This window comes from Microbacterium gallinarum (genome assembly GCF_014837165.1).
GTDB lineage: Bacteria > Actinomycetota > Actinomycetes > Actinomycetales > Microbacteriaceae > Microbacterium > Microbacterium gallinarum.
In genome coordinates this window covers 114,632-170,403 of sequence record NZ_JACSPM010000004.1, presented here as the reverse complement: position 1 = coordinate 170,403, position 55,772 = coordinate 114,632, and the positions used below count along the sequence as shown (strand labels likewise).

Here is a 55,772-nt window from a genome sequence, read left to right as displayed (position 1 = left end):
AGTGTCACGACGGTACCATGCGACGCGCCGAGCCCCATGAGGGAGAGGATGCTGCCCGCGTTGAGATCGGGGCCGCCCTCCACCGCGATCGTCACGGGGACGCCCTTCTCCTGTACGGCCTGCACGAAGAGCTTCGCGGGGCGGGCGTGCAGTCCTGAGCTGCTCGCGATGGTGGCCTGGCGTTCTGCCATTTCCTGTCTCCTTCGGTGGATGGTCGTTCGGTCGGTCACGCGGGCACGGCCTCGAATGGAGCCTCTGCCTGCTCGAGCTCCTTGCGGCCGACCCACTTCTTGAGGGCGATCACGACGAGCGCGGTCACGACCGTACCTGCCGCGATGGCGACCAGGAAGCCCCAGAACGGGCTGATCGCGAAGAACACGAACGCTCCGCCGTGCGGCGCCAGCGACTGGACGGCCAAGGCCATGCTGAGCCCACCCGTCACCGCACCGCCCACGAGCGAGGCCGGAATGACGCGCAGCGGGTCGGCGGCCGCGAAGGGGATGGCCCCTTCGCTGATGAAGGCGGCGCCGAGGAGCCAGGCGGCCTTGCCGTTCTCGCGTTCCACCGGCGGGAACAGGTCGCGTGCCAGCACCGTGGACGCGAGCGCCATGGCCAGCGGCGGCACCATGCCCGCGGCCATGACCGCGGCCATGATCAGGTAGGGCGTGGGGTTGTCGGGCGACCCTGCGGCGAGACCGGCGACAGCGAACGCGTAGGCCACCTTGTTGACGGGTCCGCCGAGGTCGAAGCACATCATCAGCCCGAGGATCACGCCGACGACGACGATTCCTGCTGTTCCCGCGAGCTCGTTGAGCCAGACCGTCAGCCACTCCATGAGCGTCGCGATCGGCCGCCCGAGGAAGAGCACCATCAGTCCCGAGGCCACGATCGAGGCCAGCAGGGGGATGATCGCCACGGGCATGAGACCGCGCAGCCAGCGGGGCACCCGCCACGTGCCGATCCACCAGGCCGTCACGCCGGCGAGGAGGCCGCCGACGATGCCGCCGATGAAGCCGGCGTTCATGAGGACCGCGACGGCGCCCGCGACGAACCCGGGCGCGATGCCCGGCCGATCGGCGATCGCGAACGCGATGTATCCGGCGAGGGCCGAGACCAGGAAGCCCATCGATGCCGCGCCGATGGCGAAGGCCACGGAGCCCAGGTAGATGCCCAGTCCGCCCTCCGGCAGGTCCCACAGCGAGTTCTCGACGACCACGGTGTTGGCGTTGCCCGGAGCGCTGTAGTCGCTGCCGAAGAACAGGAACCCGAGTGCGATGAGCAGGCCGCCACCGGCGACGAACGGGATCATGTAGCTCACACCGGTGAGGAGGATCCGCTGGATGCGCGCTCCCCACGACACCGATTCCGTCGACGCGGCCGCGTTCGCCGCGCTCGCGGTGCCGGACACCCGCGTCGCGCTCGGATCCTTCGCGGCGGCGACCGCCTCCGCGATCAATTCGCGCGGCTGCTCGATGCCGCGCTTCACGCCGGAACGCACGACGGGCTTGCCCGCGAAGCGCTGGAGCTCGCGCACATCGACGTCGGTCGCGAAGATCACGGCGTCGGCGCCGTCGATCACCTCGCGGGGCAGCGCCTGATAGCCGCTCGAGCCCTGCGGCTCGACGGCGAGGTCGATGCCCGCCGCGCTCCCCGCCGCCGTCAGCGCATCGGCCGCCATGAAGGTGTGGGCGATGCCTGTCGCGCACGAGGTCACCGCGACGATGCGCGCGGGGCGCCCGTCGACGGTCAGGTCGTCCGGTGCTGCCGCCGCGGGTGCGACGGCGGCCGGCGCGGCCGTTCGGGCGGCGGGTGCAGCCGAGGCATCTCCCTCTCCGATCGCGGCGCGCACGATGGCGACGACCTCGTCGTCGCTGGCGGCCGCGCGCAGGCCCGCGGTGAAGTCCTCCTGCATGAGGCTGCGCGCGAGCTTCGACAGCACGGCGAGATGCGCCTCGGCCGCCCCTTCCGGCGCGGCGATCAGGAAGACGAGGTCGGCCGGGCCGTCGGGTGCGCCGAAGTCGACTCCCGGCGTGAGTCGCGCGAAGGCCAGCGACGGCTCTGTGACCGCGGCGCTCTTCGCGTGAGGGATCGCGATGCCGCCGGGCAGGCCGGTCTCATCCTTCTGCTCGCGCGCCCACGCATCGGCGAAGAGCGCCTCGGCGTCGGTGGCGCGACCCTGCGCGACGACGCGGGCGGCGAGCGAGCGGATGACAGCCTCCTTGTCGGCGCCGAGGCCGACGTCGAGACTGACGAGGTCCGGAGTGATGGTGTCTGACACGATGACCTCCAACGGTCGGTGAGGACGGGGATTCAGGCAGGCGAGAGGTGGGTGACGATGACGTCGCCGACGGGCAGATCGGCGGGCGTCGGGGCTTGGGTGCCGGGGAGGGATGCCGCGGCCGCCCCGTAGCGCACGGCGTGGCGCAGTCGCTCCTCCGGCGCGGCACCGGCGAAGTCCGCGAGCACGTAGCCGGCGAGCGAGCTGTCGCCCGCACCGACGGTGCTGGCCACGCGGATGGCGGGCGGAGCGGCTGACCATGCGCCCTCGGCGGTGACGAGCACGGCCCCGGCGGAGCCCAGTGTGACGAGCGCAGCGGCGACGCGCGACGGAACGAGCGCGCGGGCGAGTTCGCTCGCGGTGCGCGCGAGGTCGCCCTGGGGCAGGGCCGGCCGGCCGACGAGCTCGGCGAGCTCGTCGTCGTTGGGCTTGATGAGGTCGGGGCGCCCCCGCGCGACGACTGACGCCAGCGCCGGCCCCGAGGTGTCGACCGCGATCTGCGGGGCGCTCGCGCCGTATGCGTGGCGCACCGCCTCGATGACGTCGACGTAGAAGTCGTCGCGGACGCCCGGCGGAAGAGAGCCGGCCAGCACGAGCCAGCGGGCGCCCTCCGAGGCCTGCACGACCGCCGCGACGACGGCCGCGGCATCCGCTTCACTCAATGCGACGCCCGGGAGGTTGAGCTTCGTCGTCTCGCCGGAGGGGTCGGTGATGGTGACGTTCGCGCGGACGTGGCCGTCGACGGCAACGGTGTGCGCGACGATCGATGATCTGCGCAGCACCGCGTCGAACGGGTCGTCCGCGGCGAGCGGCAGGACGGCGACGACGTCGACCCCGGCTGAGGAAACGGCTCGGGCGACGTTGATGCCCTTTCCGCCGGCGTCCTCCCGAGCGGAGACCGCCCCCTGGACTCCCCCAGGCCGGAGCGGCTGGTCGAGCGCGATCGTGCGGTCGAGCGACGGGTTCACCGTGAGAGTGACGATCATGCGTGCCACACCTCCACGTCGGCGTCGGCGAGGGCTGCGGCCAGCTCGGCGTCGGGCTGGGCGTCGGTCACGAGCACGTCGATGTCGGACAGTGACGCGAAGCCGACGAGCAGCTCGGGGCCGAGCTTCTCGGCATCGGCGACCACGATCACACGACGGGCGGAGCGGACGATCGCTCGCTTCACCGCGGCTTCCTCGGGATCGGGCGTGCTGAGCCCGAAGCCCGCCGACACTCCGTTGACTCCGACGAAGGCGACGTCGGGACGCATGCCCTCGATCGCGCGGACGGTGTCGGCACCGACGGCTGCGCCCGTCACACCGCGGACGCGCCCGCCGACGAGGGTCAATCCCGCGCCGGGCGCCGCGCTCAGGATGTCGGCGAGGCTGATGGCGTGGGTGACGACCTCGATCTGGTCGGAGGAGAGGCGGGGGGCGAGCTGGGCCGCCACCGCGGCCGTGGTCGTGCCGGCATCGAAGAACACAGAGCCGCGGAACCGCTCGCCCAGCGCTGCGGCCGCCCGCCGGCCGATCGCGGCCTTGGCGACACCGTGACGCTGCTGGCGCTCCGCGAGGGGCGACTCGGCAGTGCTGCCGCGATCGCTGCTGACGGCGCCGCCGTGCACCCGGCGCAGGGCACCGGCGGCCTCGAGCTGGTCGAGATCGCGGCGCACCGTCTCGGTCGTGACGTCGAAGAGGCGGGCCAGCTCGACGACGCTGACCCGACCATCGGTCTGCAGCTGTCGTTCGATCTGCTCCTGACGCTCCGTTGCGTACATCTGCGACCCTTCCTCGGAATTCCCACACAGTACAACACATACCAACACAAAACAAGACCTATGTGTCCCGGTATCGTCGAACCGTGGCCGACACACCCCGCGCAGAAGTGGCGATCGACGAGCCACAGCTGCGCCGCCTTCTGGTCGGGCAGGTGCCACCCGAGATGGCCGCGCTCCCCCTGCGCCGGGTCGCCGGCGGGTGGGACAGCGAGATCTGGCGCCTGGGCGACGAGCTCGCCGTGCGCCTCCCTCGCCGCGCCGCCGCCGCCCCGCTGATCGTGCACGAGCAGCACAGCCTTCCTCTCCTGGCGCCCGCCGTCGAGGCCACCGGTGTGCGTGTGCCGACTCCTGTCGTGCACGGCGTTCCCGGGGACGGGTTCCCCTGGAGCTGGTCGGTCACGCCGTGGTTCGAAGGCTCACGCGGAATCGATGTGCCGCGCCGTGAGCGCATCCGGTGGGCCGCCCCGCTCGCCCATGCCCTTGCCGCTCTGCATGCGGCCGCACCCGCAGACCACCCGATCAACCCCGTGCGCGGCAGACCTCTCGCGACCCGTGCCGCCGCATTCGAGGAGCGGGCGCGCGGGCTGACCGCGTCAGGACGGCTCGACGCCGCCGCGGCGTCCGCGCTGACGGACGTCTGGCTGCGGGGCGTTGCGGAGCGACCGTGGGATGGTCCACCCGTCTGGATGCACGGTGACCTGCACCCGGGCAACCTGGTGGCCGATGGCGCGCGTCTCGTGGCGATCATCGACTTCGGCGACGTGACCGCCGGCGATCCGGCCTACGACCTGGCCGTCGGCTGGCTCGCGTTCGACGCGGCGGGGCGATCCGCGTTCATCGAGGCGACCGGCGATCGGCACGACCGCGCCACGTGGATCCGCGCGCACGCATGGGCGGCGTCGATCGCCGTGGTGCTGCTCGCCCACAGCGACGACAACCCGGACTACGCCCGGCTGGGGGCCGACGCGGCCGAGGAGGTGCTGGCCGAGGCATCCCCCGCCTGACGCCCTCCCGGCGCGCTCACCCACACGTCCACGTGGCCGTTCCGCCCGACGAAACGGATCACCGTGCCGATCGGGAGCGGTTCGTCGAACTCGAGCGACATGCCGTCGTACACCGTGAAGTCGAGCACGGGATCGAGACCGCCACCGCTGCAGGTCGCGCTGAGGAACCCGCCGTCGTGCGACAGCAGCACGCAGCGCGACTCGTCGACAGCGCGGGCGGTCCACACCTGGATCACGTCGAACGGCTCATGAGGCACGACGCTGCCGGGATCGACGCCCCAGTAGTCGAGGTTCTCGGTGAATCCCGCGCCCCGCTCGCCGCCGCCCGGCTCGACGTCCAGCGTCACGTCCGGTGGCGGCTCCGAGTCGGTGGGCCAGGCCAGCCCCGCGGCAAGCCCGACGGCGATTCCCACGGCGGCCGCCACCGCCCACAGCGGGACGCGCTGCCACCATCGCCGTGCGGGCGCCGGCGCCGCCGGGTCCGGCACTTCGGATGCTTCCTCGTCGGGTGCCTCCGGGGCCGATTCGACGGCGACGGATGACAGAGCCTCGCTGCGATCGCCGGCGGGAGCGCCGTCGGGGCTCGAGCTCCGCCGATGGCCGTCACGGTGAGGATCGAGGCGTGGCGGCGCCTCGGATGCCGAGGGCCGGGCCAGCTCCTCGAGCTCGTGGAGCCGGCGTTGCGCGGCCGGGTCCGAGTCGATGTCGGCGTTCGGGCCGTACGCGCGGCGGCGCAGGTCGGCGAGCTCCTTCGATCGGGCCGCGGTCAGCGATGGCGCGTCCATGGGGCCATTATCCGCCCGGCCGCGGCTGTCGTCTCGGGAACCCCTTTGTCGATCCTCTACAAGAAATCCAGTCTCAGCCATCGTGACACTTGGTTCCAGCCGGAATGCTGTCCTGAAACCGCTCTCCCGGCTGTTACGTTCACTCCGCTTCACGACGGTGAGCGCCCCGACGAAACCAAAGACGGTGCGGCGGGCGATCGACCTTGCGGAGATCCACCATCGGCCGGTGACAGCATGCCGGCCGTCCTTCACACGCCTGCCCACAGGCGCCACCACCAGGAGTCCCTCAGTGACGAGAACGACAGTCCACGCGCATGGCCTCGGCATGCGCATCGCCGTCATCGTGCTCAGCGTGCTGCTTGCCGCGATGATCTTCCTCTACTTCGCAACGACCTCGAAGATCGCCGCCGGTGCACAGCAGCTCGCCGATGGCACGTCGCAGGCCGATGCCGGATCGACGGAGCTCGCAGCGGGCGCGGTGACGCTGTCCGACGGCGCGACCGAGCTGAACGCCGGCGCGGCGAAGGTCGACGACGGCGCCGCGACGGCGGCGGCAGGTGCAGAGAAGCTGGCGGCCGGTGCGACCTCGGCGGACGCGGGCGCGGCACAGCTCTCGAACGGCGCGCTGGAGCTCTCCTCGGGTGCGATCACCCTCGTGGAGGGAACGGTGAAGAACCGCAACGGCGTCGCCCGCCTCGACGCCGGCGCGTCGGAGGCCGCCGCCGGGGCGAGGGATCTCGCCGCAGGCAACGCCGAGCTCTCCGAGGGCATCGATCTCGCTGCGGCAGGCATCAGCAAGCTCGAGAGCGGCGCCGGCGAGGTGTCGCACGGCCTCGGCTCGGCGTCGTCCGGCGGTGCTCAGCTCAGCGCCGCCCTCGCACAGGTCGACCAGGGCACCGCATCGCTCGCGGCCGCGCTCACCGCCGCCGAGAACGGCTCCGCGCAGGTCGCGGGCGGCGCGAAGCAGGTCGAGGCCGCTGCCGCCACGCTGGCCGGAGGCGCGGCGCAGATCGCCGGCGGGACCGGTCAGGCGCACGACGGCTCGACGTCGCTCGCCGAGGGCGCTGCGAGCCTCGCCGCCGGGGCCACGCAGACCGCCGCAGGCGCGGGTCAGGTGCGCGACGGACTGACCGCCCTGGTGGCTCAGCTGAAGGCCGCCGGTGCAGACACGACGCTGATCGCACAGCTCGAGCAGCTCGCGGGCGCCGCGGCGGCTGTTGCGGGCGGGGCGGACGACGTGAAGGCGGGAGCCGGCACGGTCAGCGCGGGTGCGACCTCGCTGCAGGGCAGCCTCGGCCAGCTGTCCGCCGGTGCCACAGGACTGTCGACCGGCGCGAGCCAGCTGGCGGCAGCCACCACGCAGGTGGCGGGCGGCACCGCCACCGTCGCCGCGGGCACGGCGCAGATCTCCGCTGCAACCGACACCCTCGCGGGCGGTGTCACCGTCCTCTCCGGCAAGTCCGCCGAGCTCGCCGCAGGACTGGGCCGGCTGAACGCGGGCGCGTCCGAGCTCTCCGGTGGACTCGCGACGCTCGAGACGAAGTCCGCCGAACTGGTCAGCGGGGGTGAGCGTGCCGCCGCCGGCGCCGCACGGCTGTCCGCCGGCAACACGCGCATCGCGTCGGGTACCCAGGAGCTCGCCGACGGCTCGATCCGCCTCGAAGCGGGCGCGCAGAGGCTCGCGTCGGGCGCCGGCACACTCTCCGCAGGTGCCGCGACGCTGGCGGACGGCACGTCGGACCTCTCCGACGGCGCAGCGGACCTGTCCAGCGGTCTGGGCGAGCTCTCCGCGGGAACGTCGACGCTGGCCGACGGCAGCGGCACGCTCGCCGACGGGACCGTGGAACTCGCCGCCGGCGCGGCGACGCTGAGCGACGGCAGCACGAAGATCGCGGGCGGCTCCGACGAGCTGGCGGCCGGAGCCGCCGGCGCCACGCCGATGGTGCTGCCCTGGCTGCTGCTCGCGGCGCTCGCGGGCATCGTGGCCATCGGATTCTGGGTCGGCCACCGTGTGAACCATCGCAGCCGCGTGGTGCCGGCGCCCGCCACCGCGTGATCGCGAGAAGGCGCGGGCGAGGCATCCCCTCGCCCGCGCCTTCTTCGCGCCCGCTGCGCGAGCGGATGACGTGCCGGGGAAACGTAGAACCCCCGCTCAGCGGGGGGTCTCTTGTTTGGCTGGGTGCCGGGACTCGAACCACGTTTCTGTGCGTTCCCCGCACACCGGTGCGGGCGCAGAGTTGCGGGCGTACTCTGAGAGGAGATGACCTGGACCCCGTCATTGGCGCGACGCGCTTCGGCGCGCTGGACATGACAGGGGCACGATATGGCCGTCATCCCTTCCGGATCGATCACATCGTCGGTGCGATCCACGACGCCGAAGGCGCCGAATCACTACACAGAGCTGTCGCAACTGGTGACCGGGAGCGGGCTCATGCGTCGCCGCTATGGCTATTACTGGACGAAGCTCATACTGGCCCCCATCGTCCTGGCGGGCGCCCTGACAGCCTTCGTTCTCATCGGCGACACCTGGTGGCAGCTCATGACGGCGGCCGTCCTGGCGGTGCTGCTCACGCAGATCGCCATGCTCGGCCACGACGCTGCCCATAGACAAATCTTCCGCTCTGGCCGCTGGAACGACTGGACCACCCTCGTGATCGGGAACCTCCTCGTGGGGATGAGCTACGGCTGGTGGCAGCACAAGCACACCCGGCATCACGCCAACCCCAACAAGATCGGCAGCGACCCCGACATCGAACTCCCCGTCATCGCGTTCACGCCGGAGCAGGCGGACCGTCGGCGCGCCAGCCGCAGCGGACCGCTGCGCTGGCTCATCGCACACCAGGGGGTGCTGTTCTTCCCCATCCTGCTGCTCGAAGGACTCTCACTGCACGCATCGAGCGTGCGCCGGGTGTTCTCCCGGGAGCCGTTGCATCGCCGCCCGATCGAGATCGTGTTCCTCTCGGTGCGGATCATCGGCTTCGTAGCGCTCGTGTTCCTCGTGCTCTCGCCGGGGCTCGCGTTCGCGTTCCTCGGGGTCCAGCTCGGCCTGTTCGGCGTCTACATGGGCATGGCCTTCGCTCCGAACCACAAGGGGATGCCACTCGTCCCGGCCGACGTGAAGGTGGACTTCCTCCGGCGCCAGGTGCTGATGAGCCGGAACATCCGGGGTAGCCGGATGCTGGATACGGCAATGGGTGGGCTCAACTACCAGATCGAGCATCACCTGTTCCCGTCGATGCCCCGACCGCACCTCCGCCAGGCATCGGCGATGATCCGCAGGTACTGCCGGGAGCACGACGTGGCCTACACCGAGTCGGGTCTCTGGCAGTCGTACGGGATCGTCGTCCGCTATATCAACAGGGTCGGGCTCGGGCAGCGGGATCCCTTCGAGTGCCCGTTGCTCCAGCAGCGGCAGACCGTCTAGCCCGACGCCGCGACGACGGCGCACACTCGCCCGTCAGAGAACCAGTCGACCGGCGACGATGTCGGCTGCGACCACGCTGATGCGGGACTGTGTGGACCGGGCGTGGCTGCGGATCCGCGCGAACGCCTCATCCATGTCGATGTTCTGTCGCTGAGCGAGATATCCCTTGGCCTGCTCTATCACCACCCGGCTGTACAGCGCGCGTTGAAGCTGCGCCTGTGCAATGGCGGACTCCTCGACCAGCCGCTGCTGCAGGATAGTGATGGTGGCGATGTCTGCGAGCGCCTGGGCCGCGGCAGCGTCGGCTGCGTCGAGCGCTCCGGGTTCATCCCGCAAGAGGTTCAGCGATCCGAGCGTCGAGTTCCGCAGCCGCAACGGAATCGCGTGAATCGATGAGAACCCGGAAGCGCGGGCATCGGCCGCGAAAGCCGGCCAACGGTCGGAGATCTGGTCGATGTCGTCCACAGACACTACCTCGCCGGTCGTGGCCGCCTCGACGCAGGGGCCTGCACCGGCTCTGAGCTGCATCAGCTCCACGAGCTCACTCCGCTCGCTCGTGGAGGCGATCACCTCCAGCTCACCTGACGGGCTCAGGAGAAGGATGCCGGCCGCAGACGCGTCGAAGAGCGAGATGCATTCGTCAACGAGTCGCTGGAGAAGGTCGACGACGTCGAAGTCGTCGACGAGGGAGTCTGCCAGGGCGACGAAGGTTCCCAGCAACTGAAGCTCGCGGGTGGGCTCCGTCATGCCGTCATCCTAAGCCGTGCCCTGTCACAGGCCGAGGTCGATAACGCGGGCGATCACGTCCGCCGCGACGTCGCGGACGGGGCGACCCGTCGCGTAAGCGTGGCCCCGGAGGAGCATGAGGGCGTCGTCCACGTCGATACCATTACTGGCCGCGACCATGCCCGTCGCCTGGTGCACTTCCCGGCGCGAGTACCGCTCGTCTGGCGCCTCAGTGCCCACGACCTCGAGACGATCCAACGCGCGACGCAGAAGAGTGCCCGCGACGATCGCGGCGAGCCGGCTCATACCTGCAACGTCGGCGCCGGACAGCTCGCACGGGGCCCCCGAGTAGAGCGCGATCGAACCGATGCTCAGTTGCCCGACGAAGAGCGGGAACGCGTATAGCGACGACACCTCCAGTTCTCGGAAAGACGCCAATGCTCCGGGCCAGCGCGATCCACCATTCGCTCGTAGATCGGCCGCCGCGACCGGACGCCGGGTACGAAGCGCCTCCCACGAGGGACCCTCGCCGAGGTCGATCTGGATTTCGTCGATCCGCGCGCCGAGTCTGGAGCTGGCGCACACCGTCTGCGAACCCATCGGCGAGCCCAGGGTGGAGACCACGGCGCCAGGCATCGCGACGGCCGCTCTCAGTGGCGAGCACAGATCGTCGCTTCGTCGGGCCGCGAGTGCGGCAGCTGCCAGGGAGAAGGCATCACGCGATCGGTCGTAGCCGGCTGCCATGGACATCGGTTCCCGCCGTTCGCCTCGGATTGAGCGGGCGCTGGGTCCGGGTGCCCTGCCGTGATCGTACTCGTCTTGCTCGCCCGTGGGCAGGAATTTGCGTGGTTCGCTGAGTGCGGCGTCAGACCGCGAACACGATCGCCCCGTGCGGGAGCCCCAGCGCTTGCCGGAGTACACCTGGCATCGAGCGCGGACAGGCCCCCGAGAGCCATTGCGGCGAGAGAGCCTATTTGCGCGGAGAGCTCCGCGACTGGGCGATGCAATCCTCTAAAGGCGTCTCACATATATTGCGACGCCCTCGTCATCCTCGATGTCGAGGCGATATTCCTCGCCGCGAAACCACGCGGCGGTGGGGATCGATCCGTCGGATTCCCGGTCGAGGATTTCGATGCCGACAGTGATGCGGCGGCGGCCGCCGGTAGCCACCTCGTCGAATCTGGCCCTGTACACGTTCGGCGGTTCCATCCACCGATCGTACGCGCCCGACTTCATTCTCGGAGGGGACCTCCGGAAGCCTGCTGCAGCCGCGCTTCAGGCCATTGGTCTGTGACCATTCTGACGCGTGTGGCGTGTCGAAGCGTGCTTCGAACCGCCGGTCTTGGACATAGACGAGGGAGAGAAGGTCTGGGGTCCGCCGCATCATGCTTCAGTGTTCCGCAGTTTCCGACGATAGCGGTGTGGGCGCGGGTGGAGCTGACGCGCTCGTCGTCGATCCGGTAATTGAGATGGAAGGGGCGGTTCCTGATAATGGATCGGGCGATGGGGGTGACGTAGGCGAACCATCCGAGGTGCTTCTTCGCGATCGCGCTGGTGTGTTGTGCCACATCCGCATCGAGGCCGATGCCCGCCATGACCCCGAACGCGTGCGTGCTGCGTGTTCCGGTCTCGAGCGGGGCCGACTGGCGGAACTTTGCGATCGCTTGCGGTCTGGACCACTCACGCCATGGTGGTTGTTCCGTCACGGTCGTGCGTAACGCCCGTGCCCACCCTCGCTGCTCCAGCCCGCGATCTGCTCGTCCTCGTTGCTGGCGGCGGCAGCCGTCGCGTCTGGGCGAGCCCTCGCTGCACTCCCTGCCCTTTGGAATGTGATCGATTCTGCGAGGGCGGTGACCGCTGCGGTTCGTGTATGTTCCCGCATTGCTGCTTCTTCGAACCGGATCGCGGCGGCATCCTGCTTCTCGTGGATCTTCGTGCTGATCGCGGCGAGTCGGTCGGCGATGACAGCCGCGAGTCCGTCGCGCAACTCCTCCAGGTTCGTGTTGGCGATCACGAGGCGTCGGTCGGCGACCGCCAGCTCCACCGTCGGAAACCCGGCACTGCCGAGATCGTCACGTGTGCGGGTCCCCAGAATCTCCGCCACTTCGTCCTTCTCAGGGCGGCGGGTGAACACGGCTTCCACCGTGTATCGGTCAGGGGCGGCCTCGGTCATGAGCGCAGCCGGAAGCGAAGCCAACAGCACCGATCCGAGGCCAAGCGTCGCGGAATGTGCGTCGCTCGTGCGTGTGTGCGTGTCCATACCCCGAACGGTACGCCTCCCACATGTGCGACTCACAGGTTCGGTGCAAGTGCGCAGGGGGGAGGGTGTCACCAGGTTGGTCGTGCCCTACCCATGCGGCATCCGCGCGGGTAGCGTGGGGAGATGACAACGGTGATCGTGATCCTTCTGGTGGTGTGGGCGATCCTTGCAGTGGTGGGATTCGCGCTCGAGGGCCTGCTCTGGCTGGGAATCATCGGCGTGATCCTCTTCGTAGGGACGCTGATCTTCTTCTTCGTTCGGCGCGCGGCCAGCCGCAGCAAGGGCGTCTGAAGAGCGGCCGCGTTCACGCTGCTGGAGCAGTGGGGATTTCAACGGATCCCGTTCGAGTGCCCAACTGGCTGCTCGCTGCCGGGATGCGTTCTGCCGAGGGTGGTGGATTCTGCTGCGGAATCCTGTGAAAATCTACTGCTGGGGTACCTGGACTCGAACCAAGAACAACTGAACCAGAATCAGCCGTGTTGCCAATTACACCATACCCCAAGGCTTTTCGACCGAAGTCGTGCCGAGGATCAAGTCTAGACGACCGCGGCACGTGAGCCAAACCGAGCGGTGCGTGTCAGCCCTGGTGCTCGACCAGCGCCGCCAACCGGCGGATCGCCTCGTCCTTGCCGAGCAGCTCCATCGACTCGAACAGCGGCGGCGACACACGGCGCCCGCTGAGCGCGACGCGCAGCGGTCCGTAGGCGACGCGGGGCTTGAGCCCGAGCCCATCGATGAGCGCGGCCGACAGCGCCTCCTGGATCGCGGCGGCCGTGAACTCGCCCTCGGGGACGACCTCCAGCGCGCCGACCGATGCGACGAGCACCTCGCCCGCGTTCGGCGGCAGGCTCGACAGAGCGTCCTCGTCGTACGCGACCTGGTCACGCAGCAGGAACCCGAGCAGGCCCGGCGCCTCCCCCAGGAGCTGCATACGCTCCTGCACGAGCGGTGCCGCCGCCTCGATGACGGACTGCTGCTGAGCCGACGGCGGTTCGCCCACCAGCCCCGCGGCCGCGAGGTACGGGACCAGCCGACCGGCGAAGTCCGCGGGCTCCAGCATCCGGATGTGATCTCCGTTGATGGACTCCGCCTTCTTCTGGTCGAAGCGGGCGGGGTTGGGGTTCACGTCGACGATGTCGAACACCTCGACGAGCTCGCCGAGCGAGAACACGTCGCGGTCCGGCGCGATCGACCAGCCGAGGAGCGAGAGATAGTTGAGCAGGCCCTCGTGGATGAAGCCCTTCTCACGCTGGAGGAAGAGATCCGCCTTCGGGTCGCGCTTGGAGAGCTTCTTGTTGCCGACCTCGCCGAGCACGAGCGGCATGTGCGCGAAGCGCGGGATGAACGTGGTCACGCCCGCGTCGACGAGCGCACGGTACAGCGCGAGCTGACGCGCGGTCGACGGCATGAGGTCTTCGCCTCGGATGACGTGCGTGATGCCCATGAGCGCGTCGTCGACCGGGTTCACGAAGGGGTAGAGCGGCACGCCGCCCGCGCGCACGAGCACGAAATCGGGGAAGGACCCCGCCGGGAAGGTGACCTCGCCGCGGATGAGGTCCACATAGGTGAGGTCTTCGTCGGGCACGCGCAGGCGCCAGGCCGGCTCGCGACCCTCGGCACGGAAGGCGGCCTTCTGCTCATCGGTCAGGTCGCGGTCGTGGTTGTCGTACCCGAGCTGCTTCGCGCGGCCGTTGGCCTCGTTGCGGGCATCGATCTCCTCCGCGGTGGAGTAGCTCTCGTACACGGCTCCGGCGTCGACGAGCTTGTCGAGCACCTCGCGGTAGATGTCGTGGCGCTGCGACTGGCGGTACGGCGCATGGGGTCCCCCCACTTCGACGCCCTCGTCCCAATCGATCTCGAGCCAACGCAGCGCGTCCAGGAGCTGCTGGTAGCTCTCCTCGCTGTCGCGCGCGGCGTCGGTGTCTTCGATGCGGAAGACCAGCTTGCCGCCGTTGTGCCGCGCGTACGCCCAGTTGAACAGGACGGTGCGGATGAGACCGACGTGCGGAAGGCCGGTCGGCGACGGGCAGAAGCGCACGCGCACGTCCGCCCCGGTCGCGGTGGTGGTGCGGGGATCGGGTGAAGAAGACATCGCCGACCAGTCTAGTTGCGGGATGCCGCGGCGCCCGGTTGGGGGGACGACGAGGCAGCTGTCCACCGAATGGGTGACATCCGACGCCCGTCGGGCTAACCTCGCCAGCAACCGGCTGTGTCACCCGGCGCGGCCGACGGCCCATCGACGAAGGAGTCGAATCCGTGACCCCAGTTCTCGCGCGCCTGCGCCGCGGCACCATCGGTGCCACCGCAGCAGTGGCGCTCATCGTCCCGCTCGGACTCGTCGTCGCTCAACCGGCGATGGCGGCACCCGAGCCTCCACCGCCCGTTCAGAAGCTCATCGCCGACGGAGAGTCGGCGGTCAGGATCTCCGGTCCTGATCGCTACGAGACCGCGGCGCGCATGTCACTCGAGTTCGGCGAAACCGATGTCGTGCATGTCGCGTCGGGCGCCGCGTTCCCGGACGCGCTCAGCGCGCAGCTCCCGCCCTCGTCTGCCCCGACCGAAGACGTGCTGCCGGGCGGGCTCTGGCCGGCATCCCACGTCGGCGGTGGCGGAGCGCCGACGCTCCTCACGCGGAGAGACTCGCTGCCGCCCGCAACGGCGGCGGCGCTGTGGACCCTCGCGCCCACGACGATCCGCATCATCGGCGGCGAGGCCGCAGTCTCGGCGAGCGTCGCCCGCCAGCTCTCGGGCTACGGCACGGTCGAGCGGATCGGCGGTGCGGATCGCTACGAGACCTCGGCACTGGTCGCCGCGGAGTTCCCGACGAATCTTCCGATCGTCTTCGTCGCGACGGGCGAGGCGTTCCCCGACGCCCTCGCCGGCAGCGCTGCGGCCGCGCGGGCACAGGCGCCGATTCTGCTCACCCGCAGCACAACGCTTCCGGCTGTCACCGCTGCCGCGTTGGAGTCGCTCGCACCCCGTTCGGTGGTGGTCCTCGGAGGCACCGGTGCGGTCAGCGACGCCGTCCTCGCCGCGATCGCAGCGATCGTGCCCCACACGACACGCATCGGGGGCGCGGACCGTTATGAGACGGCCGCCGCCATCGCGCGGGCGTACGAACGCGACACCTCCCCGCTGCTCGCGACCGGACAAACCTTTCCCGATGCTCTGGCCGGCGGCGCCTTGGCCGGACACCTGGGTGCACCGCTCCTGCTGACCCAGACCGGATCCCTCCCTGCGGCGACCACCGCCACGCTGGAAAGGCTGTCGCCGCAGGGCATCAGCATCCTCGGTGGCACCGGCGCGGTCAGCCAGGCTGTGCAGAACGCCGTGAACGCGCAGCAGCCCCGTTGGTTCGACGAGACGGTCGCCCAGATCCTGTCGTTCAACGACTACCACGGCCATCTCGAGGCCGTGGACGGCGCTGTGCTCACCCCGGCCCAGGATCCCGACCAGAACCTCGTCGGCGGCGTGGAGTACCTCTCGACGACCCTCGCGGGACTGCGGACCACTTCGTACGCCGACCGCACGATCACCGTCGCGGCGGGCGATCTCATCGGCGGCTCTCCGTTCCTGTCGGGGCTGTTCCAGGACGAACCCTCGGTCGAGAGCCTCAATCACATCGGACTCGATGTGTCGAGCGTGGGCAACCACGAGTTCGACGAGGGGACCGAAGAACTCCTCCGCATGCAGAACGGCGGGTGCCACCCCGAGAAGGGATGCTTCTTCCCCGACGAGCCGTATGCGGGCGCGGACTTCTCGTGGCTGGCGGCGAACGTGGTCAACCGCGCCGGCGGCGGCACCCTTCTGCCCGGCACCTCGGTGCGTGACCTCGGCGGGATCCAGGTCGGATTCATCGGGATGACCCTGGAAGCGACTCCGACACTCGTCGCCCCCGGTGGCGTCACTTCGGTGGAATTCCTGGATGAGATCGATACGGCGAACGCCGCCGCGGTCGAGCTGCAGGCGGCGGGGGTCGAGGCGATCGTGGTCCTGCTGCACGAGGGCGGCTCTCAGCCGGGTTCGTACAACGGGTGCGACGGCATCTCCGGTCCGATCGTCGCGATCGCCGAGGGGCTCGATCCGGCCATCGACATGATGGTCACCGGTCACACCCACATGCCGTACATCTGCAACGTCCCGGACCCGGACGGCAACAGCCGCTACGTCACGAGCGCGAACCAGTACGGGCGGGTCGTGACCGACACCAGCCTGGTGCTGAGCCAGTCCACGGGGGATGTCGTCCGAGACCGCGTGACGTCCGAGAACAACCTCGTTCTTCGCGCGGCCGCCGACCCTGGAGCGACGGCGATCATCGACAAGTGGTCCGCTCTCAGCGACGTCGTCGGCGGTGAGGTCGTCGGCACCATCGCGGAGGACATCACGGGCGACTCGAGCGGTGACCGCGGAATCGAGACGCCACTGGGCAACCTCGTCGCCGACGCGCTGCTGGCCGGCACGTCGGCTCCCGAGGACGGCGGAGCACAGATCTCGTTCATGAACATCGGCGGCATTCGTGCCAATCTCCAGTTCGGCGCCCAGTCGCACAGCGAGCAGCCGGGCGAGATCACCTATGCCGAGGCGTTCGCCGTGGCTCCGTTCGGGAGCATCCTGGTGACGCTCGACCTCACGGGACAGCAGATCAAGGACGTGCTGGAGCAGCAGTACATCCCGACCCGTGGCCGGCAGTTCCTGCACCTGGCGACCTCGGGGGGCCTGACCTACTCGTGGGATAAGTCAGCCCCGCAGGGACAGCAGATCAGCGATCTCGTGTTCAACGGCGCACCGCTCGACCTGGCCGCGACCTACCGCGTGTCCACGCTGAACTTCCTCGCGGAAGGCGGTGACAGCTTCACGGCCTTCACCGATGGCACGAACCTGGTCGGCGGTCCGGAGGATCTCGCCAACCTCGTGGCGTTCTTCGCGGCGAACCCGGGATTGGCGGCTCCGGCAACGGACCGCGTGAACGAGGTCGCCCCGGCACCCGTGCCCTAGCGGCGGGTCATCCGTCACGGCGGCCGGACCCCGCGCGGGGTCCGGCCGCTGGTCGGCCGTCCGAGACGCCCTGCAGGACATGTTCGATGCCGGCCAGCACGGCGCGGACCGCGGGCACGCGCTCGGCACCGTGCGCCGTGACGACGTGGATCGTGCGGGACTCCGTCGGCGGAAGCGCCAGCGTCACCACTCCCGGCAGTTGGGGAAAGGATGCCACGGCCATGCGCGGCAGGGTCGCGACGCCGATCCCCTGCGCCACGAGACCCTCGACCGCGACGAAGTTGTCGGTCTCGAACGCGATGTGCGGCTCGAACCCGGCCCGGGCGCAGAGCTCGAGGAGGTGTCCACGGCACCGAGGGCACCCGGCGATCCACTTCTCCTCCGCGAGGCCGGCGACGTCGACCACCGCGCTCGCGGCCGCGCGGTGGCCGACCGGCAGCACCGCGAGGAGGTCGTCGGTGCCGACGGTGCGGACCGAGAGCCCGCGGGCGCTCGGCCCGTGCGGATCGTCGCGATCGCCCGGGTAGCTGAACGTCAGCGCGATGTCGGCGCGGTCCTCACGGACGGCCTCGACCGCCTCCGGCGGCTCGGCCTCGAGGTACGTGACGGTCACGCCGGTGTGGCGCGCCTCCAGCTCGGCGAGCAGGCGCGGCACGACGGTGGGCGACGCGGACGGGAAGCCCACCAGCCGCACCCGCCCCGCGCGCAGGCCCCGCAGTTCGGCGAGCTCGCCTGCCGCGGCATCCAGCGCCGTCGTCACCGCCGGGGCGTGACGCGCAAGGATGCGGCCGGCCTCGGTGAGGCGCACGCTGCGGCCGACGCGCTCGACGAGGGGGACCCCGAGCCTCAGTTCGAGGCGCTTGAGCTGTTGACTGATGGCGGGCTGGCTGTATCCGAGAGCAGCCGCCGCACCGGTGATCGAGCCCTCGTCGGCGATCGCCTTCACGACGCGCAGAGCGTGGGGATCGATGTCGGGGTCGTCGAACACGGTCATGCGCGAAGCATAACCTCACATCATGATTCGCATCCATCACCTCCCGTAGACGAATACGTCGCGGAGGATCACCCTGGAGTCATGTCCACTCTCGCCGCATCCTCGCATCCGACGCTCGCCGCCGCCCGGTCGCAGTTCACCGGGGGCCGCGGGTATCTCGCCGCGTGCACCGTCGGGCTTCCGACTCGCGCCAGTCGCGCGGCGATCATTGCGGACCTGGATGCCGCGGCCGCCGGGCGTCCGGACCCGATGGCGTACTCCGCAGCCGTGGAGCGCAGCCGCGCGCATTTCGCGACCCTCGTCGGGATCGGGGTCGAACGCGTGGCGATCGGCTCGCAGGCCTCCGTCGCGGCAGCGCTCGTGGCCGCATCGCTCCCCCCTGGCGCCGAGGTGCTGATCGCCGACGGGGACTTCTCGTCCATCGTCCTCCCGTTCGTCCACTCCGGCCGCGGCCTGCGCGTGCGGACCGCATCGCTCGACGATCTCGCCGAGGCGGTCAGCCCGGACACCTCGCTCGTGGTCTTCTCACTCGTCCAATCCGCGACGGGCGAGGTCGCCGACGCCGACGCGATCCTCGCCGCAGCCGCCGCACACGGCGCGCGGACGCTGTGCGACGCCACCCAGGCCGTGGGGTGGCTGCCGGTCGAGGCATCGCGGTTCGACGCCCTGATCTGCCACGCGTACAAGTGGCTGTGCGCGCCCCGAGGCGTCTCGTTCCTCACCGTGTCGCCGGAGCTGCAGGGCGACATGCCGGCGCTCTTCGCCGGCTGGTATGCCGGACCCGACCCGTGGACCTCGTGCTACGGCGCCGTTGAGCTCGCAGCCGATGCGACGCGCTACGACACGTCTCCGGCATGGCAGGCATTCGTCGGAGCGGAGCACGCGCTCGCGCTGTTCGCCTCCCTCGACGCGCGCGCGGTGCACGACCACACAACGGGCCTGGCGCGGCGCTTCCGTCGAGGAATGGGCCTCGATGTCCCGGCGCGCGAGAGTGCGATCGTGACGTGGGCGGATGCCGACGGCACCGACCTCGCGGCGCTGACTGCGGCGGGCGTTGTCGCGTCCGGTCGCGCCGGACGCGCCCGCGTCGCCTTCCACGTCTTCAACGACGAGGACGACGTCGACCACGCACTGCGTGCGCTCGGTCGCTGAGCCCGCCCCTGCTCCTCCTCCGCGTCAGTCGAAGTCGGTCGGGGTCTGTCGCGGGTACGCGCCGCCGGCGAGCTTCACCAGGCGGGCGTGCGCGTACTCGCACACCAGCGCGTGCCGGTAGACCATCTGCGGCACATCGACGTTCGAGTCCATCCAGAGGCTGAGTCCGCCGACCTTCCAGTGCCGGAAGGTGTCGTCGTCGCACACGAGCGCGAGGATCTCGAGGAACGAGTCGTCGAAGCGGATCGAGTGCACTGCCCGGCGGTACTCCTCGACGGTGAGTGCCATCGAGAACGGGATGTTCATGAAGCACAGCGCCGTCTGGATGTCGAGGCGCAGCACGCGCCGGCGATACCGCTCGGCGTCGAGGGGCGGGATGTCGAGCTGCGTGAAGTCGAGGCTCTCGGGACGCGTCAGCGGCACGGGATCGAGCGCGATCAGCAGGTCGTAGACGTTGACGTCGTGCTCGACGACCGCGTTGTCGCCGAGGCCCGCGAGCGTCTCGGGACGGAGCGTCACCGGCTCCAAGTCGATCGGCGTGTTGCGGATGATGAAGTTCACCAGGTTCGTCTCGACCACGAAGTGGCGGATGAGCAGGTCGACCGCGTCGGGCGAGACGAAGTGCCGCAGGAACCACACGCAGAGGAAGTCCATCGTCGCGAGCGGCATCCACCGGAATGGCAGCACACGCTTGACGATCGAGATCAGCGCGACGACGAGGCGCGAGAAGAGGCGCGCCACCGGGTAGAGCCATCGCCGCGACGGCCGCCGCTGGTCGTCGATGATCTGCCGGACGAGCGCGCGGTCGAGCGGGATCGACGGGTCGGCGTACACCGCCTCCCACATGCTCGGATCGGACCGCACGAACTCGGGCACGTCAGCGGTCCAGTTCTTCGAGCTGGAGGGCGTAGAGCCGAGCCACCACCTCGGCGCAGCGGACGATCTCATCGGCCGCCGCGTTGTCGATGGCCCCCGAGTTGATGATCGCCTCGAGGTTGCCGGTGTGCTCGGCGTCGGCATCCTGGTGGTACTTCATGAAGTGCACCTGGTTGTCGGCCAGCCCGAGGACCTCCTGGAACCGCGTGGCCCAGCCGGCGGCTCGCCGCGCGCCCAGCCCCTCGATGATGAACATCGCGCCGAGCAGCCCGACCGGATTCGGCCGGTCCGCGTAGTGGAACATGTATCCCGACAGCGCCTCCGAGCCCAGGTTCTTCCGCCCCGCGCGCAGCTCGGCCAGCGAGCCTCCGACGGCGACGTAGTCGCGCTCGATCATGAGGTAGTCGCGGTGCTCCTCCTCCGCATGGCGGATCGCCGCCGAGCGCAGATCGAAGTGCGCGATGTCGAAGGAGGCGGCGGCGCGCGAGATCCACGGTGAGCCGTCCACGACCTGCTGGCGCAGGTTGAAGAGCAGCCGGCGGTAGTCGTCGATGGTGACGGCGCCGTCGGCGAGACGCCGCAGGATCGGCACCTCGGCGAGGCGCGTCTCGAACTCGTCCCACACCGCGGCGAGCCGGTCGACGAGCGTCGCGGAAGCGGTGATCGTGTCGGTCGTCATGTCGAGGCTCCTTGCTGTTCGGTCGGGGCGACCACGGTCAGATGGGCGAAGGCGAACGCGAACCGGCCCGACTCGGGGACGGCCAGCAGGATGGTCTCGCCGGGTGAGAAGCGTCGGGTGCGCCACGCCTCCTCGAGCGCGATGAAGATGCTCGCTGCGCCGGTGTTGCCGCACGTCTCGAGGTTCGAGAACCATCGCGAGGTGTCGAGCGTCGGGATCCGGCGGCGCAGGCCGTCGAAGGCCAGGTCGCGGAACATGTTGGTGCTGTAGTGGCACAGGACGTGATCGAGGTGGTGCACGTCGACGAGTCCGATGTCGACGAGCTCCTCGAACTGGGCCAGCCCGGCTCCTGCGAGGCCGTCGAGCACACCGACGTCCTGGCGCAGCACGAACATGCCGGCTGCCTCGGCCTCGTCGATCGGGACGTCCTGCCAGGTCTGCCCCACGACCGGGTCGATGCCGTCCATGCCCGCGCGCATGCAGACGTCGTGCTCGTGCGCGAGCGAGACATGACGCACCCAGTCCACGCGCAGCGACGGACGACTCGGGTGGGGCTGGAACTCGACCACGACGGCGCCCGCACCGTCGGAGAGCATCCAGCGCAGGAAGTGCGAATCCATGCCGGCACGGATGCCGTCGAACCGCGTCTGCCGCAGGCTCCGGCTCGCGAGCTCCGAGCCCACGACGGCGACCCGCGGGTGGTCCCCGAGACGCACCTTGCTGACTGCGGCGTCGAGCGCGGCGAGGCTCGACGCGCATACGCCCGACGCGGACAGCAACTGCATCGGTCCGCCGCCCAGCCGCCCGTGCACCATCGACGCGAACCCGGGGACGAGCACGTCCCCCATCGTCGTGGCGGTCGCGAGCATGCGCAGGTCCGCAGCATCCATCCCCCGGTCATCGAGGGCGGCGCGCAGCGCCTTGACGGCCAGCTCTTCGTTCAGCTCGGTCGGCTCGCCGTCGTCATCGAGCGCATAGTGGCGCGTGCGGATGCCGTTCGCGTCGAGCACGCGGCGACGGATGCGCTCGGTGACCGCGTCGTCGCCGCCGAGTCGCGACACGATCCCCGCGTTGTCGACCGGCTCGCCGGGCAGATACCGGCCGAAGCCGGTGAGATACGCAGATGCCGTCGTGCCCATGGGGTGACGTTAGGCCATGCCCGGCCGCGCGCCGCGGAACGTTGTGGCGAGCTCACAAAACTGCATTCCCGTTGGCGAATATAGCACCGGCACGGTCGCGGTCACGGGTGCTCGGCTCCCGCCGCGGGCAGCGGCGTGCGGCGGCCGAAGGGCGCCAGCAGCACGGTTGCGATGACGGCGACGCCGACGGCCAGCGCGAGGCCGCCGTATCCGATCCACGACAGCACCAGTCCGGCGAGGATCGCACCGCCGGCGCCGACCAGGCTCATGGTCAGGTCGCTCAGGCCCTGCCGCCGGGTGCGCTGGCCTTCGGCCGAGGCCTCCGTCAGCAGCGTCGATCCCGACACCGTCGTGGCGCTCCAGCCGAGTCCGAGCAGCACGAGGGCGACCGTCACCGAGACGGTGGAGTCCTGCCCGAAGGACGCGGTGACGAGGGATGCCGCGAGAAGTCCCTGCCCGATCATGATCGTCGGTACTCGGCCGAGCCTGTCGGCGAGGATGCCGAAGACCGGGGAGAGGGCGAACATACCGGCGATGTGCAGGCTGATCGTGAGTCCGATGACCGACAGCGACGCCCCGTGATGGAGGAGGTGGACGGGCGTCATGGCCATGACCGACACCATCACGCCGTGCGCCGCCGCGACCGCGAAGATCGCGTAGCGCGCCACGACCGGCTGGTCGGGCTTGGCGATCGCCTCGCGCGCGGTGTCCTTCGCCGCCGCCACGATCCGGTACGCCAGCAGCAGCGGGTCGGGGCGGAGCGCTGCGAGGTAGACCGCGATGGCGAGCAGCTGCGCGACGACCGTGATCAGATACGGACCGGTGAGCGCCGGCATCCCCACCGCCTGACCGAGCGCCTCGCCGGGACCGGTCAGGTTCGGGCCGAGCACCGCGCCGATCGTCGTCGCCCACACCACGATCGACAGATCGCGTCCGCGGGTCGCGTCGGTGGCGAGGTCGGCGGCCGCGAAGCGGGTCTGCAGGTTCGCCGCCTGACCAGCGCCGACGAGCCCGAACGCCACGAGCAGGAGCGGGAAGAGCTGCACCGCCGCCGCGACGACGACCAGCACGACGCCGACGAGCGCGATCGCCATGCCTATCGCGAGTGACGGCCGGCGACCGCGCCGGCTCGCGAACGCGGCGAGCGGCACCGCGACGGCGGCCGTGCCGAGCGTGACGGCGGCTGCGGCCAGTCCGGAGAACGCGTCATCGCCCGAGATCTCGGCCGCCAGCACGGCGCCGAGCGAGACCGTGGCGCCGAATGCGAGGCCCCCGAGGACCTGGCCGAGCGACAGCACCCAGACCGTGCGCCGCTGCACCGCCGCGACCGCCGCAGGCTGGAGGGCCGCGGCATCCGCGTCGGTCAGGCGTCGATCATCAGGAGTCACGCGTCACGCGCGGTGTTGCGCAGGATGCCGAGCCCGGTGATCTCGACCTCGACGGTGTCGCCCGCCGAGATCTGCCCGACGCCGGCGGGCGTGCCGGTGAGGATGACGTCGCCCGGCAGCAGCGTGAACGCCGCCGAGGCATAGGCGATCACGTCGGCGAGCGAGAAGATCATGTCGGAGATCGGACCCTGCTGGCGCACCTCGCCGTTCAGGCGCGTGGTGATCACCGCCGGTCCGTCGACGTCGAACTCGGTCTCGATGGCGGGGCCGAGCGGGCACGACGTGTCGAATCCCTTCGCCCGCGCCCACTGCCCGTCGGACTTCTGCCAGTCGCGCGCGGTGAGGTCGTTGCCGATCGTGTAGCCGAAGACGTAGTCGAGGGCGTTCTCGGCGGGGACGTTCTTGGCGATACGGCCGATCACGGCGGCCAGCTCGCCCTCGAAGCTGATGAAGTCGGACCCCTTCGGCAGCACCACGGCGTCGCCGGGGCCGATCACCGACGTGTTCGGCTTGAAGAACAGCATCGGGGCGGACGGCACGTCGTTGCCCATCTCGGCCGCGTGGTCGCGGTAGTTGCGGCCGACGCACACGAGCTTGGACCGCGGGATCACCGGCGCCAGCAGCGCCACGTCGGCGAGCGGCACGCGCTCCCCCGTCGTGTCGTAGCCGGCGAACATCGGGTCGCCCGCGAGGACGACCAGTTCTCCCTGGTCGACGATTCCGAACCTGATGGCGTCGTTGTGGCTGAAGCGCGCGATCCTCACCGGATCAGCCTAGCCACCCCGCACGACGCCCGCCCGATTCGCGCGCTCGCCCGGATGCCGCGAGACACGTGTCAGGCGTCGAGGCGCAGCAGCCAGCCGTGCTTGTCCTCGCGGCGGCCATACTGGATGTCGGTCAGCTCCTCACGCAGCGAGAGCGCGAGCTCGCCGATGGGCTGCTCGTCGACGAAGTCGCGCCCCTTGAGCATGCCGATCGGAGTGACGACGGCGGCGGTGCCGCACGCGAACACCTCGACGATGTCGCCGGATGCCACGCCCTGGCGCCACTCGTCGAACGAGACCGCCCGGCCCTCGACCTTGTGGCCGCGGTCCATCGCGAGCTGGAGGATCGAGTCGCGCGTGATGCCCTCGAGGATCGAGTCCGACTGCGGGGTCACGATGGTGCCGTCCTTGTAGACGAACACGACGTTCATGCCGCCGAGCTCCTCGACGTTGCGGTCCTGGTCGAGGAAGACGACCTGGTCGCACTCGTTCTCGTACGCCTCGGACTGCGGAAGGAGCGAGGCGGCGTAGTTGCCGCCGGTCTTGGCCGCTCCCGTGCCGCCCTTGCCGGCGCGCGCGTAGTCCTCGCTGAGCCAGATCGACACCGGCCGCACGCCGCCGGTGAAGTACGCTCCTGCGGGCGATGCGATCACGTAGTAGCCGACCTTGTGCGCGGGACGCACGCCGAGGAACGCCTCCTTCGCGAACATGAACGGGCGCAGGTAGAGGCTCTGGTCGGCGCCCGACGGCACCCAGTCGCCGTCGACGGCGATGAGCTCGCGGAGCGACTGGATGAAGTACGACACCGGCAGCTCGGGCAGCGCGAGGCGACGCGCGGAGCGCTGCAGACGGCGACCGTTCTGGTCGGGACGGAAGGTGTGGATCGACCCGTCGGCGTGACGGTAGGCCTTGATGCCCTCGAAGATCTCCTGCCCGTAGTGCAGCACCGCGGCGGCAGGGTCGAGCGAGAGCGGGCCGTACGGCTGCACGCGCGGGCGGTGCCAGCCGCCGCCGGTCGACCAGCAGATGTCGACCATGTGGTCGGTGAAGCTGGTGCCGAAGCCGGGGTTCACGAGGATCTCGGCACGCTGCTCTGCGGACTTCGCCTGCAGATTGCGGTTGACGGTGAACTCGAGCGGGGCGAGTCCGGTGTCGGGGTCGGAGTCGATGAGCGTCATGACGGGCCTTGCTTTCCTGCGGAGCGTTCCGCTGAGTGTGTGGTGGCGCCTGCCGGTTCCAGGTTACGCCTGGAGGCGGGCCGCGATGGAGTCGCCGATCTGCGCCGTGGTGCGGGCGGCGGTGCCCCGGTCGGCGATGTCGGCCTCGACCGCGCGGGTGACGGCCTCGGACTCGGTCCGCAGCCCGAGGTGATCGAGCAGCAGGGCGGTCGACAGGATCGCGGCCGTGGGATCGGCCTTCTGCTGACCCGCGATGTCGGGCGCCGAACCGTGGACGGGCTCGAACATCGAGGGGAACGCGCCGTCGGGGTTGATGTTGCCCGATGCGGCGAGACCGATGCCACCGGTGACGGCGCCGGCCAGGTCCGTGAGGATGTCGCCGAAGAGGTTGTCGGTGACGATCACATCGAAACGGCCCGGGTTCGTGACCAGGAAGATGGTGGCCGCGTCGACGTGCAGATAGTCTACGGCCACCTCCGGGTGCTCCGCCGACACCGCATCGACGATGCGCTTCCAGATGCCGCCGGCGTGCACGAGCACGTTCGTCTTGTGCACGAGCGTCACCTTCTTCGAGCGGCGCTCTGCCAGGTCGAAGGCGTACCGCACGACCCGCTCCACGCCGAAGGCGGTGTTGACGGATGTCTCGTTCGCGACCTCGTGCGGCGTGCCACGGCGGATCGAGCCGCCGTTGCCCACGTACGGCCCCTCGGTGCCCTCGCGCACGACGACGAAGTCGATGTCGCCGGGCTCGGCGAGGGGGCCGGGAACGCCCGGGTAGAGCTTGGACGGCCGCAGGTTGACGTAGTGGTCGAGTTCGAAGCGCAGCTTCAGCAGCAGGCCGCGCTCGATGTTCGCGTCCTTCAGGCGCGGGTCGCCGGGCACTCCGCCGACGGCGCCGAGCAGGATCGCGTCGTGCTCCTTGATCGCGTCGAGGTCGGAGTCGGTGAGCGTGTCGCCGGTGTCGAGGAACCGCGCGGCCCCCAGCGAGAAGCGGGTCTTCTCGAATCGGATGCCGCTGTCCGCGGTCGCCGCGTCGAGCACCTTCTCGGCCTCGGCGATGACCTCCGGACCGATCCCGTCGCCCGGAATGACGGCCAGCTTCACGACACCTGGATCCTGCACGCGCGGCATTGCTCTCCTCGCCTGGGCGTCCGGCGGGCTTCCGGGCTCAGTGCTCGGACGCGGACGCGGTGCTCTCCAGGGTAGTGGCCGCGATGACGGCCGCCATCACGATGAGCGCCGCGCCGATGAGCGCGGTCACGCCGACGCCGGCGTCGAAGGCGTGGGCCGCGGCATCCCTCAACTGCTCAGCCAGACCCGGCTCGAGGCTGCTTCCGGCCGCGATCGCTCCGGCGAGCGTCTCACGCGCCGCATCGGCGGCCCCGGCGGGCAGGCCGTCGGGCAGCACGAGGCTGCCCCGATACAGCGCGGTCAGCAGTCCTCCGAGCACCGCGGTGCCGAGCACCGCGCCCAGCTCGTACGCCGTCTCCGACACGGCGCTGGCGGCGCCGGCTTTCTCCGGCGGTGCGCTCGACAGGATCAGCTCGTTCGAGACCGTCTCGGCCATTCCGATGCCGATGCCCAGCGCGACGAACGCGAGGGCGAGCACCCAGACCTCGCCGTCCTGCGCGGTCACGGCGATCGTCACGTAGGCGAGCACCGATACCGCGAGTCCCGCGGGCACGATGATCCGCGGGGAGAAGCGCTTCGCGAGCGGCACCACGATCAGACCTGCCGCGATCATGGCGACGAGTCCGGGGACCAGTGCGAGCCCCGCCTCCATCGGCGAGAGGCCGACGACGAGCTGCAGGTGCTGCGCCACGAAGTACAGGAAGCCGACCAGGGCGATGACGCTCAGCAGGTTGACCAGGATCGCTCCGCTGAACGAGCCGCGCCGGAACAGAGCCATGTCGAGCATGGGGGTCTCGAGGCGCAGCTGCCGGCGGACGAAGAGGACGGCGAACAGCGCGCCGAACGCGAAGAGAACCGGCGCTGCGCCGGCGATGCCGTGCACCGCGAGTTCCTTGATCGCGTACACGATCGGCACCAGCGCAGCCATCGAGAGGACGATGCTCGCCGGATCGATGCGGCCGGGGTGCGGGTCGCGTGACTCGGGCACGAGCAGCGGCACGAACACGAGGAGCGGAACGAGCACGGGCACGGCCATCAGGAACACCGAGCCCCAGGAGAAGTGCTCGAGCAGGATGCCGCCGACCACGGGTCCGAGCGCGGCGCCGGCCGAGAACCCGGCGGCCCAGATCGCGATCGCGAGGCGTCGCTGGTCGCGGTTCGCGAAGACGGTGCGCAGCAGCGACAGGGTGGACGGCATCAGCATCGCGCCGAACACACCCATGCCGGCGCGCGCGGCGATGAGCAGTGCGGCCGTCGGCGCGAACGCTGCGAGTGCGGAGACGATGCCGAACCCTGTCGCGCCGATGAGCAGCATCCGTCGCCGTCCGAAGCGATCGCCCAGCACGCCCATCGTGACGAGCAGTCCGGCCAGCACCAGAGGGTACGCGTCGATGATCCACAGCTGCTGCGCGCTCGTGGGCTCGAGATCGAGCGCGATCGCCGGCAGCGCGAAGCTCAGGACGGTGTTGTCGACCGAGACGAGCAGCACCGGCAGCATCAGCACCACGAGCGCGAGCCAGCCGCGCCAGCCGACGCGCTGTCCGGCGTCGACGGGGCGTTCAGCGATGGTCGCGGGCGTCGCGGTGGTCGCGGTGGTCATGTCATCCTCAGTTTCTATACCGTCCGGTCGGTATAGTAACAGGATGCACGGACCTCCGTCGATAGCATCGACGACATGAGCCGTCCTCCCCTCGCCCGAGACAAGGTGCTCGACGCCTTCGAGGCGATCCTCATCGAGGAGGGCGAGCGGGCAGCCACGATGGAGGCCACCGCACGCGCGGCGGGGGTCTCGAAGGGCGGCCTGCTGTACCACTTCGGCTCGAAGGATGCGCTCGAGTCCGCGCTCCTCGAGCGCCTGCACGCCCTCGTCGAGGACGACGTCGCTGCGATGGCCGCCTCGCCCGACGGGCCGATCGCCTACTTCCTGCGCACCTCGGTCATGGAGAACGACCGCATCGACCGCGCGATCCTCGCCACGTCGCGTCTCGCGCAGGGCGGCAGCGCGCGTGCCCGCGTCGCGTTGCGCGGCATCCGCGACCAGTGGGCGGATGTCCTGCGCACGCACACCCGTGACGCCACCGCGCTCGACCTCGTCATGCTCGTCAGCGACGGGCTGTATTTCAACAACGCCCTGGAGGGCGGGTCCATCCCCGGGCCGGTCCCCCGCGGTGCGGCGATGGACGCGCTCATCGCGATGGTCGAGCGCGCCGCGAAGGCCTGAGGGCCAGCCGGAAGCGCCGAGTTGCCGATCGCGGCGACTCCGCGTCGGCGAAACCCGCCGTAACCGGCAACTCGCCGGAGGGCGGCCGCCGGGTCAGGACTCGGTGATCTCGATCTGGCGGAAGAGGTCGGCCTGGATGTCGGACCGCACCTCTTCGAGCAGGTCGTCGGGCACCGGCGAGTCGACGGTGAGCACCGACAGCGCCTGACCGCCGGCCTCGCTGCGCGCGATCTGCATGCCCGCGATGTTGATGCCGGCGTCGCCGAACTTCTGGCCGTAGACCGCGACGATGCCGGGACGGTCGGTGTAGAGCATCACCACGTGGTGCTTCTCGATCGGCAGCTCGATCGCGTAGTCGTTGATGCCGACGAGCTTCTCGATCTGCTTGGTGCCGGTGAGGGTGCCCGACACCGCCAGCTGCGAGCCGTCGGAGAGCGCGCCGCGGAGCGTGATGATGTTGCGGTACTCGGGGCTGTCGTCGTCGACGAGCAGGCGCACCTCGACGCCGCGCTGCTCGGCGAGCAGCGGCGCGTTCACGTACGACACCGACTCGCTGACGATGTTCGTGAAGACGCCCTTGAGCGCGGCGAGCTTGAGCACGCTGACGTCGTACGCGTTGAGCTCGCCGTGCACCTCGACGTCGAGGCTCGTCAGGGGCGACCGCGCGAGCGCCGCGAAGATCTGGCCGAGCTTCTCGACGAGCGGGATCCCGGGGCGCACGTACGGGTCGATGACTCCACCCGCGACGTTGACGGCGTCGGGCACGAGCTCGCCGCCGAGCGCCAGGCGCACCGAGCGGGCGACCGATACGCCCGCCTTCTCCTGCGCCTCGTCGGTCGAGGCGCCGAGGTGCGGCGTCACGACGACGTTCGGGAGGTCGAGGAGCGCACGCGCCGTGCCGCCCTCGGCCGGGGGCTCGGAGGTGAAGACGTCGAGGCCGGCACCGGCGATCTCGCCCGCCGTGAGGGCCGTGTACAGCGCCTCCTCGTCGATGAGTCCGCCGCGCGCGACATTGACGACGAACGCGGAGGGCTTCATGAGCGCGAACTGCTCCGCACCGATCATGCCCGTGGTCTCGGGGGTCTTGGGCATGTGGATCGTGACGAAGTCGCTCTGCTCGAGCAGCTCGTCGAGGCTCAGCAGCTGCACCCCGAGCTGCTGCGCGCGTGCGCTGGTGACGTAGGGGTCGTAGGCGACCACGCGCATGTCGAAGCCCTGCAGGCGGGCCGCGATGAGCGCGCCGATGCGGCCGAGGCCGATGATGCCCACCGTCTTCTCGAAGAGCTCGGCGCCCGTGTACGAGCTGCGCTTCCACTGGCCCTGCGCGAGCGAGGCGTGCGCGGCGGGGATGCGGCGTGCGAGGCTCAGGATGTGGCCGACCGTGAGCTCTGCCGCCGAGATGATGTTCGAGGTCGGCGCATTGACGACCATGACGCCCGCGGTGGTGGCGGTCTTGATGTCGACGTTGTCGAGTCCGACGCCGGCGCGGGCGACGACCTTGAGTACGGGGGCGGCCGCAATGGCCTCGGCGTCGATCCTGGTCGCCGAGCGGATCAGCACGGCGTTCGCCTCCGCGAGGGCCGACAGCAGCGCCGGACGGTCGGTGCCGTCGACGTTGCGCACGTCGAAGTCCGGACCCAGGGCGTCGATCGTGGCGGGAGAGAGTTCTTCGGCGATCAGAACGACAGGCTTCGTCACGGGATGGTTCCTTCGAGGGCTGTGCGCGACGGGCAGAGGCCGTCCGTCAGTGCAGGGCAGAGCGGATGCCGCGCCGCACGCCAGCGGGGGCGAGGCCTGTCTCAGCCTATCGCGGCGCGGGAGCGTCGTCAGACCGTGTGACGCACCGCGTCAGCCGAGCAGCGACGCGCCGTAGACCGCGGCGTACGCGATGACGTTCAGCCAGAACACCGCGACGACGCACAGCCCGGTGAACAGCACGAGCGCGAACTGCCACGCCGGCCGCCGCCACGACAGCGCGAACGCCGCCCCGAAGACGCCCACCGGGAACACCACCGCCAGCAGCAGCACGAACCAGCCGTAGCCGTTGAGTCCGAGCGGACCGCTCGCCTGCGCGATGAGGAAGGCCAGGGCGTTCCACAGCGCGTACGCGTAGAACAGCCCGAAGACCACCGAGATGGCGACGACGACCCAGACGGGAGTCCGCTTCGCGGCGGGGGAACCGGATGCTGCGGCTGGGCCCACGCGTCCAGCCGCGTCGTCTGAAGGGGGCGGGGGAACCGACATCGAATCCGTCATCGTCCGATCGCCCCCACCATGATGAACGGCCACGGCACGAGCAGCACGACGCCGGCGGCCAGCCATGCGAAACGCACCCAGGTCCTGGATGCCGCCGTGAGGAGGAACACCGCCGCGAACCAGACGAGCGGTGCGAGGACGGCCAGCCAGAGGCTGATCTGGTACGCCACGGGTGCCACGAGGAACTGCGCGGTGCCCTGCAGTCGGAGCGCGCCGATGAGCCACCCGACCGCGTACAGCGCGGAGAAGCCGCCGATCACGCCGAGCGTGATCAGCTCGGCGTTGCCCATCGGCTCGCGCACCGGCGCACCGTGCGCCGCGGACTCCATCGACCCTCGTGCGTCGACGCGGCCTTCGTCCAGGTCGGCGTCGTCTTTCGCGTCGGCGGTGACGGCCTCACTCCCCCGCCCGACCGCGCTCCAGCCTTCGGGCAGCGAAGTGATCTCGGAGGCCGGCGTCACCTCGTCGGGTTCCGCGGCGCCGACGTCGAGGGTCGGGTCGTCGTCACCGCCCCACGACAGGGCATCGTCATCGCGTCCTGCAGTCACGCCCTCAGCGTAGCGGTGCGCGCGATCCGGCCGCGTGTACCGCGCTCCCCCACGTCGTCGCGGCCCCAGCGCGCACTCTGAGGCTCCCGTAGCTTTCTACGGGAGCCTCAGAGTGTGATCCGCGGCGATTGTCGTCCACCGAGAGAGTCGGCGACCACGGACGCATCCGACCGTCACTCATGCGTCGGGACGCGGTCGGCCAGCACTCGGACCTTCGTGACCTCAGCCTCCTGCGTGCTGACGCGGTCGGCCAGCACCCGGACCTGGGTGGTCCCGCGGTTCCGTTCCGGCCGCACGAGCACGTGCGAGACGCCGTTCTGAGTCTCGACACGGTCTGCGAGGACCCGCACCGAGATGTCGGCCTGCTGTGCGCGACCCGCCCAGTACTCGGCGAGGCCTTCGTACCGCGACTGCGACGCGTCGGCGGCACGGCTGGCGCTCTGCTGCGTCTCGGCGCGGAGCGTGTCAGCGCGCTGTGCGCGCAGCTGCCAGTACTCGGCCAGGCCTTCGTACCGTGACTGCGCCGCCTCGGCCGAGCGTTCGACCTGCTGCGCGGACTGCGGTGCGTCCTGTGTGTTCGTCGGGTTCGGGTCGGCGACTCCGGTCTGGCATCCGGCCAGTCCCAGTCCGACGACCGCGAGGATCGTTGCGGTGAAGGCGACCTTCCGGCCGCGACCTCCGCGCGTGTTGGTGTTCATTTGGGGGCTCCCTTGCGGTTCCGCCGGACGGGCTTCCGGCTGCCATGAGAGAGCGGTATGCGGCCCGGGATGATACCAAATGATCGGGCCGCGCGGGCGATTCCAATGAGACGGGCCGTCCCCTCGTGGGGGACGGCCCGAGCCGCGGCCGGAGTACCGGACGCGCGGAAATCGAGGGACCGCCCCGCCTTGATCAGACGGGGCGACCCCTCGAAGCTGTCAGGTCAGCGCGCCGCTGAACCTTCGACGTAGTCCTCGTCCTGCTGCTTCCAGGCGAACAGACCGCGCAGGTCGCGGCCGACCTCCTCGATCGGGTGCTGAGCACCCTTGGCGCGCAGCTCCTGGAACTCGACGGCCCCGTTGTCCTGGTCGTCGATGAAGCGCTTCGCGAATGCGCCGGACTGGATGTCGGCGAGAACGGCCTGCATGTTCTCCTTGACGTGCGGGTCGATGACGCGCGGACCCGAGACGTAGTCGCCGTACTCGGCCGTGTCGGAGACCGACCAGCGCTGCTTGGCGATGCCGCCCTCCCACATGAGGTCGACGATGAGCTTGAGCTCGTGCAGCACCTCGAAGTAGGCGATCTGCGGCTGGTAGCCGGCCTCGGTCAGGGTCTCGAAACCGTACTGGACGAGCTGCGAGACACCGCCGCACAGCACGGCCTGCTCGCCGAACAGGTCGGTCTCGGTCTCCTCGGTGAACGTCGTCTTGATGACGCCGGCCCGGGTGCCGCCGATCGCCTTCGCGTACGACTTGGCGAGGTCCCACGCCGTGCCCGAGGCATCCTGCTCCACCGCGATGATGTCCGGGATGCCGCGACCGGCGACGTACTCGCGACGCACCGTGTGACCCGGCGCCTTGGGCGCGACGAGGATGACGTCGACGCCCTCGGGCGCCTGGATGTAGCCGAAGCGGATGTTGAAGCCGTGCGCGAAGGCGAGCGTCTTACCCGGGACGAGCTTGTCCTTGATCGAGTCGTTGAAGATCCCGCGCTGGTGCTGGTCCGGCGCGAGGATCATGATGACGTCGGCCCACTCGGCGGCGTCGGCGACCGTCTTGACCTCGAAGCCCTCGTCCTGGGCCTTCTCGGTGGACTTCGAGCCCTCCTTGAGGGCGATGACGACCTCGACGCCCGAGTCGCGGAGGTTCAGCGCGTGCGCGTGACCCTGCGAGCCGTAGCCGACGATCGCGACCTTCTTGCTCTGGATGAGCGACAGATCGGCGTCGGCGTCGTAGAAGAGTTCAGCCATGGGGGTGTGTCTCCTTGTGTGATGGTTCGTGTGGTCTGAAGAGCGGATGCCGCGGCTCAGCCGCGCAGCACGCGCTCGGTGATGCTCTTGCCGCCGCGGCCGATGGCCAGCAGACCCGATTGGGCGAGCTCCTTGATGCCGAACGGCTCGAGGGCGCGCAGGAAGGCCTCGACCTTGCCCTTGTCGCCCGTCACCTCGACGACGAGCGCATCGGTGGCGTAGTCGACGATCGACGCGCGGAAGAGGCTGACGACCTCCAGCACGTTCGACCGGGTCTGGTTGTCGGCGCGCACCTTGATGAGCATGTGCTCCCGCTGGACGGAGGCCGCGGCATCCAGTTCGACGATCTTGATGACGTTCACCAGCTTGTTGAGCTGCTTGGTGACCTGCTCGAGCGGCAGCTCGTCGACATCGACCACGACGGTGATGCGCGAGAGTCCCGGGACCTCGGTGACCCCCACTGCAAGCGACTCGATGTTGAAGCCGCGTCGGGCGAACAGCCCGGCGACACGGGTCAGCAGACCCGGCTTGTCCTCCACGAGGAGGCTCAGCACGTGCGTTGTCATGGCTCAGTCCTCCTGCTCGAAGGCGGGGGCGTGGTCGCGGGCGTACTGGACGTAGCTGTTGCTGACGCCCTGCGGCACCATCGGCCACACCATCGCGTCCGCGCTCACCACGAAGTCGATGACCACGGGGCGGTCGTTCGTCTCGAGGGCGGTCTGGATCGCGGCATCCACGTCCTCCTCCTTCTCGACGCGAATCGCGAGGCAGCCGTACGCCTCCGCGAGCTTCACGAAGTCGGGGATTCGGACGGTGTCGTGACCGGTGTTGAGGTCGGTGTGCGAGTAGCGGCCGTCGTAGAAGAGCGTCTGCCACTGGCGCACCATGCCGAGCGACGAGTTGTTGATGATCGCGACCTTGATCGGGATGCTGTTGATCGCGCAGGTCGCGAGCTCCTGATTGGTCATCTGGAAGCATCCGTCGCCGTCGATGGCCCACACGTGACGGTCGGGCTCGGCGACCTTGGCGCCCATCGCCGCGGGGACCGAGTAGCCCATCGTGCCCGCACCGCCGGAATTGAGCCACGCGTTGGGGCGCTCGTACTTGATGAACTGAGCGGCCCACATCTGGTGCTGGCCGACGCCGGCGGCGAAGATGCCCTCGGGCCCGGTGAGCTCGCCGATGCGCGAGATCACGTACTGCGGCGACATCAGTCCGTCGGAGGGGCTCGTGTAGCCGAGCGGGAACTCGTCGCGCAGACCGTCGAGGAACGACCACCACTCGGTGATGTCGGGTTGCCCGCTGTCGGACGCGGCACGGAACGCCACCTCGAGATCGACGAGCACATCCTTCAGGTCGCCTACGATCGGCACGTCGGCGGTGCGGATCTTCGAGATCTCCGCCGGATCGATGTCGACGTGCACGACCTGCGCGTTCGGTGCGAACAGGGCCGCCTTGCCGGTGACGCGGTCGTCGAAGCGGGCGCCGAGCGAGACGAGAAGGTCGGCCTCCTGCAGGGCGAGAACGGCGGGAACGGTGCCGTGCATACCGGGCATGCCCAGGTGCTGCTGGTGCGAGTCGGGGAAGGCGCCGCGCGCCATCAGCGTCGTCACGACCGGTGCGCCGGTCGTCTCTGCGAGCGTGCGCAGCTCGGCGGCCGCCTTCGCGCGGATGACTCCGCCGCCGACGTACAGCACCGGCTTCTTGGCCTCGGCGATCAGCTGGGCCGCCGCCTGGATCTGCTTGCCGTGGGCCTTCGTCACCGGACGGTAGCCGGGCAGGTCGATCCTCGGCGGCCACACGAACGGGACCTCGGCCTGCTGCGCGTCCTTCGTGATGTCGACGAGCACCGGGCCGGGACGGCCCGTGCCGGCGATCTCGAAGGCCGCGGCGATGGCGCCCGGGATCTCGGAGGCGTCCTTCACGAGGAAGGAGTGCTTCGTGATGGGCATCGTGATGCCGACGATGTCGGCCTCCTGGAAGGCATCCGTGCCCATGAGGTTCGAGAACACCTGGCCGGTGATGCACACGATCGGCACCGAGTCCATGTACGCGTCGGCGATGGCCGTCACGAGGTTCGTCGCGCCCGGACCCGACGTGGCGATCGCGACACCGACCTTGTTCGAGGCCGCGGCGTAGCCCTCGGCGGCGTGTCCTGCGCCCTGCTCGTGGCGGACCAGGATGTGGCGCAGTTCGCTCGAGTCCATGAGCGGGTCGTACACGGGGAGGATGGCGCCGCCCGGCAGCCCGAAGACGTCGGTGACGCCGAGCAGCTCGAGCGAGCGGACGACCGCCTGGGCGCCCGTGAGCACGGGCGCGGTGGCGGTGCGAGCGGGTGGCCGGGGAACGGCCGCAGCGGTTTCGGCGGGCATGGTGAGGATCCTCGATCGGTCGAAGGGATGTGTCGGTGGCCGAACTCAGCCGGTCGTCGCGCCCTCTGCTGCAGAGCGCACGAGACGGGAGTACTTGGCAAGGACGCCACGGGTATAGCGCGGAGGAAGCGGCTCCCAGCCGGAGCGGCGGGAGTCGAGCTCTGCATCGTCGACGAGTAGGTCGAGAGTGCGAGCCGCGATATCGACCCGTATCAGATCACCATCGCGCACGAAGGCGATGGGACCTGCGTCCACCGCTTCGGGTGCTATGTGGCCGATGCACAGGCCGGTTGTGCCGCCTGAGAATCTGCCGTCCGTCAAGAGTAGTACATCTTTTCCGAGGCCAGCGCCCTTGATGGCGGCCGTGATGGCGAGCATCTCGCGCATGCCCGGACCGCCCTTCGGGCCCTCGTAGCGGATGACGACGACGTCGCCCTTGTCGATCGCGCCGGCCTCCAGCGCGTCCATCGCAGCGCGCTCTCGCTCGAACACCCGGGCGGGGCCTTCGAACACGGCGGCGTCGAAGCCTGCCGTCTTCACGACCGCTCCCTCGGGCGCCATCGAGCCGTGGAGGATCGTGATGCCGCCCGTAGCGTGGATCGGGTCGTCGAACGTGTGGATGACCGTGCCGTCGATCGGGTCGGGGTCGAGCTCGGCGAGGTTCTCGGCGAGCGTCTTGCCGGTCACGGTGAGCGCGTCGCCGTGCAGCAGGCCCTCGTCGAGCATCGCCTTCATGATGACGGGAATGCCGCCGTGGCGGTCGACGTCGTTCATGACGTACTGGCCGAACGGCTTCATGTCGGCCACGTGCGGCACCTTGTCGCCGATGCGGTTGAAGTCGTGCAGGCTCAGCTCGACGTCGGCCTCGCGGGCGATCGCGAGCAGGTGCAGCACGACGTTGGTCGAGCCGCCGAGCGCCATCGCGAGGGCGATCGCGTTCTCGAACGCCTCCTTGGTGAGGATGTCGCGAGTCGTGATGCCCTGGCGCAGCAGGTTGACCACGGCCTCGCCCGATCGGTGGGCGAAGTAGTCGCGGCGTCGGTCGGCCGACGGCGGAGCAGCCGAGCCGGGGAGGCTCAGGCCGAGCGCCTCGGCGACCGAGGCCATGGTGTTCGCGGTGTACATGCCGCCGCACGCACCCTCGCCCGGGGCGATCGCGCACTCGATGCGCTTGAGGTCGGCCTCGCTCATCTTGCCCGCGAGACACGCGCCCACGGCCTCGAACGAGTCGATGATCGTGACGTCCTTCTCGGTTCCGTCGGACAGCTTCACCCAGCCGGGGGCGATCGATCCGGCGTAGAGGAACACGCTCGACAGATCGAGGCGCGCCGACGCCATGAGCATGCCGGGGATCGACTTGTCGCAGCCCGCGAGCAGGACGGACCCATCGAGACGCTCGGCCATCATGACGGTCTCGACCGAGTCGGCGATGACCTCGCGCGACACGAGCGAGAAGTGCATCCCCTCGTGACCCATCGAGATGCCGTCCGATACGGAGATCGTGCCGAACTGCAGCGGATACCCTCCGCCGGCGTGCACGCCCTCCTTCGCACCCTGCGCGAGCCGGTCGAGGCTCAGGTTGCAGGGCGTGATCTCGTTCCAGCTCGACGCGATGCCGATCTGGGGCTTGTCCCAGTCCTCGTCGCCCATGCCGACCGCGCGGAGCATGCCGCGGGAGGTCGTCGCTTCGATGCCGTCGGTGACGACCCGGCTGCGGGGTTTGATGTCGATGGAGTTGTCAGGCTGGGGCATAAAGCAGAGTCTATTGCCGCGCGGCGGGTCGCTCCCCGGAGGGCTTCTCTTCCCGCACGGCCGATCGCTCGGCTGCGAGGACGGCCAGCAGCTCGGCCATCGCGGGGATGTCGGCGACCGTGAGGGTCGCCGCCGTCGGCCCGCTGCCCACGTGCACGCCCAGGTCGTTCTCCCCCAGGCTCTTCAGCGCGTCCTCGTCGGTGACGTCGTCGCCGGCGAACAGGACGGCCGAGGCCTCGGTGCGCGCGCGCAGCTCTGCGACGGCGGAGTCCTTGCCCTCGTGCCGGAACGCGTACTCGACGATGTTGTGCCCCGTGCGCCGACGCCAGTGCGGTGCCTCGGCTTCGACCAGCGCGTCGACGCGGAGGTTCGCCTCGGCCGCGTCGGCGGCGGTGGACTTTCGCGTGTGCACCCCGAAGCCGAAGCGCTTGGGCTCGATCCACACGCCGTCGAGGTCGGCGGTCGCCTGCTCGGCGTGGGCGCGCAGCTCGTCGCGGAGGGCCGCGTCACCGGGGTCGTCGTCGTGGGTCACGACGCCCTCCCCCGGGATCCAGAACTCGGCTCCGTGCGACCCGGCCAGCAGCAGCGGCGAATCGTCGAGGTGCTCTGCGATGACCCGCAGGTCGGACAGGCTGCGGCCCGATACCAGGGCGACGAGCGTGTTCGGCGCGGCGACCGCGGCATCGACCGCCTCGCGCGCCGCCGGGAGCATGCGGGCATCCATCGGCTCGTCCTCGAGCGGCGCCAGGGTGCCGTCGAAGTCGAGCGCGATGAGGAGGCGATCGGATGCCACGACCCCGGCGATCGCCGGGCGGATGGCATCGGTCGGGCCGGTCGTGTCGGTGCTCATGGGTTCCTCCGGATCGCGCGGTTCGCCGTGCCTGTCGTCTCGAGCGCCGCCAGGAACGACTGCGACCACTTGGCGACGTCGTTCTCGATCACCTTGCGACGAAGGGCGCGCATGCGTCGGCCCTGCTCGGCGGGGGGCATCTCGATCGCGCGCATGATGGCCTCTTTCATCCCGTCGATGTCGTGGGGGTTGATGCGCACGGCGCTGGACAGCTCGTCGGCGGCCCCGGCGAACTCACTCAGCAGGAGCACGCCGCGGTTGTCGGTGCGGGTGGCCACGTATTCCTTCGCGACGAGGTTCATGCCGTCGCGAAGGGCGGTGACGAGCATGACGTCCGCGGCCAGGAACAGCGCCACCATCTCTTCGCGGGGGTACGCCTGGTGCAGGTACCGGATCGCCGTGTGGCCCATCGTGTCGAAGTCCCCGTTGATGCGGCCGACCCGCAGCTCGATCTCGTCACGCAGCTGCACGTATGCCTCGACGCGCTCCCGGCTGGGACTCGCCACCTGCACGAGCGTGACGTCCTCGACCGAGATCTTGCCGTCCTCGAGCAGCTCACCGAAGGCCTTCAGGCGGTGGCGGATGCCCTTGGTGTAGTCGAGCCGGTCGACGCCGAGCAGGATCTTCTTCGGGTTGCCCAGCTCCTCGCGGATCTGGGCGGCGCGGGCCCGGATCTCCGGTCGCTGCGAGAGCTCGACGTACGACGACGCGTCGATCGAGATCGGGAATGCCTTCGCCAGCACGTTGCGCGTCGTGCCGTGGTCGTGGGGCACCGCGATGCCGGAGGCCTTCGTCGGGTACCGCAGCACACGCCGGACCGCGCGGGCGAAGTTGCCGGCGTCGGCGACACGCTGGAACCCGACGACGTCGGCGCCGAGCAGGCCCTCGAGCACCTGGCGGCGCCACGGGAGCTGCGAGTAGAGGCCGTATGCCGGGAACGGGATGTGGTGGAAGTAGCCGATGATCAGGTCGGGCCGGGATTCGCGCAGCATGCGCGGAACGAGCTGCAGCTGGTAGTCCTGCACCCACACCGTCGCGCCGGGGGCCGCGGCCTCGGCGGCAGCCTCGGCGAAGCGCCGGTTGACCTTCACGTACGCGTCCCACCACACCCGGCGATAGCGCGGTTCGGCGATCACGTCGTGGTACAGAGGCCAGAAGGTGTCGTTCGACATGCCCTCGTAGTAGAGCTCGATCTCCTCGGCGCTGAGCGTCACGGGCACGAGGTGGGTGCCTTCGAACTCGAACGGGTCGAGCTGGATGCCGGGCTTGCCGGGCCAGCCCACCCACGCTCCGTCGGCGCGCCGCATCACCGGCTCGAGCGCGGTGACGAGGCCGCCGGGGGAACGGCGCCACGACTGCTCCCCCGAGCCGTCGGTCACGTGGTCGACGGGGAGGCGGTTGGCGACGACGACGAGTTCAGCCTGGGTCACTCGGGCTCCTGACGGTGGCTGGGGACGAGGCATCCTCAGGCTATCGCGCTCGTCGCGACCACCTTCCCCGCTTGACGTACGCGGCGATGGCTGTCAAGGGGCGACCGCGGGCTGCCCGCCGCGATAGCGTGGGCGCATGCGCAAGTACCTCTTCGGCACGGGCCTCATGACCGCCATCACCGGAGGCCTGACGCTGTTGAGGGGGATGCGTGAGGATGCGCCCTTCACCTGGCGCACAGCCCTCGGGTGGCTCAGCTGGGCGATCTCGGTGGCCCTCGTGATCGGCGCGATCGTCGACGTCCGTCGCGCGTCGCGCGGCGGGGTCATCGATCCCGACTCGCCCGTGCACGGCCAGGAGAAGAAGCTCCAGCAGAACCGCCTCAAGCGCGAACGCCGCTGAGCCTCACGCTTCGGCCTCACCCGCCACCGGCCCCGGGTCGAGGTCGATCTCGTAGTGCACGAATCCGGTCGAGACCGCGACCCTGTCGTACAGGGCACGCGCTGTGGCGTTGTCGCTCTGCGTCAGCCAGTAGACCTTGTCTGCGCCGTGCTGCGCCGCCCATTCGCGCACGTGCTCGATGAGGGCGCGTCCGGTGCCGCTCCCCCGCGCCTCGGGGTCGACGAAGAGGTCCTCGAGATAGCAGTAGACGCCGGTCGACCAGGTCGCCGCGTGGGTGAGCCAGTGCACCAGCCCGATCGCGCGACCCGAGGCATCCCGCGCGATCGCTCCGTGCAGCTCGTCGTCGGCGAGGATGCGGGCGAAGGTCGAGTCGGTGACGTGCGTGGGCACCTCGGACTCGTAGAAGGTGATGTACGCCTGCCAGAGGGCGTTCCACTCCGCGCGGTCGGCGGGGGTCGGTCGGGAGATCGTGGTCACGTCGTGACGCTACCGCCCGCCGACCCGGCGCCGCATCCTCCGCCTGTGCGGAACAGCCGCGGGAGCCTCAGCGCGTGATGATGAGGGCGTCGCCCTGTCCGCCGCCGCCGCAGAGCGCGACGGCTGCCGTGCCGCCGCCGCGGCGCATCAGCTCGTGCACGGCGTGGACGACCAGCCGGTTGCCCGACGCGCCGATGGGATGCCCGATGGCGATGCCGCCACCGTGCGGGTTCACGACGTCGTCCGACAGCCCGAGCTCGGCCTGCGACCGCACCACGACCGCGGCGAACGCCTCGTTGATCTCGACCAGGTCGAGGTCGGCGATGGCGATCCCCTGCTTGGCGGCCGCCTTCTCGATCGCGCGGGCGGGCTGCGAGTGAAGTGAGTTGTCGGGGCCGGCGACCTGACCCGACGCGCCGATCACGGCGAGCACCGGCCAGCCGTTCTCGTCGGCGTGCGACCGGCTGGTCAGGATGACGGCCGAGGCGCCGTCCGAGATCTGCGACGAGTTGCCGGCCGTGATCGAGCCGCCCTCGGCGAAGGCAGGGCGAAGCCGGGCGAGCGTGTCGACCGTGGTGTCGGGCCGCACGCCCTCGTCCTGGGTGACGACGATCGGGTCGCCCTTGCGCTGCGGGATCTCGACGGGGACGATCTCGGCGTCGAACAGCCCGTCCGCGTGGGCGGCGGCCGCACGCTGGTGCGAGCGCGCCGCGACAGCGTCCTGCGCCTCGCGCGTGACCTCGAGGCGGCCATTGTGACGCTCGGTCGACGCGCCCATGCTCTCTCGGTCGTATGCATCCGTCAGACCGTCGTATGCCATGTGGTCGATCACTTCGATCGAGCCGTAGGCCCACCCGTCGCGCGATCCCATGAGCAGGTGAGGCGCGCGGGTCATGGACTCCATGCCCGCGGCGACGACGACCTTCGCGTCGCCGACCGCGATCATGCGGGCGCCGTCGATGATGGCGGTGAGACCCGAGAGGCAGACCTTGTTGACCGACCCGGAGTGAACGTCCCATCCGATGCCGGCACCGACGGCGGCCTGGCGGGCAGGGTTCTGTCCCGAGCCCGCGGGGAGCACCTGACCGACGAGCACCGCGTCGACGGCGGAAGACGGGATGCCGCCCTTCTCGAGCGCGCCGCGAATGGCCGCGCTCCCGAGCTGCACCGCGGTGAGCGGCGCGAGCTGGCCCTTCAACCGCCCCTGGGGGGTGCGGGCGGCGGCGACGATGACGACGTCGTCGTGGGTCATGATTCCTCCTTGAGTTCGTCGGCGATGAGGAGCGCCGGCTCGGTGGCGGCGATCACCTCATCGACCGTGACGCCGGGCGCGAGTTCGACGAGCACGAGTCCATCCTCCGTCACGTCGATCACAGCGAGGTCGGTGATGATGCGGTCGACGACGCCGCGGCCGGTGAGAGGCAGCGAGCACTCGTTCACGATCTTCGCGGAGCCGTCGCGCGCGACGTGCTCCATCAGGACGATGACCGTGCCCGCGCCGTGGACCAGATCCATGGCACCGCCCGGGCCCTTGACCATCTTGCCCGGGATCATCCAGTTCGCGAGGTCGCCGCCGGCCGACACCTGCATGGCGCCGAGGATGGCGGCGTCGATCTTGCCGCCGCGGATCATGCCGAAGCTCGTCGCGGAGTCGAAGAACGCCGCGCCGGCGAGTGTCGTGACCGTCTCCTTGCCCGCGTTGATGAGGTCGGGGTCGACATTGTCCTCGGTCGGGTAGGGCCCGACGCCGAGGATGCCGTTCTCGGACTGCAGCACGACGGTGACGTCGTCGGGCACGTAGTTGGGGACGAGCGTCGGAAGGCCGATGCCGAGGTTGACGTAGGCGCCGTCGGAAAGCTCCCGCGCGGCGCGCGCAGCCATCTCGTTGCGGGTGAGTGCCATGTCAGGCTCCTTCGGGGATGTCGCGGCTCAGCGCCTCGGTGACCGATACGGTGCGGCGCTCGATGCGCTTCTCGATGTCGCCGCCGACCTCGACGACGCGGTGCACGTAGATGCCGGGGAGGTGGATGCCGTCGGGGTCGAGCTCGCCGGGCTCGACGAGCTCCTCCACCTGCGCGATGCACACGCGCCCGGCCATCGCCGCGAGCGGGTTGAAGTTGCGGGCCGCCTTGTTGAAGATCAGGTTGCCGTGCCGGTCTCCCTTGAGCGCGTGCACGAGGGCGAAGTCCGTGACGATCGCCTCTTCCAGCACATAGTCCTGCGGCTCGCCCGAGACGTCGAAGCTGCGCACGTCCTTGACCGGCGACGCCACGGCGATGCCGCCCGCGCCGTCGTACCTGCGCGGCAGCCCGCCCTCGGCGACCTGCGTGCCGACGCCCGTCTGGGTGTAGAACGCGGCGATGCCCGACCCGCCGGCCCGCAGCTTCTCGGCCAGCGTGCCCTGTGGTGTCAGCTCCAGCTCGAGCTCGCCCGAGAGGAACTGGCGCTCGAACTCCTTGTTCTCGCCGACGTAGGACGAGGTCATCTTGCGGATGCGCTTCGCATTCAGCAGGATGCCGAGGCCCCAGTCGTCCACACCGCAGTTGTTGCTGACGATGCTCAGATCGCTGGTGCCCTGCGCGAGCAGGGCCTCGATGAGGGCGATGGGGTTGCCCGAGAGGCCGAACCCGCCGACGGCGAGCGATGCGCCGTCGGGGATGTCGGCGACCGCCTCGGCGGCTGACTCCCACGTCTTGTCGATCACGTGCTACTCCTTCGTTGCCGGACGATCTCCATCCTGCGTCCGTCGCGCGCGCGCCGACCCACCGCGGTTTGCCATGTGGAAGTCCAAGGGCGTAGTGTCCACATCGTGAACACCTCAACGAAGAATGCGCGCTCGATCCCCGGCGCGCAGTCCGTCGCGAGGGCGGCGCAGCTGCTGCGCCTGGTCACCTCAGCGGGTGCCGAGGGCGTGTCGGTGGTCGACCTCGCGCGTCGCGCGGAGCTCACCCGGCCCACCGCCCACCGCCTGCTCTCCGCGCTGCGCCACGAAGGCCTCGTCGACCAGGACGATCGCACGGGCCGGTGGATGCCCGGACCCGAGCTCTACCTCATGGGGTCGGTCGCGGCATCCCGCTATGACATCACCGGTATCGCCCGCGACATCGTGCGGTCGCTCGCGGTGCGCACCGAGGAGAGCGCGTTCCTCTCGGTGCGGCGCGGAGACGAGACCGTGTGCCTCCTGCGCGAGGAGGGCAGCTTCCCGATCCGCTCGTTCGTGCTGTCGGAGGGCGTGAGGTTCCCGCTCGGCGTGGCCTCGGCCGGCCTCGCGATCCTCGCGTTCCTGCCGCCCCACGATGTGGACGCCTACCTTGAGCGGCATCCGGAGCTCGCCCGCCGGTGGGGCGCGTCGCATGGCGAGAAGCGCCTGCGTGCCCGCCTGCGCGACACCCACGAACGCGGGTACGCGGTCAACCCGGGACTGATCGTCGAGGGCAGCTGGGGCCTCGGCGCGGCGGTGTTCACCAGGGAGGGCCACCCGCAGTGGGCACTCAGCCTCACGGGCGTCGAGTTCCGCTTCGGCCCCGAGCGACTGCCCGAGCTCGGACGCACGCTCTTGGCGCACGCCCACCAGCTGACGACGCGCATCGCCTCCGCCGCCCGCTGAGCCGCGACCCGCTCCCCGCCGCCCGGTCCCCGTCGCCCGTAGCCCGCCACCGTCGCCCGCCGCCACCCTCCTTCGCTCACCTGTCACGATGTGCCGCGGCGGGGGGGCACTACGTGACAGACGAGCATCAGGGGGTCGGGGCCGCGGCGAGCTCCTCGCGCACGGCGGCGGCGACGACATCAGCGCCACCCGGCGACATCACGATCGTGTAGTGGTTGAACCGGTCGAGCCTCTCGTGGCGCACCGAGGGCGTCGCCGCGAGCACGCGAGCGAGGTGCTCCGGCGCGTACAGCCCCGGTTCCTCGTCCTGCAGACCGCGCGGCACGGTCACCAGCCGGACGGGATGCCGCAGCCCGGCCAGCGCGTCGGTCAGGCCGGTTCCGGTGTTCATGTCACGCGTGTCGTCGGCGGTCGTGCGATAGCTCGTCGCGGGGCGCAGCGCTCCCGCCCCGTCGTCGACGAGATCGTAGGCGAGATAGTCCTCGAGCTCGGGTGTCCAGTCGCCCCGGAAGGCGGGGTGCCCCCGCCAGAAGTCCAGGTACTCCTGCACGTCGGCGAAGCGCATCGAGAGCCGGGCGGCGGTGGGACCGAGGATGCCCGCAACGAGAGCGTCGGTGTCGAGCCCGGCGGGGACGTCGAGCGGCAGACCCCCGTCGACGAGCACGAGGCGCGACACGCGCTCGGGATAGAGGTGGGCGAAGACGACGGCGACGAAGGCGCCCATCGAGTGGCCGACGACCACGGTGCGGGCGATGCCCAGCGCGTCCAGCGCCGCCGCGAGGTCTTCGGCGTGGGCGCGCATGCCTGCCGGCCCAGAGACGTCGTTGCTCGCACCGCGTCCGCGCAGGTCAGGCGCGACGGCCCGCACGCCGGGGAGCCGGTCGACGACGAACGGCCAGGCGAGGTGGGAGGACGTCACGCCGTGGATCAGGAGGACGTCCGGCGCGGCGGCCTTGGCCGGGGCCGGATCCCACACCGCCACGCGCAGGTCGCCCCCGGCGACCGGCACATCGAGAGTGCGGTAGGTGTGCCCGATGCGGGTCTGCGTCGAGGTCATCGCGCCGTCCACCCGCCGTCCATCGTGTAGGACGCGCCGGTGACCATGCCCGACTTGTCCGACACGAGCCAGCCGGCGAGGGAGGCGACCTCGTCGGCCTCGACGAGACGCTTCACGGCGGTCTCGGTGAGCATGATCTTCTCGACGACCTCACTCTCGGGGATGCCGTGCACCTTCGCCTGATCGGTGATCTGCTTCTCGACGAGCGGTGTGCGCACGTACGCCGGGTTGATGCAGTTGCTCGTCACGCCGTGGGCGGCACCCTCGAGCGCGGTCACCTTCGAGAGTCCTTCGAGGCCGTGCTTGGCGGCGACGTAGGCCGACTTGAACGCGCTCGCGCGCAGGCCGTGAGCGCTCGAGATGTTGATGACGCGCCCCCAGCCCTTCTCGTACATGCCGGGGAGCGCCGCGCGCACCAGCAGGAAGGGCGACTCGAGCATCAGCCGCAGGAGCAGCCGGAACGCGTCGGGGTCGAAATCCGGGATCGGGCTGACGCGCTGGATGCCGGCGTTGTTGACGAGGATGTCGACGTCGAGAGTCAGATCGTCGAGCGCGGCCGTGTCGGAGAGATCCACCACCCACGCCTCGCCGCCGACCTGCGCCGCCGCGGCGGCCGCGGCATCCGCATTCAGATCCGCGATGATCACGTGTGCACCGCGCCCCGCGAACTCGTGGGCGCACGCGAGCCCGATGCCGCTCGCTCCGCCGGTGACGAGGGCTCGCTTGCCCGCCAGGTCCTGCTCGGCCATCACTTCGGTCCTTCCGGCTGCGTCGTCCTCGGCGCCAGCGCGTTGTCGATGAGTCGGGTCATCCCGTCGAACACGACGGGATCGAGCTGTGCGGGCGGGCGTCCATCGGCGTCGCGCTCCCACAGCAGGAAGCGCATGCCGATGAGCTCGCCCATGCCCATCAGCGCCCATGCGGTGGTCTCGGGATCGAGGGCGCGGTCGACGTCGCCCACCTCCTGCGCCTGGCGCAGGCCGGCCTCGTATCCCTCGACGATCCGGGTGTAGTGCAGGCGCAGCACCTCGGGCGAGACGAACTCCGCTTCGCGCACCACCCGGTAGAGGGCGGGATGCTCCGCCGTGAAGCGGAAGAATCCCGCGAAGCCTGCCCGCTCGGCGTCGAGGCGCGACGTGGCGCCTTCCATGGCTTCCGACATCGAGTGCCGCACGCGGCGGTTGAGGTCGATGACCAGCGCCTCGAAGATCGACTGCTTGCTGTCGAAGTACAGATAGAACGTGCCGAGCCCGATGCCCGCGCGCTCGGTGATCTTGACGATGGATGCCTCGTGGTAGCCCTGCTCGGCGAACACGACCTCGGCGGCTTCGAGCAGTCGCCGACGCGTGGCCTCGCCGCGCTTTGTCAGCGGGCGGCCCGTCGCCGGGGAGATGAGCTCCGCGTCGTCGTCGACCATTCCGTCGGGAAGCGTCATGGCCCCACCCCTTCCGTCTCATGATCGGGCGTCGCCACCCGATCCCCCGCGATGAGCCGTCGTGCCCGGTCGCGCAGCCGCGAGCGGGCGAGCTTCTCGATCGTCGCGCGCGGCAGCGCGTCGACGAACTCCACATGCGTCGGCACCTTGAACCCCGCGAGATCCCGCCGTGCGTGCGCGAGCACCTCGTCGGTCGACAATGCCGCGCCGGGCGTCGCGACCACGAATGCCACGCCCCGCTCGCCCCACACCGGATCCGGCACGCCCACGACGGCGGCGGCCTCGATGAGGGGGTGCCGGGTGAGCGCGTGCTCGACCTCGGCGGGTGCGACGTTCTCGCCGCCCGAGATGAAGATGTCCTTGATGCGGTCGACGATGCGGAACACGCCGTCGGCGTCGCGGTGCACGAGGTCACCCGTGCGCAGCCACTCGCCGCTCATCGTGCGCGCGGTCGCCGCGCCGTCGCCGAGGTAACCCGCGAACACGCTGGGGCCGCGCACCCACAGCTCGCCGGTGGCGTCGCCGTCCAGCGGAAGACCCGTCTCGGGGTCGACGATCCGCACCGAGACGTGCGGATAGGGCCGCCCGACCGCGCCCGGGTGGGCCGCCGCCTCCTCAGACGACAGGTGCAGCACGTTGGGCGCCGCCTCGGTCAGGCCGTAACCCTGGGTGAGCGCGACGCCGCGGTCCGTCCACTGCTCGTGCAGCGGGGCCGGCATCGTGGCGCCTCCCACGAGTGCCAGGCGGAGGGACGAGACATCCGTGGTCGGCCACTCCCGGTCTGCCGCGAGGAGCGCATACTGCGTCGGCACGCCCATCATCGCCGTCACGCCGCGTTCGGCGATCAGCTGCAGGACACGCGCGGGCTGGAACGAGCGCTCCAGCACGACGGTCGCACCGACCCACCATGCGAGCAGCGGCTGGCAGTTCCATGCCGCGATGTGGAACTGCGGCAGCATCGCGAGCACGACATCGTCCTGCGTGAGGGGCAGCGCCTGGGCGAGCGCGAGGTTGTTCCAGAAGCAGTTGGCGTGCGTGAGCACGACACCCTTCGGTGCGGCCTCGCTGCCCGAGGTGAAGACCACCAGCAGCGGGTCGTCGTCCTGCACGGGACGGCGTGGCCGCGGCGAGGCGGATGCCGCGACGGCGGCTTCGACCCCGGTTGTGCCGAGCACGGCCACGGGCAGCGCCCGGTCCAGGCCGCGCAGGGCCTCGCCCGCGAGGGCCGCGTGCTCGTCCTCGACGAGCAGCAGCACCGGGTCGGCACGGTGGAGCTGGTCGGCGAGCTCGCGCGGAGTCAGCCGCCACGACAGCGGCACGAACGCGATGCCGCCGAGAGCGCACGCGAAGAAGGCGACGACGTGGTCGGTGGAGTTGCCCGACACCGTGGCGATGCGGTCGCCCGCGCCGTGGCCGGCGCGCCGCAGTGACTCGGCGAGGGCGACGGCGCGTGCCGCCAACGTGGCGTAGTCGGTCGTCACGCCGCGGTCGTCGACGGCGGTGCGCTGCGGCGAGCGGGACGCGCGATCGATGAGCCAGCGCCCGATCGTGTGGGCGCCGTCGTCGGACTCGGCAGGCCAGGTCACGCGCGCACCTCCGCCGGAGCCTCCGCCGCCTCGTCGTCGAGGGTCTGCAGGGTGCCGCGGACCTTCTCGCCGCGGCGGCGCCGCATCGCGCTGTCGATCGTGCCGGCGATGCCGCCGGGCAGGAACATGACCACGAGGATGAACAGCACCCCGAGGATGAACAGCGGCTCCGACAGCGGCACGCGCAGCACGTCGGGCAGGCCGGCGATGGCGTCCGATCCGGCGAGGACCGTCAGTCGCTGGTCGAGGAGCGTGTACAGCACACCGCCAACGATGGCACCCCACCGGAACCCGACGCCACCGAGCACGACCATCACGAGGATCGTGATCGTGAGGTCGGCCGACACCGCGCGGGGCACGGTGCCCGACTGCAGCAGCATGTACGCCACGCCGGCGAGGCTCGCGAGGACCGCGGCGATCACGAACACGAGCAGTCGCACGCGGTACGGCGAGAGCCCGAGCACGCGCACCCGCTGCTCGTTCTCGCGCGTCGCCCGGGCGAGATGGCCGAGGCGCGAGGTGTCGACCCACAGCGTCACCAGATACACGACCACCAGCACCGTGAGCGTGAACCAGTAGAGGTTGCGGGTGTTGATCACGCCGATGAGGAAGTCGGGCACCTGATCGGTCTCGAGCCCAAGCCCTTCCTCACCTCCGGTGATCTGCGAGTTGCGCCGGACCAGCACCGAGCCGGCCTGCGCGAACGCGAGGGTGACCATCGCGAACGGGATGCCCGAGACGCGCATCGAGACGGCGCCCGTGACGAAGGCGATGACCATCCCGCCGATCAGGGCGATGAACACACCCGGCCACAAGGGCACGCCGAAGTGCTCGAGTGCGATGCCGAGCCCGTACGCGCCGGCGCCGAAGTACAGGGCGTGACCGAACGACAGCATCCCGCCCGATCCGAGCAGCAGGTTGTACGACAGCGCGAGCGCGGCGAACACCATGCAGAGGGACAGCAGCGCGAGGGTGCCCGGCATGTATGTGGGAGTGGGAAGGATGCCGGGAAGCGACAGGTTCAGCATCGGCAGCAGCGCCATGAACCCGACGAGGGCGACGCCGAAGACAGCGGGCACGAGGCGGCGGACGCCGCCGGCGGTGACGGTCGATTGGGCGCTCATGCCTTCTTCCCCAGGAGTCCGGCCGGGCGCACCAGCAGCACCACGGCGAGGAGGATGACGACGATGAAGTCGCCGGTTCCTCCGAGATAGAAGTTCGCGAACTGCTGCAGAACCGCGACGAGGACGGATGCCACGGCCGCACCCGTCAGCGACCCGAGACCGCCCACCACGGTGACGATGAACGCGAAGATCAGCAGCGTCGCCCCGAGATGTGCGGAGACGAAGGTGGAGTAGTGCATCGCGAGCACTCCCCCGATGCCGGCGGCCGCACCTCCGATCGCGAAGACGAGGGTGAACGACCGTCGCACGTCGATCCCGAGGGCCGTGACCATGGAGCGGTTCTCCACGCCGGCGCGGATGATCATGCCGTAGCGCGTGCGCTTGAGGAACAGCACGAGGGCGCCGAGCACGAGGGCGGCGGCGATCATGAGCACCCAGTAGGTGTTCGGGATGCGGGCGCCGAGCACGTCGGTCGTCTGGCGCAGCCACGCCGGGCCCGAGATGTGGATCGGATCGGTGCCCCAGATGCCTTCGAACAGGGCGACGGCGGCGAACGAGAGTCCGACCGTCACGAGCACCTGCTCGATGTGCCGCTCGTACAGCGGACGGATCAGCACGAGCTCGGTGAGCGTCGCGAACACGGCGCCGACCCCCGCTCCGACGAGCACCGACAGCAGGAAGGAGCCCCACGAGTCCGTGCCGAGCGCCTGCGCGACCATCCAGCCCATGAAGGCGCTGAGGGTGAGGAAGGCGCCGTGCGCGAAGTTGAGCACGTGCATGAGCCCGTAGATGAGGCTCAGCCCGCTCGCGACGAGGAAGTAGAGGGCGCCGAGGCCGACGCCGGTGATGAGGGTGAGGACGAGCGTGCTCATGCGCGGTCGCCCTCCGTCCCGTGTGCGTGAGTGGGCTCTGCGTGCACGCCCAGCAGCCGCCGGGTGAGGTCGTCGTCGTCGAGGATCTCGCGGGCCTTTCCGATGTGCACGACGCGTCCGCCGCCGATGACGACGGCCGTGTCGGCGAGGCGGCGCACCACCTCGAGGTTCTGTTCGACGAGGAGGATCGGCACGGTCTTCGCCGCTTCCTCGAGGGCATCCGCCACCTCGGTGACGATCTTGGGCGCGAGGCCCTTGGTCGGCTCGTCGACGAGCAGGAGTCGGTTGTCGTTGATGAGCGCCCGCGCAACGGACACCATCTGCTGCTGTCCGCCCGAGAGCGTGCCCGCCGGCTGGTCCCGCCGGGCGACCAGGTCAGGGAAGAGCTCGGCCACGAACTCGCGGCGCGGTGCGCGCTGTCGCTCAGCCAGCGCCAGGTTCTCGGCGACGGTGAGCGACGAGAAGATCTCGCGGTCTTCCGGCACGTACCCGACACCCTTGCGGACGATCTTGTGGGTGGGGAGGGTGTCGATGCGCTCGCCCGCGAGGCGCACCTCGCCACGGCGGTGGATCAGACCCAGGATGCCGCGCAGCGTCGACGTCTTGCCCACGCCGTTGCGGCCGAGGACCGCCGTGATGCCGACAGGCGGCATCTCGAAGGTGACGTCCTCGACGACCTGCTGGCCGGCGATCGAGCACCGCAGTCCGGAGACGGTGAGGATGGCGTTCATCCGGCGGCCCCCGTCCCGAGGTAGGCGCTCTGCACGAGCCGGTTGTCCATGACGGCCTGCGGGGTGTCGTAGGCGATGATCGTGCCGAAGTACATCACCGCGACCTTGTCGACGAGGCCCATCAGCACGTCGATGTGGTGCTCGACCATGAGGACGGTGCACCCCTTCTCGCGATGCAGGTCACGGATGTTGCCGACGAGCCCGTCGACGTCTCCCGAGCCGACTCCGGCCATCGGCTCGTCGAGCAGCACGATGCTCGTCTCGGTGGCCAGCAGCACCGCGATCTCGAGCTTGCGCTTGTCGCCGTGCGAGATGTCGCCTGCGGCCGAGTCCCGCTTGTGGCTGAGCCCGACGGCCTCGAGCTTCTCGAGGGCGAGCTCGGTCGCGGCATCCGATCGCCTCGGGAATCGCAGCAGCGACCCTGAGCCGCCCAGCGAAACCTGGGCCGCGAGACGCACGTTCTCGAGCACGGAGAGCCGCGGGAAGAGGCTCGACGTCTGGAAGGTGCGCCCCAGTCCCGCCCGCGCCCGGGCGGGCACAGACGCCGTGGTGATGTCGTCGCCGTCGAGCAGAACCTGCCCGGCGGTCGGCTTCAGGAGGCCGGAGACCACGTTGAACAGTGTGGTCTTGCCGGCTCCGTTCGGGCCGATGACGCCCACGAGCGAGCCCGCGGCGACGTCGAGGTCGACATCTGTGAGGATCGTCGCGCCGCCGATCTGCAAGCCGAGGCCTGCGACCTGCAGCCGTGAGCCGCGAGTCGCGGGCGGCGCGGACGGAACTGGGGTGCTCATCGTTCGGTGAGGCTCCCGATCACTCGGCGGCTTCGGCCGGCGCGACGGCGTCGGCTGCGGCCGTGTCGACGAGCTCGGGCACGAACGCGCCGCCGTCGGCGACGAGCTTGACCTGGTACATCTCCTGGATGAGCGCGTGGTCGCTCGCACGCACGGTCATCGTGCCCTTGGGACCCTCGAACTCGAAGCCTTCCAGCGCCTCGACCATGGCGTCGACGTCTCCGGCGCCCTCCTTGATCGCCTGGACGATCATGATGGCGGCGTTGAAGCCGTCGGGGCTGAAGAGGTCGGGCGTACCGCCCGCCGACTCGATGGCGTCGACCATCGCCGCGTTCACCTCGTTGTCGGGCGCTCCCGGGAAGTAGTGGTTCAGGAAGTTGATCTTCTCGGAGGCCTCGCCGTACGCCCCGAAGGTGGCGGCGTCGCCGAGACCGGTGACGACGGGGATCTCATCGAGCACGCCCTGCTGGCTGAGCGCCTGCCACATCGCGCCCGAGGTCGCACCTGCCCACGCCACGAAGACGAGGTCGGGCGCGCCCGTGAGGATCTGCTGAGCGAACGGTGTGAACTCGGTCGCGTCCTCGGCGACGAGCACCGAGGTGACCGTGGCGCCCTGGCCGCCCAGGATCGCGTCGACCGCCGCGACGTTGCCCTGACCGAAGGCGTTGTCCTGGGCGAACACGGTGACCGTCTTGCCCTCGATGTCATCGAGGAACGTCCCGGCGGTGGCGACGTCCTGGGCGCTCTGGCGGCCCGAGCGGAACGTGTAGTCGTTGACGCCCGTCAGTGCGTCGGCTGCTGCCGGGCCCGAGATGTAGAGGACCTTGTTCTGCTCGGCCTGCTCGGCGACCGCCAGTGCGACGCCTGAGGACGCCGTGCCCGCGATGATGTTCACGCCTTCGCCGATGAGCTCCTTCACGACCGTGACCGCCTTGTCGGGGTCGCCCGCGTCGTCCTTGTACTCGACGTCGATCGTCGTGCCGTCGACCTCGCCCGTGCCGTCGGTGGCGTAGTCGAGGCCCGCCTTGAACGCGTCGAGGTACTGCTTGCCGTAGCCGGCGAGAGGGCCGGACTCGCTCGTGACGACGCCGACCGTGATCTCGGCCGGGCGGTCGTCGCCGTCAGCGGGCGCGCCTCCGGGCTGGGCCTGCGGCGCGCAGGCCGCCAGGAAGATCGCGGCCGTGGCGACCACGGACCCCATGAGCAACTTCTTCGAAACCCGCATGTGCGTGCCTTTCGCCGTTGGAAGGTTCGGGTGCCCGGATCGGGCATACCTGAAATCCGATTCAGGTATTCGCAAATGTAGGAAGTCCAGCCCGTCCGGTCAAGTCGAGGTGGTGTCCGGGCGGCTGTCGTTATCGAATCGCGATGGAGTGCGTGGTGGTCGAGCAGCGGAGCGAGACGACACGCACTCAGACGAGATAGGCATCGACGAGCAGCGACCCGCGGATGTCGCGCAGCACGTCGATGAGCCGGTCGACGCCTCGGCGTCCGACCGACGAGAGCTGCACGTCGTAGGGACCGATCGGCTCGAGCCGGCCGGTGCGGATCCGCACGACCTCCCATCCGGTCGCGCGCAGTGTGCGGTCTTTGCGGCGATCGGCGTCCTCCCGCTTACCCACGTGCTCGAGCCCGTGGCGGCCGGTGCTGTCGTACTCGATCGCGATGCGCAGCTCGGGCAGGAGGATGTCGGGCCACACCTCGACGTGGTCGAAGAACGGGCGCGACACCCGCACGGCATTCCTGCCGGACGTCACCCCGAGCCGCGCGAACACGTCGGCGCGCAGCTGCGCCTCGACGGCGGATGCCGGGCGCGGAGCGCACACGCTGACGAAGGACTCGCCCGCCGGAAGACCGGGCGTCTTGGGGCAGAGCGTGCGTGGAGGCCGCGGCGGGCGGGCGCGCTTCGGCCGCGCGACGGGCTCGCCCAGGATCGCGACGGGCGCACGCGCCGACGTCGAGCAGTCGGGGCACCACGCGGAACGCCGGCGCTCCCGCCCCGGACGGTTGCGCTGCTCGGCCGGCGTCGCGGCGAACGAGTGCCCCGCCTCGCACTGCCACAGCAGCAGCACGTCGGCCGCCGGCGGGATCTGCGTGAGCGTGATCCCGGCGTTCAACTCGGGGTGGTACTGCCGGATGAGTGCCGGGTACGGCGCCCAGGCTTCGCGGTAGGTGCCGACCGGGTACGGCACGTCGGCGCCGCGCGAGAACTGGCGCCTGGCCCACCACAGTTCGACCCGCTCCGGCATGCCCGGCACGATAGCGCGGACCTCCCCCACCGGCGTGACGATGGCCCCGGTGAACGAAGAAGAGCGGCCCGTTCGGGACCGCTCTTCTGAGGTGGTGCACCCCCAGGGACTTGAACCCTGAACCCACTGATTAAGAGTCAGTTGCTCTGCCGATTGAGCTAGAGGTGCGTGATTCGCACGAGGCGAACCGAGGGTCAACATTAGCATCACGATTGCGTCACCGGAAATCGAGGTCGAGACGAGGCCGTTATCCTGGTCGACGTGACCTCCCCCACCTCGCCGACGCGCTTCGACGCGCCCTTCGAGGGCGAGCTGGAGGCCGATCTCGCACTCGCTCTCCGGCTGGCGGATGCTGCGGACGCGGCATCCATGAGCCGTTTCGATGCCGCCGATCTCGAGGTGAGCCTGAAGGCCGACGCCAGCCACGTGACCGAAGCCGACCTCGCCACCGAGCGCGCGATCCGCGCCATGCTCGAGACGGAACGGCCGGCCGACGGCGTCTTCGGCGAGGAGTACGGCGTCACCGGCGACACGCGCCGGCAGTGGATCATCGACCCGATCGACGGCACCGCCAACTACCTCAAGGGCATCCCCATGTGGACGACGCTGATCGCGCTCGCGGTCGACGGCGTCCCCCGTGTCGGGGTGGCCAGCCAGCCCGCGATCGGACGCCGCTGGTGGGCCGCCACCGGTCACGGCGCGTGGACCGATGTGCCCGGCAGCGAGCCGCGTCGGCTGGCGGTCTCGTCCGTCGACTCGATCGCCACCTCGAGCGTCAGCTTCCAGAGCATCGGACAGTGGCGGGATGCCGGCAAGCTCGACGCTCTCGAGCGGCTGACGGCCTCCGTGTGGCGCGACCGCGGCTACGGCGACGCGTGGCCCTACATGCTCCTGGCCGAGGGGCGGCTCGAGCTCGTCGCGGAGTTCGGGGTGAAGGAGTACGACATCGCCGCGCTCGTGCCCATCGTGACCGAGGCGGGTGGCCGTTTCACGTCGTTCGACGGCAACGACTCGCTCTCCGAGCGCTCCTCGCTCGCGACCAACGGCGTGCTGCACGACGACTACCTCCGCCTCCTGCACTCCGCCCGATCCTTCCACTGACCGATCCGCTCCCCCGGAGACCGCACGATGATCCCCCCACGTCACCGCTTCGCCACTCGCGCCGTCGTCATCCTGGCGGCCGCGGCGCTGCTCGCCTCGTGCGCGGCGAGCCCCCCGTCGGCGGCGCCCGATGCCACGCCGACGCCGGTGGCGACCGAGCCCGCTCCGGAGCCCTCGACGACGCCCGAGCCGGAGCCGGCGGCCTCGGACGAGCCGACCTGCGAGACGCTCATCGGCGAGACCGTCGTCGAAGACTTCGCGAGCCTGGGGTGGACCTCGCAGACGGAGCCGTTCTACATCGGCAGCTTCGAAGTCGCCGAGGGCATCCAGTGCGTCTGGGCCGACTTCGACGGCCCAGCGGGCGACCACGGACAGATGTTCGGCTGGGCCCGCATCTCCGACGAGGACGCCTCGGCGACGCAGTCCGAGC

At 70.2% G+C, this 55,772-nt stretch carries 54 protein-coding genes and 2 tRNA genes (2 of these 56 running past the window's edge); 11 read left to right on the top strand and 45 right to left on the bottom strand.

Translation table 11 applies throughout. The features are described 5' to 3' along the window. The 4 genes in view from H9622_RS12615 to H9622_RS12600 are tightly spaced (at most 35 nt apart) and all read right to left on the bottom strand, a layout consistent with a single transcriptional unit that may run on beyond the window. Window positions 1-191, bottom strand: the 5' portion of a protein-coding gene (locus H9622_RS12615) for an HPr family phosphocarrier protein (RefSeq protein ID WP_191766768.1). It extends 79 nt beyond the left edge of the window; only the first 191 of its 270 coding nucleotides appear in the window; its start codon is at window positions 189-191; its stop codon lies beyond the left edge, outside the window. Between the two features lie 35 nt (window positions 192-226). Next, entirely contained in the window at window positions 227-2,278 is a 2,052-nt protein-coding gene (locus tag H9622_RS12610) for a PTS fructose transporter subunit IIABC (RefSeq protein ID WP_191766767.1), read from the bottom strand. A 32-nt stretch (window positions 2,279-2,310) separates the two neighbouring features. Further along, window positions 2,311-3,264, bottom strand: a complete 954-nt coding sequence (pfkB, locus tag H9622_RS12605; protein ID WP_191766766.1) for a 1-phosphofructokinase — start codon at window positions 3,262-3,264, stop codon at window positions 2,311-2,313. Beyond that, window positions 3,261-4,040, bottom strand: a complete 780-nt coding sequence (locus H9622_RS12600; protein WP_191766765.1) for a DeoR/GlpR family DNA-binding transcription regulator — start codon at window positions 4,038-4,040, stop codon at window positions 3,261-3,263. Before H9622_RS12600 ends, pfkB begins: the two co-directional genes overlap by 4 nt. Before the next feature lie 83 nt (window positions 4,041-4,123). Here H9622_RS12600 and H9622_RS12595 point away from each other — a divergent pair, with 83 nt between their 5' ends. After that, on the top strand, window positions 4,124-5,044 hold the full coding sequence (locus H9622_RS12595) for a phosphotransferase (protein WP_191766764.1): 921 nt from the start codon (window positions 4,124-4,126) through the stop codon (window positions 5,042-5,044). On the opposite strand, the gene H9622_RS12590 is transcribed toward H9622_RS12595, so the two are convergent. After that, a complete protein-coding gene (locus tag H9622_RS12590) occupies window positions 4,984-5,829 on the bottom strand; it encodes a hypothetical protein (RefSeq protein WP_191766763.1) in 846 nt (281 codons plus the stop codon). The two genes, H9622_RS12595 and H9622_RS12590, sit on opposite strands and share 61 nt — an antisense overlap. A gap of 289 nt (window positions 5,830-6,118) precedes the next feature. On the opposite strand from H9622_RS12590, the gene H9622_RS12585 reads away from it, so the two are divergent. Both H9622_RS12585 and H9622_RS12580 read left to right on the top strand, forming a co-directional pair. Then, a complete protein-coding gene (locus tag H9622_RS12585; RefSeq protein WP_191766762.1) occupies window positions 6,119-7,885 on the top strand; it encodes a hypothetical protein in 1,767 nt (588 codons plus the stop codon). Window positions 7,886-8,152: 267 nt separating this feature from the next. Next, a complete protein-coding gene (locus H9622_RS12580; protein ID WP_191766761.1) occupies window positions 8,153-9,253 on the top strand; it encodes a fatty acid desaturase family protein in 1,101 nt (366 codons plus the stop codon). Between the two features lie 33 nt (window positions 9,254-9,286). Here the strand turns inward: H9622_RS12580 and H9622_RS12575 are convergent, their stop codons facing one another. From H9622_RS12575 to H9622_RS12560, 4 genes are all read right to left on the bottom strand, one after another. Continuing rightward, on the bottom strand, window positions 9,287-10,000 hold the full coding sequence (locus H9622_RS12575) for a GAF and ANTAR domain-containing protein (RefSeq protein WP_191766760.1): 714 nt from the start codon (window positions 9,998-10,000) through the stop codon (window positions 9,287-9,289). Window positions 10,001-10,024: 24 nt separating this feature from the next. Beyond that, window positions 10,025-10,723, bottom strand: a complete 699-nt coding sequence (locus H9622_RS12570) for a GAF and ANTAR domain-containing protein (protein WP_191766759.1) — start codon at window positions 10,721-10,723, stop codon at window positions 10,025-10,027. A 267-nt stretch (window positions 10,724-10,990) separates the two neighbouring features. Next, entirely contained in the window at window positions 10,991-11,188 is a 198-nt protein-coding gene (locus tag H9622_RS12565) for a hypothetical protein (RefSeq protein WP_191766758.1), read from the bottom strand. Window positions 11,189-11,681: 493 nt separating this feature from the next. Next, window positions 11,682-12,152, bottom strand: a complete 471-nt coding sequence (locus H9622_RS12560; RefSeq protein ID WP_225222055.1) for a hypothetical protein — start codon at window positions 12,150-12,152, stop codon at window positions 11,682-11,684. Window positions 12,153-12,362: 210 nt separating this feature from the next. Between H9622_RS12560 and H9622_RS12555 the strand changes: the two genes are divergently transcribed. Continuing rightward, complete coding sequence (locus H9622_RS12555; RefSeq protein ID WP_191766756.1) at window positions 12,363-12,530, top strand: hypothetical protein; 168 nt, start codon at window positions 12,363-12,365, stop codon at window positions 12,528-12,530. A gap of 138 nt (window positions 12,531-12,668) precedes the next feature. On the opposite strand, the gene H9622_RS12550 is transcribed toward H9622_RS12555, so the two are convergent. Both H9622_RS12550 and gltX read right to left on the bottom strand, forming a co-directional pair. Further along, window positions 12,669-12,740: transfer RNA gene (locus H9622_RS12550), tRNA-Gln, on the bottom strand. A 76-nt stretch (window positions 12,741-12,816) separates the two neighbouring features. Then, the gene (gene gltX / locus H9622_RS12545) at window positions 12,817-14,331 is read right to left on the bottom strand and encodes a glutamate--tRNA ligase (RefSeq protein ID WP_191766755.1); all 1,515 of its coding nucleotides are present in this window, start codon (window positions 14,329-14,331) and stop codon (window positions 12,817-12,819) included. A 164-nt stretch (window positions 14,332-14,495) separates the two neighbouring features. On the opposite strand from gltX, the gene H9622_RS12540 reads away from it, so the two are divergent. Beyond that, on the top strand, window positions 14,496-17,234 hold the full coding sequence (locus H9622_RS12540; RefSeq protein WP_191766754.1) for a cell wall-binding repeat-containing protein: 2,739 nt from the start codon (window positions 14,496-14,498) through the stop codon (window positions 17,232-17,234). Between the two features lie 7 nt (window positions 17,235-17,241). Here the strand turns inward: H9622_RS12540 and H9622_RS12535 are convergent, their stop codons facing one another. Continuing rightward, window positions 17,242-18,228, bottom strand: a complete 987-nt coding sequence (locus H9622_RS12535) for a LysR family transcriptional regulator (protein WP_191766753.1) — start codon at window positions 18,226-18,228, stop codon at window positions 17,242-17,244. A gap of 81 nt (window positions 18,229-18,309) precedes the next feature. On the opposite strand from H9622_RS12535, the gene H9622_RS12530 reads away from it, so the two are divergent. After that, a complete protein-coding gene (locus H9622_RS12530) occupies window positions 18,310-19,380 on the top strand; it encodes an aminotransferase class V-fold PLP-dependent enzyme (protein ID WP_191766752.1) in 1,071 nt (356 codons plus the stop codon). 24 nt (window positions 19,381-19,404) lie between these two features. On the opposite strand, the gene H9622_RS12525 is transcribed toward H9622_RS12530, so the two are convergent. The 8 genes from H9622_RS12525 to H9622_RS12490 form a co-directional block, all read right to left on the bottom strand. Next, window positions 19,405-20,256, bottom strand: coding sequence for a DUF6999 family protein (locus tag H9622_RS12525; RefSeq protein WP_191766751.1), 852 nt, complete (start codon window positions 20,254-20,256; stop codon window positions 19,405-19,407). A 1-nt stretch (window position 20,257) separates the two neighbouring features. Further along, window positions 20,258-20,935 (bottom strand): iron-containing redox enzyme family protein, encoded by a 678-nt coding sequence (locus tag H9622_RS12520; RefSeq protein ID WP_191766750.1) that lies wholly within the window; start codon window positions 20,933-20,935, stop codon window positions 20,258-20,260. Next, a complete protein-coding gene (locus H9622_RS12515; protein ID WP_191766749.1) occupies window positions 20,932-22,074 on the bottom strand; it encodes a 3-oxoacyl-[acyl-carrier-protein] synthase III C-terminal domain-containing protein in 1,143 nt (380 codons plus the stop codon). Before H9622_RS12515 ends, H9622_RS12520 begins: the two co-directional genes overlap by 4 nt. A 101-nt stretch (window positions 22,075-22,175) precedes the next feature. Next, entirely contained in the window at window positions 22,176-23,462 is a 1,287-nt protein-coding gene (locus tag H9622_RS12510; protein ID WP_318247111.1) for an MFS transporter, read from the bottom strand. After that, the gene (locus tag H9622_RS12505; RefSeq protein ID WP_191766748.1) at window positions 23,459-24,226 is read right to left on the bottom strand and encodes a fumarylacetoacetate hydrolase family protein; all 768 of its coding nucleotides are present in this window, start codon (window positions 24,224-24,226) and stop codon (window positions 23,459-23,461) included. The genes H9622_RS12510 and H9622_RS12505 overlap by 4 nt, the downstream gene beginning before the upstream one ends. 71 nt (window positions 24,227-24,297) lie before the next feature. Continuing rightward, the gene (locus tag H9622_RS12500; RefSeq protein WP_191766747.1) at window positions 24,298-25,404 is read right to left on the bottom strand and encodes a branched-chain amino acid aminotransferase; all 1,107 of its coding nucleotides are present in this window, start codon (window positions 25,402-25,404) and stop codon (window positions 24,298-24,300) included. Window positions 25,405-25,467: 63 nt separating this feature from the next. Next, window positions 25,468-26,535 carry a 3-isopropylmalate dehydrogenase gene (locus tag H9622_RS12495; RefSeq protein ID WP_191766746.1) on the bottom strand — a complete coding sequence of 356 codons (1,068 nt, stop codon included), beginning with the start codon at window positions 26,533-26,535 and terminating at the stop codon, window positions 25,468-25,470. A 37-nt stretch (window positions 26,536-26,572) separates the two neighbouring features. Then, window positions 26,573-28,135: an MFS transporter gene (locus tag H9622_RS12490; RefSeq protein WP_191766745.1), complete on the bottom strand. Its 1,563-nt coding sequence runs from the start codon at window positions 28,133-28,135 to the stop codon at window positions 26,573-26,575. A gap of 75 nt (window positions 28,136-28,210) precedes the next feature. Here H9622_RS12490 and H9622_RS12485 point away from each other — a divergent pair, with 75 nt between their 5' ends. Then, a complete protein-coding gene (locus H9622_RS12485) occupies window positions 28,211-28,756 on the top strand; it encodes a TetR/AcrR family transcriptional regulator (protein WP_191766744.1) in 546 nt (181 codons plus the stop codon). Window positions 28,757-28,849: 93 nt separating this feature from the next. Here the strand turns inward: H9622_RS12485 and serA are convergent, their stop codons facing one another. The 10 genes from serA to H9622_RS12435 form a co-directional block, all read right to left on the bottom strand. Then, entirely contained in the window at window positions 28,850-30,454 is a 1,605-nt protein-coding gene (gene serA, locus H9622_RS12480) for a phosphoglycerate dehydrogenase (protein WP_191766743.1), read from the bottom strand. A gap of 150 nt (window positions 30,455-30,604) precedes the next feature. After that, a complete protein-coding gene (locus tag H9622_RS12475) occupies window positions 30,605-30,958 on the bottom strand; it encodes a bacitracin resistance protein (RefSeq protein ID WP_191766742.1) in 354 nt (117 codons plus the stop codon). 50 nt (window positions 30,959-31,008) lie between these two features. Then, window positions 31,009-31,560, bottom strand: a complete 552-nt coding sequence (locus H9622_RS12470) for a DNA polymerase III subunit gamma/tau (protein ID WP_191766741.1) — start codon at window positions 31,558-31,560, stop codon at window positions 31,009-31,011. Between the two features lie 173 nt (window positions 31,561-31,733). Then, window positions 31,734-32,258, bottom strand: a complete 525-nt coding sequence (locus tag H9622_RS12465) for a hypothetical protein (RefSeq protein WP_191766740.1) — start codon at window positions 32,256-32,258, stop codon at window positions 31,734-31,736. A 224-nt stretch (window positions 32,259-32,482) separates the two neighbouring features. Next, entirely contained in the window at window positions 32,483-33,508 is a 1,026-nt protein-coding gene (ilvC, locus tag H9622_RS12460) for a ketol-acid reductoisomerase (RefSeq protein WP_191766739.1), read from the bottom strand. Window positions 33,509-33,564: 56 nt separating this feature from the next. Beyond that, window positions 33,565-34,074, bottom strand: a complete 510-nt coding sequence (gene ilvN / locus H9622_RS12455) for an acetolactate synthase small subunit (RefSeq protein ID WP_191766738.1) — start codon at window positions 34,072-34,074, stop codon at window positions 33,565-33,567. 3 nt (window positions 34,075-34,077) lie between these two features. Further along, window positions 34,078-35,880 (bottom strand): acetolactate synthase large subunit, encoded by a 1,803-nt coding sequence (locus tag H9622_RS12450; RefSeq protein WP_191766737.1) that lies wholly within the window; start codon window positions 35,878-35,880, stop codon window positions 34,078-34,080. 45 nt (window positions 35,881-35,925) lie between these two features. Continuing rightward, complete coding sequence (gene ilvD / locus H9622_RS12445; protein WP_191766736.1) at window positions 35,926-37,632, bottom strand: dihydroxy-acid dehydratase; 1,707 nt, start codon at window positions 37,630-37,632, stop codon at window positions 35,926-35,928. A 10-nt stretch (window positions 37,633-37,642) separates the two neighbouring features. After that, the gene (gene otsB, locus H9622_RS12440) at window positions 37,643-38,482 is read right to left on the bottom strand and encodes a trehalose-phosphatase (protein ID WP_191766735.1); all 840 of its coding nucleotides are present in this window, start codon (window positions 38,480-38,482) and stop codon (window positions 37,643-37,645) included. After that, complete coding sequence (locus H9622_RS12435) at window positions 38,479-39,945, bottom strand: alpha,alpha-trehalose-phosphate synthase (UDP-forming) (protein WP_191766734.1); 1,467 nt, start codon at window positions 39,943-39,945, stop codon at window positions 38,479-38,481. Before H9622_RS12435 ends, otsB begins: the two co-directional genes overlap by 4 nt. 103 nt (window positions 39,946-40,048) lie before the next feature. Between H9622_RS12435 and H9622_RS12430 the strand changes: the two genes are divergently transcribed. Then, the gene (locus H9622_RS12430; RefSeq protein ID WP_191766733.1) at window positions 40,049-40,312 is read left to right on the top strand and encodes a hypothetical protein; all 264 of its coding nucleotides are present in this window, start codon (window positions 40,049-40,051) and stop codon (window positions 40,310-40,312) included. 3 nt (window positions 40,313-40,315) lie between these two features. Here H9622_RS12430 and H9622_RS12425 read toward each other — a convergent pair whose 3' ends face one another. From H9622_RS12425 to H9622_RS12410, 4 genes are all read right to left on the bottom strand, one after another. Continuing rightward, window positions 40,316-40,789 (bottom strand): GNAT family N-acetyltransferase, encoded by a 474-nt coding sequence (locus tag H9622_RS12425; protein ID WP_191766732.1) that lies wholly within the window; start codon window positions 40,787-40,789, stop codon window positions 40,316-40,318. Between the two features lie 67 nt (window positions 40,790-40,856). Next, window positions 40,857-42,041 (bottom strand): acetyl-CoA C-acetyltransferase, encoded by a 1,185-nt coding sequence (locus tag H9622_RS12420; protein ID WP_191766731.1) that lies wholly within the window; start codon window positions 42,039-42,041, stop codon window positions 40,857-40,859. Next, window positions 42,038-42,691, bottom strand: a complete 654-nt coding sequence (locus H9622_RS12415; RefSeq protein WP_191766730.1) for a CoA transferase subunit B — start codon at window positions 42,689-42,691, stop codon at window positions 42,038-42,040. The genes H9622_RS12420 and H9622_RS12415 overlap by 4 nt, the downstream gene beginning before the upstream one ends. 1 nt (window position 42,692) lies before the next feature. Next, window positions 42,693-43,493 (bottom strand): CoA transferase subunit A, encoded by an 801-nt coding sequence (locus H9622_RS12410; protein WP_191766729.1) that lies wholly within the window; start codon window positions 43,491-43,493, stop codon window positions 42,693-42,695. Between the two features lie 105 nt (window positions 43,494-43,598). Here H9622_RS12410 and H9622_RS12405 point away from each other — a divergent pair, with 105 nt between their 5' ends. After that, window positions 43,599-44,396, top strand: coding sequence for an IclR family transcriptional regulator (locus H9622_RS12405; protein ID WP_191766728.1), 798 nt, complete (start codon window positions 43,599-43,601; stop codon window positions 44,394-44,396). 127 nt (window positions 44,397-44,523) lie between these two features. Here the strand turns inward: H9622_RS12405 and H9622_RS12400 are convergent, their stop codons facing one another. From H9622_RS12400 to H9622_RS12350, 11 genes are all read right to left on the bottom strand, one after another. Then, a complete protein-coding gene (locus H9622_RS12400; RefSeq protein ID WP_191766727.1) occupies window positions 44,524-45,453 on the bottom strand; it encodes an alpha/beta hydrolase in 930 nt (309 codons plus the stop codon). Continuing rightward, window positions 45,450-46,202, bottom strand: coding sequence for a 3-hydroxybutyrate dehydrogenase (locus H9622_RS12395; protein ID WP_191766726.1), 753 nt, complete (start codon window positions 46,200-46,202; stop codon window positions 45,450-45,452). The genes H9622_RS12400 and H9622_RS12395 overlap by 4 nt, the downstream gene beginning before the upstream one ends. Beyond that, entirely contained in the window at window positions 46,202-46,888 is a 687-nt protein-coding gene (locus tag H9622_RS12390; protein ID WP_191766725.1) for a TetR/AcrR family transcriptional regulator, read from the bottom strand. The genes H9622_RS12395 and H9622_RS12390 overlap by 1 nt, the downstream gene beginning before the upstream one ends. Then, entirely contained in the window at window positions 46,885-48,474 is a 1,590-nt protein-coding gene (locus H9622_RS12385) for a class I adenylate-forming enzyme family protein (protein ID WP_191766724.1), read from the bottom strand. Before H9622_RS12385 ends, H9622_RS12390 begins: the two co-directional genes overlap by 4 nt. Continuing rightward, window positions 48,471-49,598, bottom strand: a complete 1,128-nt coding sequence (locus tag H9622_RS12380; RefSeq protein WP_404802871.1) for a branched-chain amino acid ABC transporter permease — start codon at window positions 49,596-49,598, stop codon at window positions 48,471-48,473. The genes H9622_RS12385 and H9622_RS12380 overlap by 4 nt, the downstream gene beginning before the upstream one ends. Continuing rightward, window positions 49,595-50,470, bottom strand: coding sequence for a branched-chain amino acid ABC transporter permease (locus H9622_RS12375; RefSeq protein ID WP_191766723.1), 876 nt, complete (start codon window positions 50,468-50,470; stop codon window positions 49,595-49,597). The genes H9622_RS12380 and H9622_RS12375 overlap by 4 nt, the downstream gene beginning before the upstream one ends. Continuing rightward, entirely contained in the window at window positions 50,467-51,201 is a 735-nt protein-coding gene (locus H9622_RS12370; RefSeq protein WP_191766722.1) for an ABC transporter ATP-binding protein, read from the bottom strand. The genes H9622_RS12375 and H9622_RS12370 overlap by 4 nt, the downstream gene beginning before the upstream one ends. After that, window positions 51,198-51,992, bottom strand: a complete 795-nt coding sequence (locus tag H9622_RS12365; RefSeq protein WP_191766721.1) for an ABC transporter ATP-binding protein — start codon at window positions 51,990-51,992, stop codon at window positions 51,198-51,200. Before H9622_RS12365 ends, H9622_RS12370 begins: the two co-directional genes overlap by 4 nt. A 19-nt stretch (window positions 51,993-52,011) precedes the next feature. Next, window positions 52,012-53,217 carry a substrate-binding domain-containing protein gene (locus H9622_RS12360; protein ID WP_191766720.1) on the bottom strand — a complete coding sequence of 402 codons (1,206 nt, stop codon included), beginning with the start codon at window positions 53,215-53,217 and terminating at the stop codon, window positions 52,012-52,014. A 187-nt stretch (window positions 53,218-53,404) separates the two neighbouring features. Next, window positions 53,405-54,241: a zinc-ribbon domain-containing protein gene (locus tag H9622_RS12355; RefSeq protein ID WP_191766719.1), complete on the bottom strand. Its 837-nt coding sequence runs from the start codon at window positions 54,239-54,241 to the stop codon at window positions 53,405-53,407. 92 nt (window positions 54,242-54,333) lie between these two features. Then, window positions 54,334-54,409 (bottom strand) — tRNA-Lys (locus H9622_RS12350). Window positions 54,410-54,502: 93 nt separating this feature from the next. On the opposite strand from H9622_RS12350, the gene H9622_RS12345 reads away from it, so the two are divergent. Together H9622_RS12345 and H9622_RS12340 are read left to right on the top strand one after the other, a co-directional pair. After that, window positions 54,503-55,342, top strand: a complete 840-nt coding sequence (locus H9622_RS12345) for an inositol monophosphatase family protein (protein ID WP_191766718.1) — start codon at window positions 54,503-54,505, stop codon at window positions 55,340-55,342. 27 nt (window positions 55,343-55,369) lie between these two features. After that, window positions 55,370-55,772: the 5' portion of a hypothetical protein gene (locus tag H9622_RS12340; RefSeq protein WP_191766717.1), read on the top strand. 182 nt of this gene lie beyond the right edge of the window; only the first 403 of its 585 coding nucleotides appear in the window; it begins with the start codon at window positions 55,370-55,372; the stop codon falls past the right edge of the window.

Bases quoted from the DNA above. Each gene is read 5' to 3' on its own strand.
- pfkB (WP_191766766.1), bottom strand. From the start codon at position 3,264: ATGATCGTCACTCTCACGGTGAACCCGTCGCTCGACCGCACGATCGCG.
- H9622_RS12600 (WP_191766765.1), bottom strand. From the start codon at position 4,040: ATGTACGCAACGGAGCGTCAGGAGCAGATCGAACGACAGCTGCAGACC.
- H9622_RS12590 (WP_191766763.1), bottom strand. From the start codon at position 5,829: ATGGACGCGCCATCGCTGACCGCGGCCCGATCGAAGGAGCTCGCCGAC.
- H9622_RS12580 (WP_191766761.1), top strand. From the start codon at position 8,153: ATGGCCGTCATCCCTTCCGGATCGATCACATCGTCGGTGCGATCCACG.
- H9622_RS12575 (WP_191766760.1), bottom strand. From the start codon at position 10,000: ATGACGGAGCCCACCCGCGAGCTTCAGTTGCTGGGAACCTTCGTCGCC.
- H9622_RS12570 (WP_191766759.1), bottom strand. From the start codon at position 10,723: ATGGCAGCCGGCTACGACCGATCGCGTGATGCCTTCTCCCTGGCAGCT.
- H9622_RS12565 (WP_191766758.1), bottom strand. From the start codon at position 11,188: ATGGAACCGCCGAACGTGTACAGGGCCAGATTCGACGAGGTGGCTACC.
- H9622_RS12560 (WP_225222055.1), bottom strand. From the start codon at position 12,152: ATGACCGAGGCCGCCCCTGACCGATACACGGTGGAAGCCGTGTTCACC.
- H9622_RS12555 (WP_191766756.1), top strand. From the start codon at position 12,363: ATGACAACGGTGATCGTGATCCTTCTGGTGGTGTGGGCGATCCTTGCA.
- gltX (WP_191766755.1), bottom strand. From the start codon at position 14,331: ATGTCTTCTTCACCCGATCCCCGCACCACCACCGCGACCGGGGCGGAC.
- H9622_RS12535 (WP_191766753.1), bottom strand. From the start codon at position 18,228: ATGACCGTGTTCGACGACCCCGACATCGATCCCCACGCTCTGCGCGTC.
- H9622_RS12530 (WP_191766752.1), top strand. From the start codon at position 18,310: ATGTCCACTCTCGCCGCATCCTCGCATCCGACGCTCGCCGCCGCCCGG.
- H9622_RS12520 (WP_191766750.1), bottom strand. From the start codon at position 20,935: ATGACGACCGACACGATCACCGCTTCCGCGACGCTCGTCGACCGGCTC.
- H9622_RS12515 (WP_191766749.1), bottom strand. From the start codon at position 22,074: ATGGGCACGACGGCATCTGCGTATCTCACCGGCTTCGGCCGGTATCTG.
- H9622_RS12500 (WP_191766747.1), bottom strand. From the start codon at position 25,404: ATGACGCTCATCGACTCCGACCCCGACACCGGACTCGCCCCGCTCGAG.
- H9622_RS12495 (WP_191766746.1), bottom strand. From the start codon at position 26,535: ATGCCGCGCGTGCAGGATCCAGGTGTCGTGAAGCTGGCCGTCATTCCG.
- H9622_RS12490 (WP_191766745.1), bottom strand. From the start codon at position 28,135: ATGACCACCGCGACCACCGCGACGCCCGCGACCATCGCTGAACGCCCC.
- H9622_RS12485 (WP_191766744.1), top strand. From the start codon at position 28,211: ATGAGCCGTCCTCCCCTCGCCCGAGACAAGGTGCTCGACGCCTTCGAG.
- H9622_RS12465 (WP_191766740.1), bottom strand. From the start codon at position 32,258: ATGAACACCAACACGCGCGGAGGTCGCGGCCGGAAGGTCGCCTTCACC.
- ilvC (WP_191766739.1), bottom strand. From the start codon at position 33,508: ATGGCTGAACTCTTCTACGACGCCGACGCCGATCTGTCGCTCATCCAG.
- ilvN (WP_191766738.1), bottom strand. From the start codon at position 34,074: ATGACAACGCACGTGCTGAGCCTCCTCGTGGAGGACAAGCCGGGTCTG.
- H9622_RS12450 (WP_191766737.1), bottom strand. From the start codon at position 35,880: ATGCCCGCCGAAACCGCTGCGGCCGTTCCCCGGCCACCCGCTCGCACC.
- ilvD (WP_191766736.1), bottom strand. From the start codon at position 37,632: ATGCCCCAGCCTGACAACTCCATCGACATCAAACCCCGCAGCCGGGTC.
- otsB (WP_191766735.1), bottom strand. From the start codon at position 38,482: ATGAGCACCGACACGACCGGCCCGACCGATGCCATCCGCCCGGCGATC.
- H9622_RS12435 (WP_191766734.1), bottom strand. From the start codon at position 39,945: ATGCCTCGTCCCCAGCCACCGTCAGGAGCCCGAGTGACCCAGGCTGAA.
- H9622_RS12430 (WP_191766733.1), top strand. From the start codon at position 40,049: ATGCGCAAGTACCTCTTCGGCACGGGCCTCATGACCGCCATCACCGGA.
- H9622_RS12420 (WP_191766731.1), bottom strand. From the start codon at position 42,041: ATGACCCACGACGACGTCGTCATCGTCGCCGCCGCCCGCACCCCCCAG.
- H9622_RS12415 (WP_191766730.1), bottom strand. From the start codon at position 42,691: ATGGCACTCACCCGCAACGAGATGGCTGCGCGCGCCGCGCGGGAGCTT.
- H9622_RS12400 (WP_191766727.1), bottom strand. From the start codon at position 45,453: ATGACCTCGACGCAGACCCGCATCGGGCACACCTACCGCACTCTCGAT.
- H9622_RS12395 (WP_191766726.1), bottom strand. From the start codon at position 46,202: ATGGCCGAGCAGGACCTGGCGGGCAAGCGAGCCCTCGTCACCGGCGGA.
- H9622_RS12390 (WP_191766725.1), bottom strand. From the start codon at position 46,888: ATGACGCTTCCCGACGGAATGGTCGACGACGACGCGGAGCTCATCTCC.
- H9622_RS12380 (WP_404802871.1), bottom strand. From the start codon at position 49,598: ATGAGCGCCCAATCGACCGTCACCGCCGGCGGCGTCCGCCGCCTCGTG.
- H9622_RS12375 (WP_191766723.1), bottom strand. From the start codon at position 50,470: ATGAGCACGCTCGTCCTCACCCTCATCACCGGCGTCGGCCTCGGCGCC.
- H9622_RS12370 (WP_191766722.1), bottom strand. From the start codon at position 51,201: ATGAACGCCATCCTCACCGTCTCCGGACTGCGGTGCTCGATCGCCGGC.
- H9622_RS12365 (WP_191766721.1), bottom strand. From the start codon at position 51,992: ATGAGCACCCCAGTTCCGTCCGCGCCGCCCGCGACTCGCGGCTCACGG.
- H9622_RS12360 (WP_191766720.1), bottom strand. From the start codon at position 53,217: ATGCGGGTTTCGAAGAAGTTGCTCATGGGGTCCGTGGTCGCCACGGCC.
- H9622_RS12355 (WP_191766719.1), bottom strand. From the start codon at position 54,241: ATGCCGGAGCGGGTCGAACTGTGGTGGGCCAGGCGCCAGTTCTCGCGC.